55 protein-coding genes and 2 tRNA genes (2 of these 57 only partly in view) are annotated in these 56,973 nt (G+C 51.0%); 38 read left to right on the top strand and 19 right to left on the bottom strand.

Annotated features, from left to right (window positions below):
• A protein-coding gene (locus GE278_18985; protein QLK62713.1) for an isovaleryl-CoA dehydrogenase crosses the window boundary here: on the top strand, positions 1-1,334 show its 3' portion. The gene continues 298 nt to the left of window position 1, outside the view; 1,334 of the gene's 1,632 nt are visible here — the last part of the coding sequence; the start codon falls outside the window, past its left edge; its stop codon occupies positions 1,332-1,334.
• Between the two features lie 3 nt (positions 1,335-1,337).
• On the opposite strand, the gene bsmA is transcribed toward GE278_18985, so the two are convergent.
• On the bottom strand, positions 1,338-1,649 hold the full coding sequence (bsmA, locus tag GE278_18980) for a biofilm peroxide resistance protein BsmA (protein ID QLK62712.1): 312 nt from the start codon (positions 1,647-1,649) through the stop codon (positions 1,338-1,340).
• Between the two features lie 405 nt (positions 1,650-2,054).
• Here bsmA and GE278_18975 point away from each other — a divergent pair, with 405 nt between their 5' ends.
• The 5 genes from GE278_18975 (at position 2,055) to rplI (ending at position 4,395) form a co-directional block, all read left to right on the top strand.
• On the top strand, positions 2,055-2,804 hold the full coding sequence (locus GE278_18975) for an esterase (GenBank protein ID QLK62711.1): 750 nt from the start codon (positions 2,055-2,057) through the stop codon (positions 2,802-2,804).
• Between the two features lie 151 nt (positions 2,805-2,955).
• On the top strand, positions 2,956-3,348 hold the full coding sequence (gene rpsF / locus GE278_18970) for a 30S ribosomal protein S6 (GenBank protein ID QLK62710.1): 393 nt from the start codon (positions 2,956-2,958) through the stop codon (positions 3,346-3,348).
• Positions 3,349-3,353: 5 nt separating this feature from the next.
• Positions 3,354-3,671: a primosomal replication protein N gene (priB, locus tag GE278_18965; protein QLK62709.1), complete on the top strand. Its 318-nt coding sequence runs from the start codon at positions 3,354-3,356 to the stop codon at positions 3,669-3,671.
• Positions 3,672-3,675: 4 nt separating this feature from the next.
• A complete protein-coding gene (gene rpsR, locus GE278_18960) occupies positions 3,676-3,903 on the top strand; it encodes a 30S ribosomal protein S18 (GenBank protein ID QLK62708.1) in 228 nt (75 codons plus the stop codon).
• A 39-nt stretch (positions 3,904-3,942) separates the two neighbouring features.
• A complete protein-coding gene (gene rplI / locus GE278_18955; GenBank protein QLK62707.1) occupies positions 3,943-4,395 on the top strand; it encodes a 50S ribosomal protein L9 in 453 nt (150 codons plus the stop codon).
• A 99-nt stretch (positions 4,396-4,494) separates the two neighbouring features.
• Here rplI and GE278_18950 read toward each other — a convergent pair whose 3' ends face one another.
• On the bottom strand, positions 4,495-5,202 hold the full coding sequence (locus GE278_18950; protein QLK62706.1) for an Opacity-associated protein A domain protein: 708 nt from the start codon (positions 5,200-5,202) through the stop codon (positions 4,495-4,497).
• A 255-nt stretch (positions 5,203-5,457) separates the two neighbouring features.
• Between GE278_18950 and GE278_18945 the strand changes: the two genes are divergently transcribed.
• Positions 5,458-6,078, top strand: a complete 621-nt coding sequence (locus GE278_18945; GenBank protein QLK62705.1) for a peptidylprolyl isomerase — start codon at positions 5,458-5,460, stop codon at positions 6,076-6,078.
• A 75-nt stretch (positions 6,079-6,153) separates the two neighbouring features.
• Here the strand turns inward: GE278_18945 and ytfE are convergent, their stop codons facing one another.
• Together ytfE and GE278_18935 are read right to left on the bottom strand one after the other, a co-directional pair.
• Entirely contained in the window at positions 6,154-6,819 is a 666-nt protein-coding gene (gene ytfE, locus GE278_18940) for an iron-sulfur cluster repair protein YtfE (GenBank protein QLK62704.1), read from the bottom strand.
• Positions 6,820-6,943: 124 nt separating this feature from the next.
• Positions 6,944-8,893 (bottom strand): bifunctional 2',3'-cyclic-nucleotide 2'-phosphodiesterase/3'-nucleotidase, encoded by a 1,950-nt coding sequence (locus GE278_18935; GenBank protein ID QLK62703.1) that lies wholly within the window; start codon positions 8,891-8,893, stop codon positions 6,944-6,946.
• A 223-nt stretch (positions 8,894-9,116) separates the two neighbouring features.
• Between GE278_18935 and cysQ the strand changes: the two genes are divergently transcribed.
• Positions 9,117-9,863, top strand: a complete 747-nt coding sequence (gene cysQ / locus GE278_18930) for a 3'(2'),5'-bisphosphate nucleotidase CysQ (protein ID QLK62702.1) — start codon at positions 9,117-9,119, stop codon at positions 9,861-9,863.
• Between the two features lie 53 nt (positions 9,864-9,916).
• Here cysQ and GE278_18925 read toward each other — a convergent pair whose 3' ends face one another.
• Positions 9,917-10,474: a YtfJ family protein gene (locus GE278_18925; protein ID QLK62701.1), complete on the bottom strand. Its 558-nt coding sequence runs from the start codon at positions 10,472-10,474 to the stop codon at positions 9,917-9,919.
• A gap of 312 nt (positions 10,475-10,786) precedes the next feature.
• On the opposite strand from GE278_18925, the gene GE278_18920 reads away from it, so the two are divergent.
• Positions 10,787-10,993 carry a DUF1107 family protein gene (locus GE278_18920; GenBank protein QLK62700.1) on the top strand — a complete coding sequence of 69 codons (207 nt, stop codon included), beginning with the start codon at positions 10,787-10,789 and terminating at the stop codon, positions 10,991-10,993.
• Positions 10,994-11,107: 114 nt separating this feature from the next.
• On the opposite strand, the gene GE278_18915 is transcribed toward GE278_18920, so the two are convergent.
• Together GE278_18915 and msrA are read right to left on the bottom strand one after the other, a co-directional pair.
• A complete protein-coding gene (locus GE278_18915) occupies positions 11,108-12,463 on the bottom strand; it encodes a DUF21 domain-containing protein (GenBank protein QLK62699.1) in 1,356 nt (451 codons plus the stop codon).
• A 241-nt stretch (positions 12,464-12,704) separates the two neighbouring features.
• Positions 12,705-13,340, bottom strand: coding sequence for a peptide-methionine (S)-S-oxide reductase MsrA (msrA, locus tag GE278_18910; protein QLK63349.1), 636 nt, complete (start codon positions 13,338-13,340; stop codon positions 12,705-12,707).
• A 257-nt stretch (positions 13,341-13,597) separates the two neighbouring features.
• On the opposite strand from msrA, the gene GE278_18905 reads away from it, so the two are divergent.
• The 3 genes from GE278_18905 to GE278_18895 are packed head-to-tail and all read left to right on the top strand — an operon-like array spanning position 13,598 to position 19,525.
• Entirely contained in the window at positions 13,598-15,334 is a 1,737-nt protein-coding gene (locus tag GE278_18905; GenBank protein QLK62698.1) for a BamA/TamA family outer membrane protein, read from the top strand.
• Positions 15,331-19,146 carry a translocation and assembly module TamB gene (locus tag GE278_18900; protein ID QLK62697.1) on the top strand — a complete coding sequence of 1,272 codons (3,816 nt, stop codon included), beginning with the start codon at positions 15,331-15,333 and terminating at the stop codon, positions 19,144-19,146. The genes GE278_18905 and GE278_18900 overlap by 4 nt, the downstream gene beginning before the upstream one ends.
• Positions 19,147-19,177: 31 nt before the next feature.
• Positions 19,178-19,525 carry a gamma-glutamylcyclotransferase gene (locus GE278_18895; protein QLK62696.1) on the top strand — a complete coding sequence of 116 codons (348 nt, stop codon included), beginning with the start codon at positions 19,178-19,180 and terminating at the stop codon, positions 19,523-19,525.
• A gap of 123 nt (positions 19,526-19,648) precedes the next feature.
• On the opposite strand, the gene GE278_18890 is transcribed toward GE278_18895, so the two are convergent.
• Complete coding sequence (locus tag GE278_18890; protein QLK62695.1) at positions 19,649-20,179, bottom strand: inorganic diphosphatase; 531 nt, start codon at positions 20,177-20,179, stop codon at positions 19,649-19,651.
• Between the two features lie 316 nt (positions 20,180-20,495).
• Here GE278_18890 and GE278_18885 point away from each other — a divergent pair, with 316 nt between their 5' ends.
• Positions 20,496-22,067: a HAMP domain-containing protein gene (locus GE278_18885; protein QLK62694.1), complete on the top strand. Its 1,572-nt coding sequence runs from the start codon at positions 20,496-20,498 to the stop codon at positions 22,065-22,067.
• A 124-nt stretch (positions 22,068-22,191) separates the two neighbouring features.
• Here the strand turns inward: GE278_18885 and GE278_18880 are convergent, their stop codons facing one another.
• Entirely contained in the window at positions 22,192-23,196 is a 1,005-nt protein-coding gene (locus tag GE278_18880; protein QLK62693.1) for a class 1 fructose-bisphosphatase, read from the bottom strand.
• A 167-nt stretch (positions 23,197-23,363) separates the two neighbouring features.
• On the opposite strand from GE278_18880, the gene mpl reads away from it, so the two are divergent.
• Positions 23,364-24,749 carry a UDP-N-acetylmuramate:L-alanyl-gamma-D-glutamyl-meso-diaminopimelate ligase gene (mpl, locus tag GE278_18875; GenBank protein QLK62692.1) on the top strand — a complete coding sequence of 462 codons (1,386 nt, stop codon included), beginning with the start codon at positions 23,364-23,366 and terminating at the stop codon, positions 24,747-24,749.
• A 292-nt stretch (positions 24,750-25,041) separates the two neighbouring features.
• Here the strand turns inward: mpl and yhcN (GE278_18870) are convergent, their stop codons facing one another.
• From yhcN (GE278_18870) to argR, 3 genes are all read right to left on the bottom strand, one after another.
• Positions 25,042-25,305 (bottom strand): peroxide/acid stress response protein YhcN, encoded by a 264-nt coding sequence (gene yhcN / locus GE278_18870; protein ID QLK62691.1) that lies wholly within the window; start codon positions 25,303-25,305, stop codon positions 25,042-25,044.
• Between the two features lie 193 nt (positions 25,306-25,498).
• Positions 25,499-25,762 (bottom strand): peroxide/acid stress response protein YhcN, encoded by a 264-nt coding sequence (gene yhcN / locus GE278_18865; GenBank protein ID QLK62690.1) that lies wholly within the window; start codon positions 25,760-25,762, stop codon positions 25,499-25,501.
• 482 nt (positions 25,763-26,244) lie between these two features.
• Positions 26,245-26,715, bottom strand: a complete 471-nt coding sequence (argR, locus tag GE278_18860) for a transcriptional regulator ArgR (protein ID QLK62689.1) — start codon at positions 26,713-26,715, stop codon at positions 26,245-26,247.
• Positions 26,716-27,178: 463 nt separating this feature from the next.
• On the opposite strand from argR, the gene mdh reads away from it, so the two are divergent.
• Positions 27,179-28,117, top strand: coding sequence for a malate dehydrogenase (gene mdh, locus GE278_18855; GenBank protein ID QLK62688.1), 939 nt, complete (start codon positions 27,179-27,181; stop codon positions 28,115-28,117).
• Between the two features lie 59 nt (positions 28,118-28,176).
• Here mdh and GE278_18850 read toward each other — a convergent pair whose 3' ends face one another.
• Positions 28,177-28,449 (bottom strand): transcriptional regulator, encoded by a 273-nt coding sequence (locus tag GE278_18850; protein ID QLK62687.1) that lies wholly within the window; start codon positions 28,447-28,449, stop codon positions 28,177-28,179.
• A 688-nt stretch (positions 28,450-29,137) separates the two neighbouring features.
• On the opposite strand from GE278_18850, the gene GE278_18845 reads away from it, so the two are divergent.
• On the top strand, positions 29,138-29,491 hold the full coding sequence (locus GE278_18845) for a putative DNA-binding transcriptional regulator (protein ID QLK62686.1): 354 nt from the start codon (positions 29,138-29,140) through the stop codon (positions 29,489-29,491).
• Between the two features lie 58 nt (positions 29,492-29,549).
• On the opposite strand, the gene ispB is transcribed toward GE278_18845, so the two are convergent.
• Positions 29,550-30,521: an octaprenyl diphosphate synthase gene (ispB, locus tag GE278_18840; protein QLK62685.1), complete on the bottom strand. Its 972-nt coding sequence runs from the start codon at positions 30,519-30,521 to the stop codon at positions 29,550-29,552.
• Positions 30,522-30,780: 259 nt separating this feature from the next.
• Between ispB and rplU the strand changes: the two genes are divergently transcribed.
• From rplU to cgtA, 4 genes are all read left to right on the top strand, one after another.
• Entirely contained in the window at positions 30,781-31,092 is a 312-nt protein-coding gene (gene rplU, locus GE278_18835; protein QLK62684.1) for a 50S ribosomal protein L21, read from the top strand.
• A gap of 18 nt (positions 31,093-31,110) precedes the next feature.
• Positions 31,111-31,368, top strand: coding sequence for a 50S ribosomal protein L27 (rpmA, locus tag GE278_18830; GenBank protein ID QLK62683.1), 258 nt, complete (start codon positions 31,111-31,113; stop codon positions 31,366-31,368).
• A gap of 85 nt (positions 31,369-31,453) precedes the next feature.
• Entirely contained in the window at positions 31,454-32,410 is a 957-nt protein-coding gene (locus tag GE278_18825) for an EamA family transporter (protein ID QLK62682.1), read from the top strand.
• Positions 32,411-32,443: 33 nt separating this feature from the next.
• Positions 32,444-33,616 carry an Obg family GTPase CgtA gene (cgtA, locus tag GE278_18820; GenBank protein QLK62681.1) on the top strand — a complete coding sequence of 391 codons (1,173 nt, stop codon included), beginning with the start codon at positions 32,444-32,446 and terminating at the stop codon, positions 33,614-33,616.
• Between the two features lie 54 nt (positions 33,617-33,670).
• On the opposite strand, the gene pmrB is transcribed toward cgtA, so the two are convergent.
• The 3 genes from pmrB to dacB are packed head-to-tail and all read right to left on the bottom strand — an operon-like array spanning position 33,671 to position 36,887.
• On the bottom strand, positions 33,671-34,774 hold the full coding sequence (gene pmrB, locus GE278_18815) for a two-component system sensor histidine kinase PmrB (GenBank protein ID QLK62680.1): 1,104 nt from the start codon (positions 34,772-34,774) through the stop codon (positions 33,671-33,673).
• Positions 34,771-35,433, bottom strand: coding sequence for a two-component system response regulator PmrA (pmrA, locus tag GE278_18810; GenBank protein QLK62679.1), 663 nt, complete (start codon positions 35,431-35,433; stop codon positions 34,771-34,773). Before pmrA ends, pmrB begins: the two co-directional genes overlap by 4 nt.
• A 20-nt stretch (positions 35,434-35,453) precedes the next feature.
• A complete protein-coding gene (gene dacB / locus GE278_18805; GenBank protein QLK62678.1) occupies positions 35,454-36,887 on the bottom strand; it encodes a serine-type D-Ala-D-Ala carboxypeptidase in 1,434 nt (477 codons plus the stop codon).
• A 281-nt stretch (positions 36,888-37,168) separates the two neighbouring features.
• Here dacB and greA point away from each other — a divergent pair, with 281 nt between their 5' ends.
• On the top strand, positions 37,169-37,645 hold the full coding sequence (gene greA / locus GE278_18800; protein ID QLK62677.1) for a transcription elongation factor GreA: 477 nt from the start codon (positions 37,169-37,171) through the stop codon (positions 37,643-37,645).
• 181 nt (positions 37,646-37,826) lie between these two features.
• Here greA and yhbY read toward each other — a convergent pair whose 3' ends face one another.
• Positions 37,827-38,123 (bottom strand): ribosome assembly RNA-binding protein YhbY, encoded by a 297-nt coding sequence (gene yhbY, locus GE278_18795; GenBank protein ID QLK62676.1) that lies wholly within the window; start codon positions 38,121-38,123, stop codon positions 37,827-37,829.
• A gap of 182 nt (positions 38,124-38,305) precedes the next feature.
• On the opposite strand from yhbY, the gene rlmE reads away from it, so the two are divergent.
• The 17 genes from rlmE (at position 38,306) to GE278_18710 (ending at position 56,438) form a co-directional block, all read left to right on the top strand.
• Entirely contained in the window at positions 38,306-38,935 is a 630-nt protein-coding gene (gene rlmE, locus GE278_18790; GenBank protein QLK62675.1) for a 23S rRNA (uridine(2552)-2'-O)-methyltransferase RlmE, read from the top strand.
• 56 nt (positions 38,936-38,991) lie between these two features.
• Entirely contained in the window at positions 38,992-40,935 is a 1,944-nt protein-coding gene (ftsH, locus tag GE278_18785) for an ATP-dependent zinc metalloprotease FtsH (GenBank protein QLK62674.1), read from the top strand.
• A 125-nt stretch (positions 40,936-41,060) separates the two neighbouring features.
• Positions 41,061-41,900, top strand: a complete 840-nt coding sequence (folP, locus tag GE278_18780) for a dihydropteroate synthase (GenBank protein QLK62673.1) — start codon at positions 41,061-41,063, stop codon at positions 41,898-41,900.
• Between the two features lie 2 nt (positions 41,901-41,902).
• Entirely contained in the window at positions 41,903-43,243 is a 1,341-nt protein-coding gene (gene glmM / locus GE278_18775; protein QLK62672.1) for a phosphoglucosamine mutase, read from the top strand.
• 260 nt (positions 43,244-43,503) lie between these two features.
• On the top strand, positions 43,504-43,839 hold the full coding sequence (secG, locus tag GE278_18770) for a preprotein translocase subunit SecG (protein ID QLK62671.1): 336 nt from the start codon (positions 43,504-43,506) through the stop codon (positions 43,837-43,839).
• Positions 43,840-43,924: 85 nt separating this feature from the next.
• Positions 43,925-44,011, top strand: a tRNA-Leu gene (locus GE278_18765).
• Between the two features lie 59 nt (positions 44,012-44,070).
• Positions 44,071-44,147, top strand: a tRNA-Met gene (locus GE278_18760).
• A gap of 228 nt (positions 44,148-44,375) precedes the next feature.
• Positions 44,376-44,828 (top strand): ribosome maturation factor RimP, encoded by a 453-nt coding sequence (rimP, locus tag GE278_18755; protein ID QLK62670.1) that lies wholly within the window; start codon positions 44,376-44,378, stop codon positions 44,826-44,828.
• A gap of 23 nt (positions 44,829-44,851) precedes the next feature.
• On the top strand, positions 44,852-46,360 hold the full coding sequence (nusA, locus tag GE278_18750; GenBank protein ID QLK62669.1) for a transcription termination/antitermination protein NusA: 1,509 nt from the start codon (positions 44,852-44,854) through the stop codon (positions 46,358-46,360).
• Positions 46,361-46,383: 23 nt separating this feature from the next.
• Positions 46,384-49,077 (top strand): translation initiation factor IF-2, encoded by a 2,694-nt coding sequence (gene infB, locus GE278_18745; GenBank protein QLK62668.1) that lies wholly within the window; start codon positions 46,384-46,386, stop codon positions 49,075-49,077.
• A gap of 79 nt (positions 49,078-49,156) precedes the next feature.
• Complete coding sequence (gene rbfA, locus GE278_18740) at positions 49,157-49,570, top strand: 30S ribosome-binding factor RbfA (GenBank protein QLK62667.1); 414 nt, start codon at positions 49,157-49,159, stop codon at positions 49,568-49,570.
• A complete protein-coding gene (gene truB, locus GE278_18735) occupies positions 49,570-50,514 on the top strand; it encodes a tRNA pseudouridine(55) synthase TruB (protein ID QLK62666.1) in 945 nt (314 codons plus the stop codon). The genes rbfA and truB overlap by 1 nt, the downstream gene beginning before the upstream one ends.
• A 123-nt stretch (positions 50,515-50,637) precedes the next feature.
• Positions 50,638-50,907: a 30S ribosomal protein S15 gene (gene rpsO / locus GE278_18730; GenBank protein ID QLK62665.1), complete on the top strand. Its 270-nt coding sequence runs from the start codon at positions 50,638-50,640 to the stop codon at positions 50,905-50,907.
• A 273-nt stretch (positions 50,908-51,180) separates the two neighbouring features.
• Positions 51,181-53,304, top strand: coding sequence for a polyribonucleotide nucleotidyltransferase (gene pnp, locus GE278_18725; GenBank protein ID QLK62664.1), 2,124 nt, complete (start codon positions 51,181-51,183; stop codon positions 53,302-53,304).
• 129 nt (positions 53,305-53,433) lie between these two features.
• On the top strand, positions 53,434-54,318 hold the full coding sequence (gene nlpI / locus GE278_18720) for a lipoprotein NlpI (GenBank protein ID QLK62663.1): 885 nt from the start codon (positions 53,434-53,436) through the stop codon (positions 54,316-54,318).
• Positions 54,319-54,433: 115 nt separating this feature from the next.
• Positions 54,434-54,514, top strand: a complete 81-nt coding sequence (gene yrbN, locus GE278_18715; protein QLK63348.1) for a protein YrbN — start codon at positions 54,434-54,436, stop codon at positions 54,512-54,514.
• Positions 54,504-56,438 carry a DEAD/DEAH family ATP-dependent RNA helicase gene (locus GE278_18710; GenBank protein ID QLK62662.1) on the top strand — a complete coding sequence of 645 codons (1,935 nt, stop codon included), beginning with the start codon at positions 54,504-54,506 and terminating at the stop codon, positions 56,436-56,438. The genes yrbN and GE278_18710 overlap by 11 nt, the downstream gene beginning before the upstream one ends.
• A gap of 89 nt (positions 56,439-56,527) precedes the next feature.
• Here GE278_18710 and GE278_18705 read toward each other — a convergent pair whose 3' ends face one another.
• A protein-coding gene (locus GE278_18705) for a luciferase-like monooxygenase (GenBank protein QLK62661.1) crosses the window boundary here: on the bottom strand, positions 56,528-56,973 show its 3' end. It continues 580 nt past the right edge of the window; the window shows 446 of its 1,026 coding nt (coding positions 581-1,026); its start codon lies off the right edge, out of view; its stop codon occupies positions 56,528-56,530.

Raw genomic sequence — 56,973 nt, 5'->3', positions numbered from 1 at the left:
TACATAATCTACCGTGGCAGGAAGATGCCCGTATCGGTTCGGCAGTTGCGCGCGCCGCAAGGTTTATTCTTCACGCGCAGGTAGAAGCCGGGACGTTGTGTCCGGTGACCATGACCTTCGGCGCAATCCCGTTGCTGCAAAAATATCTGCCCGCAGAGTTCAGTGGCTGGCTGAAACCGCTGATGTCCGCCCGCTACGACTCGCATTTACAGTCCGGCGATCAGAAAAAAGGCGTGCTGATTGGCATGGGTATGACGGAGAAGCAGGGCGGTTCGGATGTGCTGAGCAACACCACGCGGGCGACCGCGCAGGAAGGGCGCGGCAGCGGCAAACCCTATCATCTGGTCGGGCATAAATGGTTTTTCTCGGTGCCGCAAAGTGATGCGCATCTGGTGCTGGCGCAGGCCGACGGCGGCCTTTCTTGCTTTTTCCTGCCGCGCGTATTGCCAGACGGCGAACGTAACGCTGTCCGCATCGAACGGCTCAAGGATAAGTTGGGCAACCGTTCTAACGCCAGCAGCGAAGTGGAGTTCCAGAACGCCATCGGCTGGCTGCTGGGTGAAGAGGGTGAGGGTATCCGCCATATTCTGAAGATGGGCGGTCATACGCGCTTTGACTGCGCGCTGGGCAGCCACGCGATGATGCGCCGGGCGCTCTCTGTGGCGCTGTATCACGCGTTTCAGCGTCAGGTCTTCGGCAAGCCGCTGATCGAACAACCGTTGATGCGTCAGACCCTGAGCCGTATGGCGCTGCTGCTGGAAGGGCAGACGATGCTACTGATGCGTTTGGCGGCGGCGTCCGGTGCGCAGGAGAGTCTCACGGAGCAACTGCTGTACCGGTTGCTGACGCCTGCTGCCAAGTTCGAAGTTTGCCGTCAGGGCATGCCGTTTGTGGCGGAGGCGATGGAAGTACTGGGCGGGATGGGTTATTGCGAAGACAGCGAGCTGCCGCGCTTGTACCGTGAAATGCCCGTCAACAGCATCTGGGAGGGCTCGGGCAACATTATGTGTCTCGATGTACTGCGTACACTCAGGAAGCTGCCAGCCAGCGGAGAGCTCCTGCAACAGGTACTGCATCAGGCGCGCGGCCAGAACCGGGTATTTGATCGCGCCGCCCGTCAGTTTCTGCAACGCCTGCGCGCGCCGGAAGAAGCGCAAGGCCGCTGGCTGACGGGACAATTGTTTAATCTGCTCGCAGCGACGCAAATGCTGGAATTCGCTTCGCCACCGATGGCGGACGCATGGTGCCGGATGGTGCTCGACCCGCGTGGTGAAACGCTGCTGCCGGAACGGTTGTGTCAGTTGCTCATCAACCGCGCCATCGGCGCAGAGTAGCGTTTAACGATACAGCGTGGCTTGTGAGTACCAGCGACCGGGCACAATGGTTTCGCTGTTAAACATGATCACATAATAACGTGCACCCGCCGCATCGGCTTTGCGCTGGATTTCTGCTTCGGCGTCCATCGGGCTGCCAATCACATCCGCAGTGACGCTGCCTATTTTGGTCAGCGTAGAAGTTTGAGCACGAGTGACTTCCTGTGCTTTAGCCGTCGGCGCGGGCGGTGGAACCGGGGTAGTTTGCATCAGATTACTGCAACCGCTCAGTGCCGCCAGTAACAGCAGCGCAGCGGGGATTCGGAGGGATTTCATCGTGATATCCGGTAAGAGGGCAATACACTGAGTGTAGCCTTTTCAGCGGTACGCTGGCGAGTCTGCGCGGCGTTTATTGCCGCGCGACTCACGTCTTAACGTTCGGAAATCTTAAACACGCTAACCAGCTGCGAAAGATGACACTTCTGCTCGCCGATGCGTTTTGACAGGATCTTCGCGCGCATATCGGCGTATATCTTTGGTGATATCAACAAAAATCGCTATAAATCAATAAAATAATAATGAAAATATGATTTTTTTAAGCTAAACCCACCGGTTTCAGTATGTTTATATAACAGGTTATAAATCATACGAAAAAGGTCTGGTCGCCCAATTTCCAGCCAGTAAAATGAATAAACATATTCAGGTGGTTTTCTTTTCCAGCATGTGCGAAAGAGGTATCAGATGGTTGAGATGTACGAAGAAAATATTGAAGGGATCCAGGTTATTCATGCGGTGCCTGCCGGACAATATCAGCAGCAGCTCCCGACGATTTTTTTCTATCACGGCTTTTTATCCTCAAAAGAGATCTACTCCTATTTTGGCTATACGCTGGCGAAGGCCGGTTTTCGCGTAATTCTGCCTGATGCGATCATGCACGGTGCTCGCGCCGAGAGCGACGAGGCAAAATGTGTGGCGCACTTCTGGCGCATTCTGCAAAACAACGTGGAAGAGTTGGCGGTCCTAAAGGACGTGTTTGTCGGACGTGGCCTGGCGGATGCAGAGCGTCTTGGCGTCGGTGGAGTATCGATGGGCGGCATGACAACTATGGCCGCGCTGGTGAGATTCCCCTGGATAAAAGTCGCGGCGAACCTGATGGGCTCGGGCTACTTCTCGCGGTTATCGCATCACCTTTTCCCGGCCTTCACTCTCGGTGAGGGAGCACAGCGCGAGGTTTTTGAACGCGAATTAGCGCCATTACTTAGCCTCGATATCACCGGGAAAGCGGCGTTGATCGCCGGTAAACCGTTGTTTGTCTGGCATGGCGAGCAGGATGATGTGGTGCCGTTTGGTGAAAGTTTACGGTTGCAACAGGAGCTTGCGGGCAGCGGCGCGGATAGCCATCTGACGTTCATTTCTGAGTCCGAAGCGAAGCATAAAGTGACGGTGCATGCGCTCTCAGAAGCCACTGCATTCTTTGCGCAAAAGCTGTAGAGAAATTAATCTGTCTTTCTCCTTGAGTTTCGCTTGGGCTGTACATATAATTCCCCGTCATTTTTTCGACCGCACACATAACACGTTCCTTGCTTCCATGGGCCGCGGTTGACCCTGACAGGAGGCTGAATAATCCGTAAGGAGCAATTCTATGCGTCATTACGAAATCGTATTTATGGTACACCCTGACCAAAGCGAACAGGTTCCGGGCATGATCGAGCGTTACAGTGCAGTAATCACTAACGCTGCTGGTCAGATTCACCGTCTGGAAGACTGGGGCCGCCGTCAACTGGCTTACCCGATCAACAAACTGCACAAAGCTCACTACGTTCTGCTGAACGTTGAAGCCCCGCAGGAAGCGATCGATGAGCTGGAAACAAACTTCCGCTTCAACGACGCCGTTATCCGTAGCATGGTTATGCGTACTAAACACGCGGTAACTGAAGCATCTCCAATGGTTAAAGCGAAAGACGAACGTCGTGATCGTCGTGAAGATTTCGCCGAAGCTAATGATGATGCTGAAGCTGGGGATTCTGAAGAGTAATTGCCGTGACGGCGAATCGTCTGGTGTTGTCCGGCACAGTGTGCAAGACCCCCATTCGTAAAGTCAGTCCTTCGGGCATTCCTCACTGTCAGTTCGTGCTAGAGCATCGCTCGCAGCAGCAGGAGGCCGGATTTAACCGACAAACATGGTGCAGAATGCCTGTGGTTGTCAGTGGACAAGCGTCACAAGCATTAACTCACAGTATAACGGTCGGCACGCAACTCACTGTTTCTGGTTTCATTAGTTGCCATCAAGGGCGCAATGGACTGAACAAAGTGGTGTTACATGCCGAGCAGATTGAATTGATAGATTCTGGAGACTAGCCTAATGGCACGTTATTTCCGTCGTCGCAAGTTCTGCCGTTTCACCGCGGAAGGCGTTGTAGAGATTGATTACAAAGATATCGCTACGCTGAAAAACTACGTTACCGAAAGCGGTAAAATTGTTCCGAGCCGTATTACCGGTACTCGTGCAAAATACCAGCGTCAGCTCGCTCGTTGTATCAAGCGCGCTCGCTACCTTTCTTTGTTGCCATATACTGATCGTCATCAGTAATAGGCCACTGTCCATAAACGACTTTGAGAGGTTAAGGTAATGCAAGTTATTCTGCTTGATAAAGTAGCAAACCTGGGCAGCCTGGGTGATCAAGTTAACGTTAAAGCGGGCTACGCTCGTAACTTCCTGGTACCACAGGGCAAAGCTGTTCCTGCTACCAAGAAAAACGTTGAGTTCTTCGAAGCACGTCGTGCAGAACTGGAAGCCAAACTGGCTGACGTTCTGAACGCTGCTGAAGCTCGTGCAACTAAAATCAACGAACTGGGTTCAGTCACCATCGCGTCTAAATCAGGCGACGAAGGCAAACTGTTCGGCTCTATCGGTACTCGCGATATTGCTGATGCAGTGACTGCAGCTGGCGTTGAAGTTGCAAAAAGCGAAGTTCGTTTGCCGAATGGCGTTCTGCGTACCACTGGTGAACACGAAGTTGAGTTCCAGGTACACAGCGACGTATTCGCTAAACTGAATGTCGTTGTGGTTCCAGAAGCGTAATAACGCTGAAGGTAACCCTGAAACGCCGGCCTTGTGCCGGCGTTTTGCATTTCTGCGAAAGGGAAAATGTTATATCGAAGAAACGCTCTGACAGGAGTATCAGTTTTCGCGCTGGAAGCTGCCATCAGACTGACGGACAAACGTTACCGTAACGTTCTGTTCGGTCGTGACCTGTAACGCCTTCACGACACCTTGCGCATCGCGCTGAATCTTCACTTCCTGTCCGGTTTTCAACGTACTCAGCGGTTTCTCCGCGCCCTCAACCCGCGCCATCGAAAACACATCGTTAACGGCCATGTTGTTATCGCGGAACAGCTGCGCCAGCGTCTGACCTGACTGCACTTGATAACTACGCCATGTGGCGCTGTTGTCGTTCGCCTGAGGTTGAACAGGTTCAGGCTGCGCCATCTGCGTGGTGCGGCCCTGATCGTTACGCAAATCAGCCTGCATCGGAATGCTGGCCGGCTGTTGCAGTTGCGAAGGGGCATAGGTGTTTTCCGGCGTATACGGCCACAGCAGGGCAATAAGGATCACCAGCACGCTGATGATAATACCGCGACGATGGGCATAAGGCAGTGGCGACATCCAGTGGAAGCCGTCGCTCAGGTGCCAGATTTTATTCAACAGCGTTTTGCTTTTGGAGGCAGCAGAAGGACGCGTTTCAGGTTGCCCGCTCATTTCTTCGCTTTCGCTTTCACTCTGCGCTGTCGTGTCTCGCATTGGCCTTTTCATAATGGCAATCCAGGATCTCAACATGGGTTGATAAATACGGATGGCTTTCCTTCTCCTGGGCGGGATTCTGCCCATGACGACCTCTCTTGTTAACTGTCGCATTTTCGACTGTCTGTTGCTGCCTAGTATAGCCGTTTAACTGCTTGATGCGGAAAGGGACAAAGCATAAATATCATTCAAACGATGGCTTGAATGGCGACAAATGCGAAAAATTTATCGAAAAGTGGAATGAACTGCGTCCGCCGTCATGTTGCCTCAGAGAGGATTTTACCCAAAAGCTCTGCGCTGCTATGCTGCGCCTTCGACATTTTTAAGAGCTAAGGAAAATTCATGACTACCCCTTCATTTGACAGCGTAGAAGCGCAGGCAAGTTACGGCATCGGCCTGCAGGTCGGTCAACAGTTGCAGGAATCAGGTTTGCAGGGCTTAGAGCCTGACGCACTGCTGGCAGGCTTACGTGACGCGCTGGAAGGGAACACGCCAGCCGTTCCTGTAGACGTGGTTCACCGTGCACTGCGCGAAGTCCATGAACGTGCTGATTCTGTCCGTCGTGAACGTCAGGAAGCACTGGCCGTTCAGGGACAGGAATTCCTCGCTCAGAACGCACAGCGTGAAGGCGTGAGCAGCACCGAATCCGGTCTGCAATTCTCTGTGATTACACAGGGCGAAGGCACTATCCCCGGCCGTCAGGATCGCGTACGCGTTCATTACACTGGTAAACTCATCGACGGTACCGTGTTCGACAGTTCCGTGCAGCGCGGCGAACCGGCAGAATTCCCGGTTAACGGTGTGATCGCAGGCTGGATCGAAGCCTTGACTCTGATGCCGGTTGGTTCCAAGTGGGAGCTGTATATCCCTTATAACCTGGCCTACGGCGAACGTGGTGCGGGCGCTTCCATCCCTCCATACAGCGCACTGATCTTCGAGGTTGAGCTGCTGGAAATTCTGTAATTTCCGACGGAACTCAGAAATGAAAAGGGCGCAGATGCGCCCTTTTTTACGTCCGGAGTTTATGGAAACGCTGGTTTACTCTCCGCGCAATGCCCGCGGGAACAGCAGGTTATTTTCAAGATGGATGTGCTCCATCAGGTCGGTGATGAATTCGTTGATCCCCGCATACAGCGCACGCCAGGTCACACAGGCACCTTCCGGCGGTGTCACGTTATCTGTCAGACGTTTGATCTCTTCGAGGATCTCACCCGCATCATCATGCTCACGTTCCATGACAGATATCGGACCGGCCGCCTGACGTCCCATTCCGCCACGGATCATCGGGAACAAAATCTGCTCCTCCTTCATCATATGGCTGGTCAGTTCGTCGAGGATCATCTGTAACTGGGCCGCCAGACCGTGCGGGCAGGGCGCTTTGTCGCCGTGAACGCGTTCGACTTTTTCTGCCATCAGTACCAGTTCAGGCAGATCCTGACGGTGCCTGTCGTGATAGCGTGGAATGATGAAATCGATGATTTGAGCCAGCGGCGCCGTTTTCCAGTCTGCCGAGGTATCCGGCTCCTGAGCGATTTCTGCCAGTTGCCGCTCGATAATATCGATATCCAGCTCCTTTTTGGTAACGGCTCGCAGCAATGTTTGTTTGCCACCGCAGCAGAAATCCAGATCGTATTGACGGAATAAACGGGTGGCGCGGGGAATGGCAACAGCCAGAGCGCCAAGAGGTTGGTCGCGATAGTCCATGATGAAGCCTCGTTAAATGAATAAATCTTATAACATGCATTATAAATACATGTTTAAGGCGGCGCTATAGCTCAAAGGAAGTACAGGAGAAAAAACGCCCCGGACGGGGCGTTGGAGAAGGGGCTTATTTCTGCAAATTGACCTGATAAATTTCAAAGCCGATGGCATCCGTTCCTTTAGCGGTTAACGGATACTGAGCGTGAGATTTAATGAAGGCCGCTGCTTTGTCACCCGGAGAGGTTTCGAATCGGATATCAAGCGGTTGCGAAGCCTTGATCGGCGCAAGCTTCCAGTTGTTGTCAGCGGTTGGCGTTACTGCGCCGTGCTTTTTAGTTTCGGCGCTGATATACGCCGCGACCACGGAACGGTTTTCATCCGGCGACGCAAAGGCGATGTGCTTGTCGCCGGTGCCAGCGAATTTCCCACCGTAAGCGCGGTAGTTATTGGTCGCGACCAGGAAGGTCGCTTTAAGGTCGATCGGCTTACCGTTGTAGGTCAGGTTTTTAATACGTTCGGCATCTTTGTTGATGAGCGTACATTCACCGTCGTACTTCGCTGGCTGGCTGACATCAATTTGGTAATTCACGCCGTCGATCACATCGAAGTTATAAGTACGGAAGCCATCCCAGTTGATCAGCGACTGCGGCCTGGTACTGTTTACATCTATCTGATTGAACTGACCGGCCGAGCATTCCAGCCAGTCTTTCACTTCCTGGCCGGTGACCTTCATTACCACCAGCGTGTTCGGATAAAGATATAAATCCGCCGCGTTACGGAACGTCAGATCACCTTTTTCCACTTCGACAAAACTGGCTGGATCGTTTTTACGTCCGCCGACCTTAAATGGCGCAGCGGCCGACAGCACCGGCAGACCCGCGAGATCCGGATCACCCTGAATGAAGTGCTCGGTATAGGCTTTTTGCGCGTTGTTAACGATCTGCACCGTCGGATCATCCTGCACCAGCGCAAGATAGCTGTACATGTTGTCGGTCGATTTACCGATCGGTTTGCTGACGAACTCGCGCGTGGCGTCATGGGACGGCGCGAGCACTTTCACCAGATCCTGGTCTTCTGGTGCCAGCGATTTCTTCTGCTCTTTGTCGTAAATCGGCCACGCCTCAGCTTTGGCAGTTTCGACTTTCCAGCTGCCGTTATCGTTGTTCAGCACCATATCGACAACACCCAGATGATCGCCCCACATGCCCGGCATCACGGCTGGAATGCCGTTCAGCGTACCCTGTTTGATATCGGCACCTTTGATGCTGGCAAACTCTTCGCTCGGGAAGACGGCGTGGGCATGGCCGAACATGATGGCGTCGATGCCTTTCACTTCGCTCAGGTAATAGACCGAGTTTTCCGCCATGGTTTTATACGGATCACCAGACAGGCCTGAGTGAGGAATGGCGACAATGATGTCTGCACCCTGTTTACGCATTTCCGGGATCCACTTTTTGGCCGTTTCGGTGATATCCGCAACGGTCACTTTGCCTTGCAGATTGGCCTTGTCCCAGACCATGATTTGCGGCGGTACGAAGCCGATATAGCCGATGCGCAGATTATGGGTTTTACCCTCGCGGTCTTTTAGGGCGTTATCGGTGATGAGAAACGGCGTGAACAATGGTTTACCGGTTTTATCGTCAATGACGTTGGCATTCACATAAGGGAATTTCGCCCCCGCCAGCGCTTTTTTCAGATAATCCAACCCGTAGTTGAATTCGTGGTTACCCAGGTTGCCGACTGCATAATCGAGCGTATTCATCGCCAGATACACCGGATGTACGTCGCCCTTTTTCAGCCCTTTCGCCGCCATGTAATCGCCCAGCGGACTGCCCTGAATGATGTCGCCATTGTCTACCAGCACAGAGTTAGTGACTTCGTTACGTGCCGCGTGGATCAAGCTGGCAGTACGCACGAGCCCAAATTTTTCGGTCGGTTTATCTTTGTAATAGTCGAAGTCCATCATGTTGCTGTGCAGATCCGTGGTTTCCATGATGCGCAGATCCACCTGTGATGCGTACGCCGGTAATGCGACCAGCGTTGCCAACAGGGATAACGTCAGATGACGCTTATTCATTGCCTTGCCTCCAGAAAAAGGGTTATGCCCGGAATAGAAAAACCGGATATGTATCTCAAAATTCGCTGAGAATGTAATCAGTTGTCATAAATAAATGTGAGATGTAACACCTTTATGACGTCCTGACGCGGCGTAAGTGACAGGTTGATAACATTCCGGGATGGCTATTCCGAGTAAAAAAAACTAGGCTTGAGCAATAAGAGTGAATGCATCGAGGGTGAAAATGTTAGAGCAAATTTGTCAGCTGGCGCGCGAGGCAGGCGATGCCATTATGGCGGTGTACGACGGCGAACAGCCGCTCGACGCCCGTCAGAAAAAAGATGATTCACCGGTGACTGCGGCAGATATCGCCGCGCATGACGTGATCAAAGCCGGTCTGCAAAAACTGGATCCGCAGACGCCGATGCTGTCGGAAGAAGATCCGCAAAGCTGGATCGAGCGTCAGGGCTGGACGCGTTACTGGCTGGTCGATCCGCTGGATGGCACCAAAGAGTTCCTCAAGCGTAACGGCGAATTCACCGTGAATATTGCGCTTATCGAAGACGGCGTGCCGGTGCTGGGTGTGGTGTATGTGCCGGTGACCAAAGTGATGTACAGTGCGGCGGAAGGCAAAGCCTGGAAAGAAGATCAGGGTGAACGTCGTCAAATTAACGTCAGCGAAGCGCATCCGCCGCTGGTGGTGGTGAGCCGTTCGCATTATGACAACGATCAGGAACTGAAAGATTATTTGGCGCAGCTTGGCGAGCATCAGACAATTTCAGTAGGATCTTCGCTGAAATTCTGTCTGGTGGCAGAAGGTTCCGCTCAGCTTTATCCGCGCTTCGGGCCGACCAATATCTGGGACACCGGTGCCGGGCATGCGGTGGCGATTGCTGCCGGTGCGAAAGTCAATGACTGGACGGGGCAGACCCTGCTGTATACGCCGCGTGAATCCTTCCTCAATCCAGGCTTTCGGGTTTCGTTGTTCTAAATCCAGCCTGGTAAATGCAAATCCCGGCGTTGAAGCCGGGATTTTTTATGTCACTATTCTTTGACCAGCTTATCCACAAGCGTAATCACCTGCTGTACTTCCTGCGCTGAAAGCTGCCCGTCTTTAGCGAATTTAATCACGCCGTTTTTATCCAGCACCGCCACTGCTGAGCTTTCCGGTTGCAGCTGCCACGCCTTTTTCACCACACCGTTACTGTCGACAATGATTTGCGACCATGGGAATTCCCGCTTGCCGCTTTCAATGCTTTTACGCACAAACAGGCTGGTGCCGATAATAGCATCGTCAATGTTGACGATGGTCGTCGTCTGATAACGATCATGCGGCAAATTCGCCGACTTGATGGCTTCAATCAATGGTTCGTTCAGTGCTTTGGCACTGCTTCTTCCCGCCATATGCTGCACGATACGCACTTTTCCCGGCAGTCTGGCACTGTTCCATTTGGTGTAGCTGAACGTGTCGTTGACGTCGTTCAGTTCGCCTTTATCATCGACGCCGACGGGGGCGACACGCTGGCCGAGGGTAAAGTTATGGGCCGATGCAAAAAGCGAAAATGTCATAAAACTGATCACACACAGACTTCTTAGAAGCATACATTCTCCGGGGCACAAAAGGGCAGACCCGCCAAGCATAGGATGGCTTAAGTGGTCTGTCCTGTTGAGTTGTTAAATTTGTGTTGCTGGTTACAAAATTGACACATAAAGCAGGGTTATACTGCCAACAAGTGTCAGGGCTTAAGACAATACTGAAAAGCAATGTAAAAGCAGTTAAATACACTGGCAATACCTGAGTGCCCTGCTATGTTATATGTCTCATCACTGCAATTGTTCCTTTTTCTGTTCCGGTATCTGTCGCCTTGCGACGTGGCCGGCGCATGCAGTGATTTAACGGAGAAAAGTAGAAAAATGAGAATCTTCCAGCGTTACAATCCGATGAAAGTCGCGAAGTACGTCAAGACACTGTTCCGTGGACGTTTGTATATCAAAGACGTCGGCGCTTTTGAGTTTGACCAAGGCAAAATTCTGTTGCCGAAGGTTCGTGATAAGCGCCACTTTAGCGTGATGTCTGAAGTTAACCGTCAGGTTATGCATTTGCAGACAGAAATGGGCTAAACGCCCTGCGCGTAGTCGCTGACGCCCATCTGGCGCAGCAGGCGCAAAAAAAACGGCCCCTCTGAAAGGGGCCGTTCGTGTTTCTGGCATTCGGCAAACCGCGCGGTTTTATCGTTAAGACTGTGCCTGCGCTTTCTTCTCGTCTTTAATTTCCTGCGGCGTTTTTGGCAACAGAGGGGCGACGGGCTGATCGACAATGCGCGTCACCAGCAGCTGGTCAATCTTGTAGCTGTCGATATCAACCACTTCAAATTTGTAGCCAGAGAATTTCACGAAGTCCGTACGCTTAGGGATTTTACGCAGCATGAACATCATGAAACCGCCGATGGTTTCATAATTGCCGTTCTGCGGGAACGCTTCGATATGCAGCACGCGCATTACGTCTTCGATTGGCGTACCGCCTTCGATCAGCCACGAATGCTCGTCACGGGCTACAATCTGCTCTTCCATACCCTGACCGACTAAATCGCCCATCAGCGTCGTCATGACGTCGTTGAGCGTGATAATACCGACCACCAGCGCGTATTCGTTGAGGATCACCGCGAAGTCTTCTCCGGCGGCTTTAAAGCTTTCGAGCGCTTCGGACAGCGTCAACGTATCCGGCACGATCAATGCGTTGCGGATCTGCACGCCGCTGCTCAGCATTAAACTCTGATTGCCCAGCACGCGGTTCAGTAAGTCTTTCGAGTCAACATAACCCACGACCTGATCGATATGACCGTCGCAGACCAGAAATTTCGAGTGCGGATGCGTGGAAATCTTCTCTTTAATGCTCTCTTCGCTTTCGCGCAGATCAAAGAAAATCACGCTCTCGCGTGAGGTCATTGACGATGGCACTGTGCGCGATTCAAGTTCGAACACGTTTTCAATCAGCTCATGTTCCTGTTTTCGTAACACACCGGCCAGTGCACCGGCTTCCACTACGGCATAAATGTCATCAGAGGTGATGTCGTCGTTACGCACCATCGGCAATTTGAACAGGCGGAAAATCATGTTCGCCATTCCGTTGAAGAACCACACCATCGGGCGGCACACCAACAGGCAGAAACGCATCGGGTTGACTATACGGACCGCAACCGATTCAGGTGAAATCATACCGATGCGCTTCGGAGTGAGGTCAGCGAACAGAATAAACAGACTGGTGACCAGCACGAAGGAGCAGATAAAGCTGATTTGATCCGCCATTTCTGGCGACATGAAACGAATAAAGAAGGACTGGAACGCTGGGGAGAAAGCGGCATCGCCGACAATACCACCGAGGATGGCGACGGCATTCAGGCCGATCTGTACCACGGTGAAGAACAGGCCAGGGGTTTCCTGTAGTTTCATTACGCGAGAGGCATTGACGTTTCCTTCGTCTGCCAACTGTTTAAGTTTTATCTTGCGGGAAGCGGCCAGCGATATCTCTGAAAGCGAGAAAAAGGCACTGATCGCGATAAGTAAAAGAATCAGTAAGATACTGTTTAACATAATCTATCCGTTTAACACCGGTGTAAACCGGCAGGGAAAGGCACTCATTATTTTTGCTGCTTATTGATGACTCAGCTCAACGTCATTTTAATCTCAGATTAAAAGTCAGTTCAGAAGAAAGAAGCATTAAGGATGAAAAAAACAAAGATAATTGCCAGAAATAATTTTAATGGGCCACATTTGTGACCCGGATAGTATAGCAGCAGCACTGAGACCGCCGCCAGCGCTTAAAAATCCCGCATTATTGCGGTGGCAGACAGACACCAATTCCGCCTAAACCGCAGTAACCTTCCGGATTTTTAAACAGATATTGCTGATGATCGTCCTCCGCATAATAGAACGGCAGGGCCTCGGTGATTTCAGTGGTGATGGTGCGCTTGTCGTTCGCGTCGTCCATCGCCTGCTGGAAACTTGCCAGACTGGCCAGCGCCTGATCCTGTTGCTCTGCGCTCAGCACATATAACGCTGAACGGTACTGTGTGCCGATATCGCCGCCCTGACGCATACCCTGCGCCGGGTCATGATTTTCCCAGAAAATCTGCAACAGCTTCGCGTAGCTGATAACCGAAGGGTCAAAGACCACGCGCACCACTTCCGCATGGCCGGTCTGGCCGCTGCACACTTCACGATAAGTCGGGTTCGGGGTGAAACCGCCGCTGTAACCGGCTGCCGTGCTGTGAACCCCTTCCAGTTGCCAGAACAGACGCTCTACGCCCCAGAAGCATCCCATCGCAAAAACCGCGACTTCCATATTGTCAGGAACATACGTCATCGAATGTCCATTTACGGCGTGAGTCGTTGCCACTGGCATCGGTGTTGTACGGCCAGGTAACGCATCTTCTTGATTTACAACATGCGTTTTGTCGGAAAGTTGCACCACGGGAGACTCCATTTGTTGCATTAGTGAACAAAATTAGTAACAGAGATTAATGACCAACGGGTCACTCTTAGTTGTATCTGATTGCGTCTTTGCACACAATACGGGGAACGTTGCGCCGTCGTTGAACATTTTCATGGGATTGGCACTAAACTGCCTTCATCAGACATTAAAAGCTGAATCTGCCAAAGATGGGCGGATTTTTTCCGGCGGGCATCTGAAATTTTAACAGGACAGCAAAATTAGCAGGAGTGCGTGTGCCACGATATCGTGAACTGGGTTTGTTATGTGTACTGCTCGCCCCCTCACTTTCCATGGCAGCGAAAGTACGTTTGCAGCTGGAAGGCCTGGATGGCGATTTGGAAAAAAACGTTCGCGTGCGTTTGTCTTCTATCGAAAGCGATGAAGTCGGGGCGAATGGTCGGTTTCGTGCGCGCGTCAGTGCCGCGATTGAGCAAGGTCTGCGGCCGCTGGGCTATTATTCCCCGACAATTGATTTTGACTACCGTGAGACGCCCCCACCGGGACGTCCGGTACTGATTGCAAAAGTGACGCCGGGTACACCGGTCAAAATCGCCGGAACGACGGTGGTGATCACCGGGCAGGCAGATAAAGATAACGAATTCGAAAAACTGAAAGAAACTCAGGTCCCCGCCGTGGGCACCATTCTCAACCACGGAACCTACGAACACTTTAAAAGTTCCCTTACTGGTGTGGCACTGCGCAAAGGGTACTTCGACGCTAACATGCTGAAAAGCCAGCTGGGTGTCATCGAAGATGAACACAAAGCGTTCTGGGATATTCAGTTTGATAGCGGACAGCGTTACCGCTTTGGCGACGTGCATTATCAGGGCTCGCAGATCCGGGATGATTATCTGCAAAATCTGGTGCCGTTCCACAAAGGTGATTATTACACCTCTGCGCAGCTGGCTGAGCTGAACCGTCGCCTGTCTGCGACGGGCTGGTTCAACTCCGTAGTGGTCTCACCTGATTTTACCGATGCTAAAGTCAGTAAAACGTTGCCGCTGAATGCGCTGGTTTCGCCGCGCACCGAAAACACAATCGAAACCGGTGTCGGATATTCCACAGATATTGGCCCGCGCGTCACGGCCAACTGGAAAAAACCGTGGGTCAACGATCGTGGCCACAGCTTTGAAACCTCGACCACGCTTTCGGGGCCGGAACAGTCTTTAGATCTGAGCTATAAAATCCCGCTGCTGAAATCCCCTCTCGAACAATATTATCTGGTGCAGGGCGGTTTCAAACGCGAAGACCTCAACGATACCAATTCAGATTCCACCACCGTCAATCTGGCGCGCTATTGGGATCTCTCCAGCGGCTGGCAACACGCGGTGAATTTGCGCTGGAGCCTTGACCACTTTACGCAGGGCAGCGTCACTAACACCACGATGCTGCTTTATCCGGGCGTCAGCCTCAACCGTACACGTCAGCGTGGCGGCCTGATGCCGACCTGGGGGGATTCTCAGCGTTACTCTCTGGATGTCTCCGATACGACCTGGGGCTCAGACGTTGATTTTGCCGTGGTTCAGGCGCAGAACGTATGGATCCGCACGCTTGAAGACAAACACCGGTTTGTTATGCGCGGTAACATTGGCTGGATCGAAACCAACGATTTCGAACGTGTGCCGCCGTCCTTACGCTTCTTCGCCGGTGGTGACCGCAGTATTCGCGGCTACAAATACAAATCCATTTCTCCACGCGACGATGAAGGCAAACTCACCGGTGCGTCGTATCTGGGCACCGGCTCGCTGGAATATCAGTACAACGTCACCGGAAAATGGTGGGGCGCTGTGTTCGTCGATTCCGGCGAAGCGGTGAATGACATCACGAAAAACGATTTCAAAACCGGCGCGGGTGTAGGGGTGCGCTGGGCTTCACCGATCGGCCCGGTGAAACTGGATGTCGCCGCACCTGTTGGCGATAAAGATGAGCATGGATTGCAGTTTTACATCGGTTTGGGTCCGGAATTATGAGTTTATTTAAGAAAGTCTGTCTGGGGTTTTTGATCTTCCTGATGCTGTTAATTGGCCTGGTGGCCTTTCTGGTCGGAACGCAAACTGGCCTGCATCTGATGATCAACGGCGCTAACCGCTTTGTACCGGGGCTGAATATTGCCAGCACCGAAGGCGGATGGCGCGATCTGACGCTCAAAGGCGTGCATTACGAAATGCCGGGCGTAGATGTCAAAGCCGGAGAGTTTCATCTCTCCCTCGATTTCTCCTGCCTGAAAAACAGCGCGCTGTGCGTAAATGCGCTGCGGGTCAAAGACGTCAACGTGGTGGTGAACACCAAAGAAATGACGCCCGCGCAGCCGCAACCAGAACCCGAAAACAGCGAGCCGCTGACTAATCTCAGCACGCCTTACCCAATCACGTTACGCGTCCTGACGCTGGAAAACATCAATGTCACGCTGGACGATCGCGCGATTTCTCTGGCGTCTTTCCGCACCGGCGCCCATTGGGAAGGCCGCGCCATCCAGTTGATGCCAACCCAGATCGGCGGATTACTGATCGCTCTGCCGAAAACCCCGGTCAACCCGTTACCGGATGTGGTGCAGGCCGCGCAGGATAAAGCAGTGGAGAAAGCCACCGGCAAACCGGCCGAACCTGTTGCCGTGGTGCCGGAAAAGCCGCTGGGTGAAACGTTGCAGGAATTGTTCGCCAAACCGCTGCTGCCTGAGTTACCGGATTACCGTCTGCCGGTTGATCTGGATATTCAGCAAATTACCGCTGAAAATCTGCGGCTGACCGGTGATACCGACGTACTTATCACCCGATTCGAACTAAAAGCCAGTACTCAGGATCAGATTGTTAAGCTCGATAAATTGATGATCCGTTCGCCGCAGGGCTCGCTGGACGGGATAGGGCAGGCGACGCTGAATCAAAACTGGCCGGTGGACATGACCATCAATACCGCCGTGAACGTCGATCCGGTAAAAGGTGAAAAGATCAAACTGAAGGTCGCGGGCGGTCTGCGCGACAAACTGAACGTCGGTCTTAATCTTTCCGGCCCGGTGCGTGCACAACTTGCCTTGCAAACTCAGCTGGCTGAGGCTGGTTTGCCTGTCGACCTCAGGCTCACCAGTGACGCCTTGCAGTGGCCGCTGGTCGGTACGCCGCAGTATCAGGTCAAAGGCTTTAAGCTGAACTTCAGCGGTAAAGCGACGGATTACGCGCTGTCACTGCGCGCCGATTTTAAAGGTGATCAGATCCCGCCAGCCACGTTGACGCTGGACGGTAAGGGTAACGTGGAGCAATTCAGGCTGACGCTGTTGCGGCTGGCGGCGCTGGAGGGAAATACCGACCTGACCGGCGTGGTGGATTGGAGCAAAGCCATTAGCTGGAACAGTGAACTGAAGCTGACCGGTATTAACACTGCCAAACAATGGCCGGACTGGCCTGCAAAGTTGCAGGGCAAAATCGCCACGCGCGGCAGCCTCTACGGTGGCACCTGGCAGGTACAAGTACCGGTACTGGAGCTGAACGGCAATGTTAAGCAAAATGCCGTCAAAGCGCAGGGCAATCTGCGCGGCAACAGTTACGGGCAGTGGGATATTCCTCAGCTGCATGTCGAACTGGGTCGCAATAATCTGGATGTGAAAGGCAAACTCAGCGATACCTGGGATCTGGACGCCAAAGTCGATGCACCGCATCTCGACGGCGCACTGCCAGGGCTGGGCGGAGTGGCGAAAGGGATGTTGCAACTGCGCGGTGACCTGAAAGCGCCGAAGCTACTGGCTGATCTGACGGCGACCGGTCTGAAATGGCAGGCACTGACTATCCGCCGTGTAGATGTGAAAGGTGACGTCAGTTCCACCGACCAGATTCAGGGCAATCTGGCGGTGCGCATTCAGCAACTTAAACAGGATGCGCTGGATATCACCGATATCAATCTGGAGGCCAAAGGCAACGAGAAGCAGCATCAGCTGACGCTCCGGGTCGATGGCAAACCGGTTTCGGGCCGTCTGGCGCTGAGCGGCAGTTTTGACCGCGCGACAGAAGAATGGAAAGGCACCGTCAACAATACGTTGTTCGATACGCCGGTCGGCGAATGGCGTCTTAACCGTTCTATCGCGCTGGATTATTTCAACAAAGAGCAACGTATCACCGTCGGCCCACATTGCTGGCAGAATCCAAATGCCAGTCTGTGCGTACCGAAAACCATTGATGCCGGTGCCAGCGGGCAGGCGAGCGTGGTGCTAAATCGCTTCGATCTGGCGATGATCAAACCCTTCCTGACCGATGACACGCAGCTCAGCGGTGTTTTCAGTGGGAAGGCTGACGTGAGCTGGAAAGCTGATGGCGGATTGCCGCAGGCCAGCGTTTCGCTCGTCGGTAAAGGTGTGAAGGTTCAGCAACTGGTGCAGGGAAGTCCGCTGCCGGTTGCGTTCGATACGCTGAACCTGAATGCCGGTCTGAACAATGGCCGCGCAACGCTCGACTGGCTGATTCGCATTGCCAACAACGGCCAGCTGGATGGCAATATTCAGATTGCCGATCCGCAGGGTAAACGCACTCTCGGCGGTAACGTCAATATCACCCGCATCTCGATGGCGCTGTTGCAACCGGCACTGATGGACGGCGAGAAAGTCTCTGGTATTCTCAACGCCAATCTGCGATTAGGCGGCGATGCGCAGAAACCGCAGGTATTCGGCAAACTGGCGCTGAGCGGCGTCGATTTCGACGGCCAGTTCATGCCATTTGATATTACCGACGCCAATATCAACATTAATTTCAACGGTATGTCATCGCTGATGGAAGGGGTGATCAAAACCGCGCACGGCCAGCTGGAGCTTAACGGTAACGCTGACTGGAGCGAGCTGAATGCCTGGCGCGCCCGGATTGCGGCGCGTGGCGATCGGGTACGTGTTTCCGTGCCGCCGATGGTGCGTCTGGACGTATCACCGGATCTGGTGTTCGATGCCACACCGCAGTTATTCTCGCTCAACGGCTCAGTCGATATCCCGTGGGCGCGTATTACGGTGCAGGAGTTGCCGGAAAGCGCAGTTGGCGTGTCGTCTGACGAAGTGATGCTTAACGACCAGCGTCAGCCGATCAAACCGGCCACGGCCTCGATCCCGATCAACAGCAATCTGATGGTGAATATCGGCAAAGATGTGCGTCTGGATGCGTTCGGCCTGAAAGCCCGTCTCGAAGGTGCGCTGAAAGTCGCACAGGACAGCCGCGGTCTCGGCCTGAACGGTCAGATCAACATTCCTTCTGGCCGTTTCCACGCGTACGGACAGGATCTGATCGTACGTAAAGGCCAGCTGTTATTCTCCGGCCCGGCGGACCAGCCACTGCTGAATCTGGAAGCGATCCGTAATCCGGATGCGACAGAAAATGACGTTGTGGCGGGTTTAAGGGTCACCGGCGAGGCCGATGCACCGAAACTTGAAATATTCTCGGATCCGGCGATGTCACAGCAAGAAGCCTTGTCCTACCTGCTTCGCGGGCAGGGATTAGACAATTCTGGCGGTGACAGCGGGGCAATGACCTCAGCACTTATCGGGTTGGGGGTTGCACAAAGTGGTAAACTTGTGGGTAAAATCGGCGAGGCGTTTGGTGTCAGCAATCTGGCACTGGATACTCAGGGCGTGGGAGACAGCTCCCAGGTGGTGGTCAGCGGCTATGTTTTACCCGGTTTACAGGTGAAATATGGCGTCGGGATTTTCGACTCACTGGCAACACTCACTTTACGCTATAGGTTGATGCCGAAGCTTTACCTGCAGGCGGTATCGGGCATCGATCAGGCATTGGATTTGCTCTATCAGTTTGAGTTCTAATTCATGTGACTTTTACTATACGAATATAAACATGCGAATAATTGTTTACGGTAGTCTGCGACGCAAGCAAGGCAACAGTCATTGGATGACGAACGCTCAATGGTTGGGTGACCATGAGCTGGAAGGATATGCGCTCTATAATCTGGGGCACTATCCTGCTGTGATTCCAGGGGAAGGAAAGGTCTACTGCGAAGTTTACCGCATAACCTCGTCTATCTTAGCCGAGCTGGATGAACTGAAGAGTAATACGAAAGATTATCGTCGCGAGCTGATTTCGACGCCGTACGGCAGCGCCTGGATTTATCTCTATATTCGCTCACTGGATGGTGTGCCGAGAATAGAAGGTGGGGACTGGGTGAAGCGTAACGACGCGGTGTAGTGAGTGATATGAGCAAGATCGTCGAAAAATAAACGTTGTGTATCAACGTATAATACATAAAAGAACACCGCCATCTGGCGGTGTTCTTTTTCGTACAGAGCAAGCAATGATTTACAGGATCAATTACTTGTTTTTAGCACGTTCGAATGAAGCGACGATCTCTTCTTTCGCGGCAGCAGCATCAGCCCAGCCGTCAACTTTCACCCATTTGCCTTTTTCCAGCGCTTTGTACTGCTCGAAGAAGTGGGTGATCTGGCCGCGCAGCAGCTCTGGCAAGTCGTTCACATCTTTGATGTGATCGTATTCTTTGCTCAGTTTGGTGTGCGGAACGGCAACCAGTTTCGCATCTTCGCCTGCTTCGTCGGTCATTTTCAACATACCAACCGGGCGGCAACGGATCACAGAACCCGGTTGCAGTGGATATGGCGTTGGCACCAGAACGTCAACCGGGTCGCCATCCAGAGACAGAGTGTGGTTGATGTAACCGTAGTTGCACGGGTAGAACATTGCTGTAGACATGAAACGGTCTACGAACAGTGCGCCGGTGTCTTTATCTACTTCGTATTTGATCGGATCAGCATTTGCCGGGATTTCGATAACAACGTAGATATCTTCTGGCATGTCTTTGCCAGCAGGTACATTCAGTAAGCTCATGGTTGGTTTCCTTAATTGAACCAGGAATAGAGTGCCGCACATTATAGCCAAGTCTCCCGTGAATTCCCGTCCTTTTCTCTGAATGTCGCATTCGTATTTTCCGGTACGACCTGCTGTTGCGTGGTCATAAAAACTGGCCTGCCGGCAGTAAAATTTACGTCTAAGCCCTTTCACCGTGTAACTGCCTGTTTTTGCTTTTCTTATCAAGAATTTCAGTCAATTGCCGATAACTCTATTCAAATAAAAGTCAGGCTGAACCTGACCCCTACCGCGATATGCATTTCTCCTTTTCACCTGAATCACTGGATAACACCGTATGTTGAATAAGCTGAGCGTAAAGGCCGGTCTGATCGGCCTGTTAGTGTTTATGACCCTGATTTTACTGCTGGTGAGCGTGCTGGGCGCCAATGCCATCAGGCAAAGTGCCACATCACTGCAAAAGATTAATCAGCTTCAGGGCGAGGAGTTAGGTTCGCTGGCTGACAGCTACAGTTACTCGTTACGTACCCGGGTCGCCAGCGGAGTAGCCGTTCGTCAGCTGGAAATCGGCATGATGGACGATGCAAAAGCGACAACCGATCGAATCGCGGGTTATATCAAACAGGCGGATGCCGAGTTGGCGAAATTCGTGAGCATCGAGGACGAGACCCCGCGCGGCAGAGATTTATCAGCCGCGGTGAAAAAAACCTACGATGCATACAAAGCCAATGGATTGATGCCTGTTCTTCAGGCTCTCCAGTCGCAAAGCGCTGACAGCTATTACGACGTGCTGGAAAACAAAATCACCCCGTACAGCAATGCCTACGACAAAGCGCTGACCGACTTCCGCGCCTATGCGGTGGATAACACCAATCAACGTATTGAGCAGGCGCGCGCGCAGGCACGTATTCAGCTGACCATTATCGCTGTGGCTTTCATCGTCGCTCTGACGATTGCGATACTGGCGTGGTTTGCGTTGCAGAAACTGATCATGCATCCGCTGACGTTTTCCATCGCTCAGTTGGAGTACATTGCCAAAGGCGATCTGACTCACGAAATTGACGATTCTCATAACAACGAGATGGGACGCCTGCTGAAAGCGATGAAACAAATGCAGGATTCACTGGTGCTGTCGGTGGGCCGCGTCCGCGATGCAGGAAATCAGATTGATGTCGGCTCCCGTGAGCTGGCGGCCGGAAATGTGCATCTTGCGCAGCGCACGGAAGAGTCCGCCGCTTCGCTCGAGGAAACTGCAGCGAGTATGGAACAGCTGACTTCCACGGTTCGCATGAACGCTGCAAACTCTGAACAGGCCAATCAGCTGGCGCAAAGCGTTTCATCTATCGCCGCCAAGGGCAGTCAGGTGGTCAATCAGGTGATGGACAAGATGCAGGGTATTACCGACAGTTCGAAGCGCATCGGCGACATTATCACAGTGATCGATGGCATTGCCTTCCAGACCAACATTCTGGCGCTGAACGCAGCGGTTGAAGCTGCGCGTGCCGGTGAACAAGGGCGAGGTTTTGCCGTCGTCGCAGGCGAAGTACGTAGTCTGGCGCAGCGCAGCGCGCAATCGGCCAAAGAGATTAAAGAGCTGATTGGGGATTCGGAAAGTCGGGTGTCGGAAGGTTCGAACATGGTGAAGTCTGCCGCTGCGACGATGCTCGAAATCTCCAGCGAAGTGACGCGCGTGACCAGTCTGATGCGTGAAATCTCTATCGCTACGACCGAGCAAACACACGGCATTGAGCAGGTGAATATCGCGATCACCCAGATGGATCAGGTCGCACAACAGAACGCCGCGTTAGTCGAGCAGGCGACGGCGGCAACGCGTTCTCTTGAGGAGCAGGCGCAGCTGCTGGCGGAAAGCATGGCAGTGTTTAAGCTCAACCGCGCTGAGCACGATTAAACGCGGAAGTGTGATTCTGTACGCAATAAAAAAGGTGGCTCATAAAGCCACCTTTTTACGTTGGGTCAACGCTAAGTTACAGAGGTATCACGTTCATTCTTTGATGTTTTTTGTAGGGCAAAGATTATTCATCAGGGAACTGTGCGATAAAGCGTTCTGCATCTTCCACCATTGAGCTGTTACCGACGAAGAACGGCGCGCGTTCATGCAGTTTCTGCGGAATGATATCCAGAATGCGGTTTTTGCCGTCGCTGGCTTTGCCACCGGCCTGTTCAGCCAGAAACGCCATCGGGTTGCATTCGTACAACAAACGGAGTTTGCCGTTCGGATGGGTTGCCGTGCTTGGGTAAATATAAATGCCGCCTTTCAGCAGGTTACGGTGGAAATCTGCTACCAGAGAACCGATGTAACGCGAGGTGTAAGGGCGCAGCGTGGCTTCGTCCTGCTCCTGACAATATTTGATGTATTTTTTTACGCCGAGCGGGAATTTGATGTAGTTGCCTTCGTTGATCGAGTACATGCTGCCGGTGGACGGGTAGCGGACTTTTTCATGGGAGAGGCAGAAGACACCGAGAGAAGGATCATAAGTAAAGGCATGAACGCCAACGCCGGTGGTGTAAACCAGCATTGTTGAAGAGCCGTAAACCACATACCCGGCGGCGACCTGACGGTTGCCCGGTTGCAGGAAATCGGCTTCGGTCACGGACTGGCCGAGTGGCGTGGTACGACGATAAATGGAAAAGATAGTACCGACGGAGACATTAACGTCGATATTTGAGGAACCATCGAGTGGATCCATCAAAATGACGTATTTTGCATTTTCAGCGCGTTCGCCCTCGAAAATGACAATTTCATCTTCTTCTTCAGACGCGATGCCTGCAATTTCGCCGCGCGCTTTCATGGCTGCTTTTAACTTCTCATTCGCATACAGATCAAGTTTCATCTGTACTTCGCCCTGAACATTTTCTGCGCCGCTGGTACCAAGAATATCAACCAGACCCGCTTTGTTGATGTCACGGTGAATGATTTTAGCGCCGAGTTTTATTGCTGAGAGCAAGGCGGTGAGCTCACCGGTTGCATGAGGAAAGTCTTGCTGTTTTTCAACAATAAATTCGCCTAACGTTTTCATAACACGTTCCCTGAATCTAGGATGGATAACGGTTCGTTAATAAAACCTTTACAAGAGCGTGGGCAGTTTAGCCCAAATATATGGATGAATCATAGGCAAATCCATTTCTTCTGGAGGATTCTGAGCGGTAGAATAGCGGCTGACTTAAAGGCATTAATGGAAAATATATGCGCATTCATATTCTTGGGATTTGCGGCACGTTTATGGGCGGGCTGGCGATGCTGGCTCGTGCTCAGGGGCATCAGGTTACTGGTTCGGACGACAACGTTTATCCACCGATGAGTACGCTGCTGGAAAATCAGGGTATTGAGCTGATTAAGGGTTACGATCCTGCACAGTTATATCCTCAGCCCGATCTGGTGATCATTGGCAACGCGATGACACGCGGTAACCCGTGTGTCGAAGCCGTACTGGAACAGGGCATCCCTTACGTATCCGGCCCGCAATGGCTGCACGACCACATTCTGCCGGGACGCTGGGTGATTGCCGTTGCCGGTACTCATGGCAAAACGACCACTGCTGGCATGGTGACGTGGATCCTCGAAGCCTGCGGCTACGAGCCGGGCTATGTTATTGGTGGTGTACCGGGCAACTTTGAGGTTTCTGCACGTCTGGGCAACAGCCCGTTTATGGTGCTGGAGGCGGATGAATACGATTGCGCCTTCTTTGATAAACGCTCTAAATTCGTTCATTATAGCCCGCGTACGTTGGTGCTCAACAACCTCGAGTTCGACCACGCCGATATTTTTGACGATCTGAAAGCCATCCAGAAACAGTTCCATCATTTGGTACGTCTGGTGCCGGGCAAAGGCAAAATCATCCTGCCGGAACACGATACACCGCTTAAACAGGTGATGGCGATGGGTTGCTGGAGCGAGCAGGAGTTTGTTGGTGAAACTGAAGCCTGTACATGGGATGCAAAAAAACTGACACCAGACGCCAGCTCTTTCAACGTCTATCTGAAAGGCGAGGTTGTCGGGGAAGTGAACTGGAATCTGGTCGGTGAACACAACATGCATAACGGGCTGATGGCAATTGCCGCGGCGCGCCATGTTGGGGTGAAACCGGAAGATGCCTGTAAAGCGCTGGGTGATTTTATCAACGCCCGCCGTCGCCTTGAACTTCGTGGCGTGGAAAACGGCGTCAGTGTATATGATGATTTCGCGCACCATCCGACCGCGATTCTGGCTACGCTCTCCGCATTGCGCAGCAAAGTGGGCGGAACGGCGCGTATTCTGGCCGTTCTTGAACCGCGTTCCAATACCATGAAGATGGGCATGAGCAAAAATGAACTTGCACCGTCGCTAGGCCGCGCTGATGAAGTTTTTCTGCTACAGCCGCAGCATATTCCGTGGCAGGTCGCTGAAGTGGCAGAACACTGCATTCAGCCTGCGCACTGGAGTGCCGATGTGGATTCTCTGGTGGATATGGTCATTAAGGCATCACTGCCGGGTGATCATATCCTGGTGATGAGCAACGGCGGTTTTGGTGGTATCCATGGAAAACTGCTGGCAGCACTGTCGGCAAAAGCCAGCGCCGCAGAACAGCAATAAGAGTCGATTCATCGAAATCAGAGCACAGCACTGGCTGTGCTTTTTTTTTCGTTTTTTAAGGTGAATGGCAGGCCAACAGGTAAAAAAAAGCTCCCAAAAAGATATGGGAGCCAAAGGGTGTCGTCGGACAGGACGACGAGGGTATCGTTAGCAAGAGAGCGCGGCAGTGGCAGTGTCAGCTCTCTTCCAGCCTCAACAGCGTCGTTTAGACGATCTGTGGCTGTTGAACCCGGTTACGCTAATTCAAGACACTCAAACAGTGGCTTTTGTTTCAGGGTAATACTCAGAAATCTTACTGGTAGATTTCTGCAGTCGCGTGATAAGCACCTTCGTTATGGGCTTCAATCACACGATAAGATTTTGCGCCTTTTGCATCGGCTTTATCAGACAGCTGCTGGCGGATATCTGTCGGTACACCGTCTACACCGCTGACGCTGATCACACCCATAGATTGCAGGTTTTCAGCTTGCTGGTTAGTCACCAGTTGTGCGGCAGACGCACCGAAAGAAACAGCAGACAACAGACTAAGCGCGGCGAGAGTAGTGATGATTTTCATGATAATTTCCTGATTTTACTGACGTTGATGCAATCTGAGACTGCAACGTCGGTTCATATGTAGATCTATCAGGGCTGTTTTACTGTGGTTCAGGGCGCGGTAAGCGTTCGGGAACGTAAAGCTGGCAGTGATAAATCCGTCTTATGCACGGGCCCGATTCATTCAGGCCCCTTCGCTCGGTCTACCGGGTGACTTATTGGTAGATTTCGGCGGTTGCGTGATAGTTACCTTCCTGACGCACTTCAATAACGCGGAAAGCTTTAGCGCCTTTTGCATCAGCCTTGTCAGACAGTGCCTGACGGATATCAGAAGGTGCACCGGCTACGCCGCTGACGCTGATCATCCCTTTTGCCTGCAAATTAGCAGCCTGATCCTGAGTAACAGGTTGTGCTGCAAAAGCACCAAATGACAGAGCAGAGAGAATGCTTAATGTTGCGATTGTAGTTTTAACGTTCATGATTTGACCTCGTCGAATTTATTATGTGTTCCAACAACTGGTGTCTTACACCACGGAAATGAGTATACATCTAGTCACTATAAATATTAATAGTTTGCTAATAGTTATTTTGGTGGTTATGTGTCCCCTATTGGTGTTTTTAATAACTAAAAGTAATAAAAAATGTCTATAAAATGTCCTTTTGGTGTTAATATCCCGCAAAATCAATAAATTGAGTGAATTTGATTATCTGTGCTCATTTTTGTGGTGAATCACACCATTGAAATATTTATGTGACGGAAATGGGCGTGTTGTGACGAGAGTTAACAGAATCGTGCTGATGAAGGATGTCGTGATTTCCCAGAGAAGGGAGGTTTCTGTAGGGCTGGTGGGATTTAACCATTATGAAACAGGGGTAAAGTGACTGGCATGAGGTCAGAAATACTGTTCTTCTGACCCCCGGCACAGAATGGGAGCAAGCGGCCTTGTACTATAACGGCGACTTATAACTCCTGTTCAAACAAACTCAGAATGGCGTCGTGCAGCTGTTTCACGCTAAAACCGCGCGCCGGGGTGGTGAAAATTGTGTCATCACCCGCGATAGTGCCAAGGATGCCTTCTGATTTACCCAGCGAATCAAGCAAACGCGCGATCAGCTGTGCAGCACCGGGGCTGGTGCGGATAACCACAACGGCTTCATTGTAGTCGATATCCAGTACCAGATTCTTTAGCGGGCTGGTGGTGGTGGGTACACCTATCTCGGCTGGCAGGCAGTACACCATTTCCATTTTTGCGTTGCGCGTACGCACCGCACCGAATTTGGTCAGCATCCGTGAGACTTTGGACTGATTGATGTTTTCGAATCCTTCCTCCTGGAGTGCGACGACTATTTCGCCCTGAGAGCTGAATTTCTCTTCCTTCAACAATGCTTTGAAGGCTTTGATTAAATCTTCCTGTTTAGCAGGATTACGCATTTTGCACCCTGGTCTCTTGATCATCGTTAAGCTGATTATGCAGATAATTGCATTTTTATGCAACATGCCATGCGGAGGTAAATCGCTGATTTACCATTCTGCAAGGAATTTGACAGATGTCGCATCAAGATTTTTTCATGAATATGCACAAAAATGTGCATTGCAGGTGGTTAATTCGATAGTGTCAATGAATCTGAGGACTTCGATTCAGCTCACACAATGAACCAAATTTAACCATTTATTAACCTGACAGGTTTTGGGATGCTACTTTTAAGGGAAGCTTTCCGATAAAAAGTCATAAAAGACCGGATAAAGGCCGTTTAACAGTATTTTTTTACTTTCTAAACGACCCATCTCAGATTCTCTGCAGGTGAGCGATTGTTTTTAACAGCGTAAGTGATTAAGGTCACAACCAAAATAATCCCACGACACTTATAAGTTAATGATAAAAAAGGAGTATAGGATGAAAGTTGCAGTTCTCGGTGCTGCGGGTGGTATCGGTCAGGCCCTCGCACTTCTGCTTAAGACCCAGCTACCTTCCGGTTCCGAACTCTCATTATATGATATCGCACCGGTGACGCCGGGCGTTGCTGTCGATCTCAGTCACATTCCAACTGCGGTAAAAATCAAAGGCTTCTGTGGAGAAGATGCCACGCCAGCGCTGGAAGGTGCGGATATTGTCCTGATTTCAGCGGGTGTGGCGCGAAAACCAGGGATGGATCGTTCCGATCTGTTCAACGTTAATGCGGGTATCGTCCGTAATCTTATTCAACAAGTTGCGAAAACCTGCCCGAAAGCCTGCATCGGCATTATTACCAATCCGGTCAACACTACGGTCGCCATCGCGGCGGAAGTGCTCAAGAATGCCGGTGTGTACGATAAAAACAAACTCTTTGGTATCACCACGCTGGATGCTATCCGTTCTAATACTTTCGTTGCGGAACTGAAAGGCAAGCAGCCAGATGAGATTGAAGTGCCAGTGATCGGAGGACATTCCGGTGTGACTATCCTTCCGCTGCTTTCTCAGATTTCTGGTGTGACGTTCAGCGACGAAGAAATCACCTCTCTCACTAAGCGTATTCAGAATGCAGGTACCGAAGTTGTCGAAGCAAAAGCCGGTGGCGGATCTGCAACGCTGTCGATGGGGCAGGCCGCTGCGCGTTTCGGACTTTCATTGCTGCGCGCCATGCAGGGCGAAAGTAACGTTGTAGAATGTGCGTATGTGGAAGGGAAGGGTGAACATACCCGGTTCTTCGCGCAGCCTGTTTTGCTGGGAAAGAATGGAATTGAGCAGTTGCTGGATGTCGGCAAACTGAGTGCGTTTGAGCAGCAATCGCTTGAATCTATGCTGGATATCCTGCGAAAAGATATTGAGCTCGGTGAACAGTTTATCAATAACTGATGCCGCCTCTTTATAACCGCCGGTGTAACCCGGCGGTTATAAATTATACCCGGCGTGATTTAGTCACGAGAAGCATTAGGTGTACGACAACGACGTTCGATGATTTGAAAAGTCTTCGCGTCAAAATAGCGGCTTGGCCAGATAATTGAAGGATGGAGTCCAAGCGCACTTGCAATGAGTAGTTCCCCTTTTGGCCACGGCCGTGATAGCGCGTTTGATAAGGTTGAAGAACTTAAGCCTGCCGAGCGTGATACCGCCGCCAGCGTGGTTCCTTTCTTTCTTAGCGCAGCAATGATATCGGCCTGATGCCAGTCTTCGTTCCTTGTGTTCATGATGGCTTCCTTATTTGTTCAAATGTAGTTTTCGAATGTATTTTATTTAAATATATATTCTGCGGTTGTTTTTTTCAGATGTACTCATTCAAATGAATGTTTCCGAAAAACCCGCATTGCTTTCATTTAGAAAATACCTTCTTATTCTGATTAAAACAAACAAGTAAATTCGTGTTGCTTTTTGTGATTAGCGTCTATTTTTATGATGTATTACGTGCAAGTTTGAAATGACGTAAATTGGATAAGTTATTCTATCGTGTGTTTTTTGATCTTTATCATCCATTGCCACAATGGATAGGGCTTATCAATAAATAATTTTCTATGTTTTTATAAAGAAAATCTGTTTTATTTTGAGCGTAAATAATTCTACTTATTGTTTTTTAATGCTTTATTTTATTTTCCTCCCTTTTTCTTTCGACTTGAGTACGTTTGTTTCTAAAAAGAGGGTATTACGCCATTCATACGGCTTTTGATAAAGAAAATTCATGGAAACTTTTTAAGTCAGCAGTAGACTCATTTCGAAAAATTGAATATCTTCTTTCCGTTAAATAGACGTTTTCCTTAAAAGCCGGCGTTAAAGTCATCTCTAAAATAAACACCGGAGGTTTCAGGAAAGTATCGGCATTATTCTCATGGATTTATAACAGAAACTTTCTTAGAGATTTATATAAGAAATACAAGGATCGTTATGAAAAAAGAGTGGTTCGCAGCAAAGGAATTAACCGGTAAAGAAGGGCTCCCAACTTCGACACAAGGCGTGCATGGAATGGCGCGCAGGTTATGCTGGATTAAAAGGAGAAGACGCGGTGTACAAGGGCGTGCGGTGGAATATCACATAGATAGCCTGCCCGGTAATACGATCGCCAGTCTGGCAATGAACGAGCATACCGCGGAGTATGTCTATACCTCGCATCAGGATCCTCTGGCAATCTGGATTGAAAGCTACAAGCAATTGAGAGAGCCAGAACGTGAAACGATGATCGCGTTTATTGTAAGAGAAGGCGTTTCAGAAGTGATAAACAGGTTGCGCAAGCCTGACTAAAACTAGCGTTGAAAACTGTCGTACCTGCACGATAAGTGCCAGGTACGACAGATAAACATCAGAAGTCGCGTTTCACTGAAAGATGCGCCAGGCCTTCAAGTGCCGAGCGATAGACAGACTCTGGCAACACCTGAAGTGCCTTTATGGCCTTGTCAGCTTCTTCTTCGGCCCGCTTACGGGTGTATTCCAGGGAGCCCCATTGGTGCATGGCTGACAATACAGGTTCCAGTAAATGGCGCCCATTACCTTGTTCGATAGCATTACGAATCATGGCCGATTGTTCTTTATCACCATGTTGCATCGCATGCAAAAGCGGTAATGTCGGTTTACCTTCATCAAGGTCATCGCCGGTATTTTTACCCAGTGTTTCGCCGTCAGCATCATAATCGAGCAAATCGTCAATCAGCTGGAATGCAGTGCCCAGGTAACGGCCGTAATCCTGCAAAGCAAGGATCTGTTCCTGAGTTCCACCAGCCAGCATGGCAGAAGACTGAGAGGCAGCTTCAAACAGACGCGCTGTTTTGCTGTAGATAACCTGCATGTAGCTGTCTTCAGTGATGTCAGGGTCGTTGCAGTTAATCAGCTGCTGCACTTCGCCCTCTGCAATCACATTCACCGCTTTAGCCATCAGGGCCAGAACCGGCAACGACTCCAAATCGGTCATCATCTGGAATGCACGGGTATAGATAAAATCGCCGACCAGAACGCTTGCGGCATTACCAAAAGCGGCGTTGGCTGTTGCTTTACCCCGGCGCATATCCGATTCATCGACAACGTCATCGTGCAATAACGTGGCGGTATGGATAAACTCAATCAGTGCAGCGACTTTGATGTGCTTGTCGCCTTCGTAAGAGAGCGCTCTGGCCGCCAGTACTGCAATCATTGGACGGATGCGTTTACCGCCACCGCTGATGATGTAATATCCCAGTTGATTAATGAGTGAAACTTCGGAGTTCAACTGTTCAAGGATGGATGCGTTGACCGCAGCCATGTCGTCCTGAGTAAGATCGATAATCTGTTCTAGGTTCATTGTGTTTTTTCGGCTGTTGTTCTCTTCACCGCAATGAGATCTGGCTCACATTGGCACATGGCGCTAACTGTAAAGGGGATTGTACTTGAAAAACAGTGTAGATAAATGATAACGAAAGAACTGCGCTTTTTTTCTTCTTTTGTGGTCATTGTGCTCTTGTCTTACTCTGATTTTTTGCGTAGAATTCGCGCCCTATTGTGAATATTTATAGCGCCCTCTGAACTATACAAAGTTGAGTGCGCGGAAAGCGGAGTTTTATATGTACGCGGTTTTCCAAAGTGGTGGTAAACAACACCGTGTCAGCGAAGGGCAGACTATCCGCCTTGAGAAGCTTGACATCGCAACTGGCGAAACGATCGAGTTTGATCAAGTTCTGATGATTGCAAACGGTGAAGAAATTAATATCGGCCTGCCATTAGTTGCTGGCGGTATCGTTAAAGCTGAAATCGTTGCTCACGGTCGTGGCGTTAAAGTCAAAATCGTTAAGTTTCGTCGTCGTAAGCACTATCGTAAGCAGCAGGGCCACCGTCAGTGGTTCACTGACGTTAAAATCACCGGCATCAGCGCTTAAGACTAGGAGAGCGGAACAATGGCACACAAAAAGGCTGGCGGCTCCACACGCAACGGTCGCGATTCAGAAGCTAAACGTCTGGGCGTAAAACGCTTTGGCGGCGAAGCAGTACTGGCAGGCAGCATCATCGTTCGTCAGCGCGGCACCAAATTCCACGCTGGTATCAACGTGGGTTGCGGCAAGGACCATACTCTGTTTGCTTTGGCTGACGGTAAAGTCAAGTTCGAAGTTAAAGGCCCGAAAAACCGTAAGTACATCAGCATCGACGCTGAATAAGTTTTTCTCGTCTTAGTAAATAGATGTAAGCCCCGCAACTCGTTGCGGGGCTTTTTACATTCTGGTTGGCCCAATCTGGCGGAATATGGACAGTAAATCGCAGGCACCTGTTGGGATTATGTTAGCGCTGATCACTGCCATGAGTTGGGGCTCTTTGCCTATTGCCATGAAGCAGGTATTAGTGGCAATGGATCCCTTCACAGTGGTCTGGTATCGGTTTTCGATGGCAGCAATTGTGCTGGGCTGTATTCTTGCTGCAAAGCGCCGTTTGCCACCCAGAATGATTTTCAGTCGGCCTCGCTGGTTGATTTTAGTATTGATCGCGACCTGCGGATTGATGGGGAACTTTGTTCTTTTTAGTTCTTCACTGCAATTCTTAAGTCCAACGGCTTCTCAGGTAATCGGTCAGCTTTCGCCAGTCGGCATGATGCTGGCCAGTGTGATTCTCCTGAAAGAAAGGATGCGGATCACGCAGGTGATTGGGGCCGCTATGTTGATCTGCGGGTTGATCTTGTTTTTCAATACCAGCCTGATTGAGATATTTACTCGTCTGACGGATTACACACTCGGTGTGTTATTTGGCGTCGGGGCAGCAACAGTTTGGGTGATCTACGGCGTGGCGCAAAAGGTTCTCTTGCGGCAACTGGCCTCACCGCAAATCCTGTTTTTGCTGTACACTTTATGTTCTATCGCATTGCTCCCGCTGGCCAGTCCGGCGATGCTCTCACAGCTCAGCGGCTGGCAGTTTGCCTGTTTGTTGTTTTGCGGCGCGAATACCTTAGTAGGATATGGTGCCTTAGCGGAAGCGATGGCGAGATGGCAGGCATCGCAGGTCAGTGCATTAGTGACGCTGACCCCATTGTTTACCCTGCTATTTTCAGATCTGTTAGCACTTGCCTGGCCAGGCTATTTCGCCGCACCAGTGCTCAATTTTGTAGGTTATCTTGGGGCATTTGTGGTGGTGGCGGGTGCAATGTTTTCCGCAGCGGGCCATCGTTGGTGGCCTCGTCGGACAGAGCAAAACCTGGTAGCTAAACTCTAGCTGCCCGGCGAATGATTTACGGAGACGGTACAAATGAAGTTTGTTGATGAAGCCACAATTTTAGTCGTGGCAGGTGACGGTGGTAACGGCTGTGTAAGCTTCCGCCGTGAGAAATACATTCCACGTGGCGGCCCTGATGGCGGCGACGGTGGCGACGGCGGTGACGTTTTCCTGCTGGCTGATGAAAACCTGAATACCCTGATCGATTTCCGCTTTGTGAAATCATACCGTGCTGAGCGCGGTACGAACGGTCAGAGCAGCGACTGTACGGGTAAACGTGGTAAAGATATCACTATCAAAGTGCCAGTCGGTACTCGTGTGCTGGATCAGGCTACCGGTGAAGTGCTGGCTGATATGACCAAACACGGCCAGATCAATATGGTCGCGAAAGGCGGATTCCACGGTCTCGGCAATACCCGTTTTAAATCTTCGGTTAACCGTTCCCCACGCCAGAAAACCATGGGTACCAAAGGCGAAGAGCGTGATATCGCCCTTGAGCTGATGCTTCTTGCGGACGTGGGTATGCTGGGTCTGCCAAATGCGGGTAAATCTACTTTCATCCGTGCAGTTTCCGCCGCGAAACCAAAAGTCGCTGACTATCCGTTTACGACCCTGGTGCCAAGCCTCGGCGTTGTGCGAATGGACAGCGAGCAGAGCTTCGTCATCGCCGATATTCCTGGTCTGATTGAAGGCGCGTCCGAAGGCGCTGGTTTAGGAATTCGCTTCCTGAAACACCTTGAACGTTGCCGCGTGTTATTGCACCTGATCGATATTGCGCCGATCGATGAATCAGATCCGATCGAAAATGCGAAAGTCATCATCAACGAGTTGCAGCAATACAACGCCAAACTGGCTGAAAAGCCTCGCTGGCTGGTGTTCAACAAAGTTGATTTGATCGAAAAAGAAGAAGCAGAAACGCGTGCGAAAGCCATTGCCGAGGCGCTGGGTTGGGAAGGTAATTACTACCTGATCTCCGCAGCAAACCGTGAAGGCGTGAATGCTCTGTGCTGGGATGTGATGAAGTTCATCAACGAAAATCCTAAACACATGGCAATCGAACAAGCAGCACCAGAGAAAGTCGAATTCATGTGGGATGACTATCACCGTGAACAACTCGCTGAAGTGGAAGCCGAAGCTGATGACGACTGGGATGATGACTGGGATGAAGACGACGACGAAGGCGTTGAAATCATTTACGAACGTTAATCCGGCGTGAGTATGCGTTGATATAATCTGAAAGGCTGCCAGTGGCAGCCTTTTTTAATACATATTTTTTGTGGTGCTAGCCGACAGCGATAGCGCATTTTCCAGAATCACATCAGGCAGCCAGCATTGTGCACTCAACCCGTTGGCAGAAGAACGGTTGCGCAGCGTCAGTGTTCCGCAGTGCAACTGAGCAATGCGGATGACGATGTTTAAACCCAGCCCACTTCCGCCATAGCGTTGATCCATGCGTTTAAATGCCTGAGTCAATTCACAGGCCTTGGTCTCATCGATCCCCGGGCCTTCATCATCTATTTGTATCAGGAAGCCGTTATTCTGCTGCTGAACCGTAAGGGTGATTTCGCTGCCCGAAGGACCGTAGCGGTAAGCATTTTCCACTAAGTTTCTGACCATCAAACGGAGCAGCACGGCGTCGCCCTGCAGTGTGGCGCGTTCGGGGAGCTTCAACGCCAGCCTCTGCTGGCGATCTTCCAGCATTTCGCAAAATTCCTCCCGTAGCGGTTCGATAACGTTCGATACCAGATCCACCTGCTGATACTCGCCTTTGGCAAAGTTCTGTCCGGCGCGCGACAGCATCAGTAATTGCTCAATAGTATGCATCAGCTGATCGATGCGACCTATCAGCGTATCACTGCCAGACACCCCATTTTTGTGCATGATCTCAAGATGTAAACGTACCCCCGCAAGCGGAGTTCGCAGTTCATGCGCAGCATCGGCGGTGAATAATCGCTCCTGTTGAATCGTATTAGACAGGCGTAAGAACAGCTGATTGAGGGCGTTAGTGACGGCCACTACTTCACGAATTTCACTGTTCAGCGGCAAAGGGGAAAGATTATCAGCGGAGCGTGTTTCCAGACGTTTTTGCAACTGATTTAGCGGACGGATAATCCAGCTTATCGCCCAGAAAGACAGTACCAGCGTAATGGTCATCATCAGCAAAGAAGGAGCGATCAGCGAGGCGATCGCTTCGGCAATTTCTTTCTCGACGTGCGCATTACGCACTTTGGCGGAAAGCGTGTCATTCACCAGTAGGTTAATTTGCTCCTGACTTTCATGCCAAAGCCAAAAAACGCTGGTGAGTTGCGTGACGAAAAGAATCAGAGCCAACATAACCATCAGACGGCGGCGCATACTGGTCATGGCATCATCTCCAGGCGGTAACCAATGCCACGAACCGTACGGATCAACTCTTTACCCAGTTTCCGACGCAGGTTATGGACGTGAACTTCCAGCGTATTGGAGCCCAAATCATCCTGCCAGGTGTAGAGATCTTGCTGAAGCAATTCGCGGTTAACTGTTTGTCCGGCGCGCATCATCAGGCGGGTCAGAATCGCGAACTCTTTGGGTGTGACCTCAACCTGCGCGTCACCCAGATAGGTTTGCTGCGATGAGAGATTAATTCGCAGATTGCCGACAGAGATTTCATTATCGCTTTGCCCCTGGTACCGGCGGATGAGCGCGCGGACGCGGGCTTGTAACTCGGCTAAGGCGAAAGGTTTTATCAGGTAATCATCAGCCCCGGCATCCAGACCATCCACGCGATCCTCAAGTGCATCGCGGGCGGTAAGGATCAGGACGGGAAGCGAGATTCTCTGACGTCGCCATTGGCGCAGAAGTGTTGCGCCATCTTTATCTGGTAACCCCAAATCAAGGATGACCAGACTGTATTGACTGGTCTGGATAAGGCTTTGCGCCTCAGCGGCAGTAGATGCGCAGTCACAAACGTAATTATCGCTGGTTAAGGCCAGCGATAATCCCTGCCGTAAAAGTTCATCATCTTCAACTATCAGCAGTTTCATCGTCTGGCACTTCTCCGTGATTAATTATTTTGGTAGATATCCTTGTAAAGCCGGCTTTCAAAACGCACAAGCGGCGCGCGACGTGTTCGCTGGTCTTCAGGTGGTACCGCGTATCCTGAGAGGAATTGAACAAATGCCATGCGTTGCCCGCTGGCCGTCGTGATAAAGCCTGCCAGGTTATATACGCCAGACAATGAGCCGGTTTTCGCTGACACTTTACCATCGACACCTGCTTCATGCAGGCCACCGCGGTATTGCAACGTGCCGTCATGGCCTGCCAGCGGTAGCATTGAGATGAAATCTAAGTCTTTATCGTTCTGAGCGATATATTGCAGCACCTGCATCATCGTTGCGGGTGACAGCAAATCGTGGCGGGATAAACCTGAGCCATCCACCTGAATTGAGTTGCCTAAATCGACACCCGCCTTCTGACGCAGAATCTGACGCACAGCGTCAGAACCTGCACGCCATGTTCCCGGTACACCGAAACGCTGATGCCCAATGGTGCGGAAAACAGTGTCCGCAATCATGTTGTCGGATTTCTTCAACATGATTCGCAGCAAATCGTGCAAGGGCGCTGATTGCGTTTGTGCCAGAACTGTTCCAGCAGGGGTCTGCTGAGTCTGGCGCTTTAATGTGCCATCAATCTGAATATCGGCCTGTAAAAGCTCATCTTTCAGAATCGCACCGGCATAGCTGGCACCATCCTGAATGGCAAATGCCAGGGGCAGAGGTTCGCTACGTTGGGTCAGACAGCCCGTCAATGTATAACGATTGAATTCACCCGGTACGACATCAAGCTCACAATATTGTGCATCTGGAGAGCCTTTAGCCAGTGTACGCACTTCACTGAACATATGAACCGGGTAATAGGAGGCCACGCGGATAAACGCGTTCTCATCGGGTTTAGGGGCGCTGTAAAGGGAAACAGAGAAACAGTTACGATCGACAATGGCAGCGGCGGGAGGCGCACTGAAGCATTGAGTGATGTCATTCCACGGCCAGCCGGGGGCTTTGTCATGGCTGGCGAACACGGATGTATTCACCACCACATTGCCGCTGATCTCTTTGATGCCCTGTTTTTTGAGCACCGCGACCATATTGCGAATATTCTGACGCTTTAGTGTCGGATCACCGGAAAAACGAGCGACCAGATCCCCTTTAAGGACACCGCCGGAAACAGAGCCCGGGGTTTCCAACGTGGTGGTGAACCTGAAATCGGGACCTAATTGAAGTAAAGCTGCCAAAGCGGTCAGAATCTTCATTGTACTGGCTGGCAGTGCCATCTGGGAACCGTGATAATCGATGGCGGGTGCAGGCGCGCCAATTTTCTGTACCAGCACAGCCAGATTCGTGCCGTCCGGCAGATATTCTGTGTAATTTTCAATCTGGGCCGCATTTGCATTGAGCACAAACGCGCATGCTAATCCACTGACAATTCGTATAAAACGCATTATTTTGAGTAAGGCTCTGGGTAACAACAGGATAATGTGGTGCCATACTACGATGCTACGAACCAAGGCGCAACGTGGCTGAAAGTAAACAATGATCCTCAGTGAACTCTACGTTAAAATACGTATCATAATGCAAAATGAATCCTGGCCTGGTGGCAACTCCGGGTGAGTTTTTTTTGTTTTTCGCCAGAGCGAGTGAGTCAAAAGATCTGGCTTAATTTCTTACCTGATTCAATCAGGACGGTGTTTACCGAAAGGACCAAGTTAGAGGTAATGAATATATGAAACCGATTCCGATGACGTTGCGTGGCGCTGAAAGATTACGTGAAGAGCTGGATCATCTGAAGGGCGTGCGTCGTCCCAAAATTATTGCCGATATTGCCACTGCACGTGAGCACGGCGATTTGAAAGAAAATGCTGAATACCACGCAGCCCGCGAACAGCAAGGTTTTTGCGAAGGACGTATTCAGGAGATCGAAGCCAAGCTCTCAAACGCCCAGGTGATCGATGTGACAAAAATGCCGGCTACGGGCCGTGTGATTTTTGGCGCCACTGTCAAACTGATGAATCTGGATAGTGAAGAAGAGCAGACTTACCGCATCGTGGGTGACGACGAAGCAGACTTTAAGCAAAATTTGATTTCTGTAAACTCACCGATTGCACGTGGATTGATCGGCAAAGAGCAGGATGATGTGGTGGTAATTAACACACCAGGCGGCGATGTTGAGTTTGAAGTGCTGAAGGTCGAGTACCTCTAAAAATCCGCATTAAAAAGGGCGAAACGTGACGTTTCGCCCTATAAATCACCCATTCATGAAGTGGATTGCTTCACATTAAATTGAAAACTAACGTAAAAAGGCCGGTTATAGCCTTTTCCTGAACGTGATTTCGTGGCACCTTTCCGAAAATCTAAAGCGTTTTTCGTTAAACTCTGACGAATTAACGCGGTAAGATAATTTTGCGGTCTTCGGTAGAAGGGCGATAAAGTACCAGCATATTGCCGATAACTTGCACATTACACGCCTTGGTTTCACGCACGATAGCGTCTACGATCAAAGCCTTCGTTTCGCGTTCTTCTGCCGCGACTTTAATCTTGATCAGTTCGTGATGCGCCAGCGCCTGTTCGATTTCGGCGAGCACGCCTTCTGTCAGGCCGTTGTTACCCAGCATGACAACCGGTTTCAGTGGATGTGCCAAGCCTTTCAGGTACTGTTTTTGTTTATTGTTAAGATTCATCGTCTTTTTTGCTTAAGTTGGGATTGAAAACGGGTCATTCTACCGCCATCTCATGTATATCACCAACCCGGACTGCTTTGGGCGGTGATTTATACTGACTTAGCCATAGACGTCATGACGCTAACAGCTTGTTCCAAAAGCTCTAACACAGGGTAGTTGGAAAACTATATGGTTACTAAATAATGTCTATTAAAAAGCGTTCTGCAAGTTCCACTCGCTGGTTGCAGGAACACTTTAGCGATAAATATGTGATTCAGGCACAGAAAAAAGGGCTGCGTTCCCGCGCCTGGTTTAAGCTTGATGAAATACAGCAAGGCGATAAGCTGTTCAAACCTGGGATGACTGTGGTGGATTTAGGTGCAGCGCCCGGTGGATGGTCGCAGTTTGCCGCAACGCAGATTGGTAGCAAAGGGCGCATTATTGCGCTTGACCTTTTACCTATGGATCCTATTGTTGGAGTCGACTTCCTTCAGGGGGATTTTCGTGATGAATTAGTTCTCAAAGCGCTGCTCGATCGCGTGGGAGAAAACAAAGTTCAGGTGGTCATGTCCGATATGGCCCCGAATATGAGCGGTACACCGGCAGTCGATATTCCAAAATCGATGTATTTAGTTGAGTTAGCACTGGATATGTGTCGGGATGTATTAGCACCAGGCGGAAGTTTCCTGGTGAAGGTGTTCCAGGGAGATGGTTTTGATGAATACCTGCGGGAAATTCGCTCCCTGTTTACGAAGGTGAAGATTCGTAAGCCAGACGCTTCCCGAGCACGTTCGCGAGAAGTGTACATCGTAGCGACAGGGCGGAAAGTGTAGTTCCCTAACGCTGTTTGTTAACACAGTTGTAATATGAGGTTGATCCCTTGAGTGACATGGCGAAGAACCTGATTCTCTGGTTAGTCATCGCAGTAGTATTGATGTCTGTATTTCAGAGCTTTGGGCCCAGCGAGTCTAATGGCCGTAGGGTAGATTATTCTACCTTCATGTCCGAATTGACCCAAGACCAGATTCGCGAAGCGCGTATCAATGGACGTGAGATTAACGTTGTTAAAAAAGACAGCAACAAGTACACGACCTACATTCCAGTTGAAGACCCTAAGTTGCTGGATACGCTGCTGAGCAAAAATGTAACCGTAGTGGGTGAGCCACCAGAGCAACCAAGCTTACTGGCCTCTATCTTTATTTCCTGGTTCCCAATGCTGCTGTTGATTGGGGTCTGGATCTTCTTTATGCGACAAATGCAGGGCGGCGGCGGCAAAGGGGCGATGTCCTTTGGCAAGAGCAAAGCGCGCATGTTGACGGAAGATCAAATTAAAACAACGTTTGCGGACGTTGCAGGTTGTGATGAAGCGAAGGAAGAGGTGAGCGAACTGGTTGATTACCTGCGCGAACCGAGCCGTTTCCAGAAACTGGGCGGTAAAATTCCTAAAGGCGTCTTGATGGTGGGTCCTCCGGGTACCGGTAAAACCTTGCTGGCGAAAGCCATCGCAGGGGAAGCCAAGGTGCCGTTCTTCACTATTTCCGGTTCTGACTTCGTAGAAATGTTCGTCGGTGTGGGTGCATCCCGCGTGCGCGACATGTTTGAACAAGCGAAGAAAGCCGCTCCATGTATCATCTTTATTGATGAGATTGACGCCGTAGGCCGTCAGCGTGGCGCCGGTTTAGGTGGTGGTCACGACGAACGTGAGCAGACACTGAACCAGATGCTGGTAGAGATGGATGGCTTTGAAGGTAACGAAGGTATCATTGTTATTGCTGCAACTAACCGTCCAGATGTACTTGACCCGGCATTGCTGCGTCCAGGCCGTTTCGACCGTCAGGTTGTTGTTGGCTTGCCAGATGTACGCGGGCGTGAGCAGATCCTTAAAGTTCATATGCGTCGTGTTCCGCTGGCGACAGATGTTGATGCCTCTGTGATTGCACGTGGTACACCTGGCTTCTCCGGTGCTGATCTCGCAAACCTGGTTAACGAAGCGGCTCTGTTCTCTGCGCGTGGTAACAAACGTGTGGTGTCGATGGTTGAATTTGAAAAAGCCAAAGATAAAATCATGATGGGTGCAGAACGTCGCTCCATGGTGATGACAGAAGCGCAGAAAGAATCCACTGCATATCACGAAGCAGGCCACGCCATTATCGGCCGTCTGGTTCCTGAACACGATCCAGTACACAAGGTAACGATTATTCCTCGTGGCCGTGCATTAGGTGTGACGTTCTTCCTGCCCGTCGGCGATGCAATCAGTGCAAGCCGTCAGAAACTCGAAAGTCAGATTTCCACGCTTTATGGTGGCCGTCTTGCTGAAGAGATCATCTACGGTGTAGAGAAAGTATCTACTGGTGCATCAAACGATATCAAAGTGGCGACGTCCATTGCCCGTAACATGGTTACGCAGTGGGGCTTCTCAGATAAATTAGGTCCGTTGCTGTATGCGGAAGAAGAAGGCGAAGTCTTCCTCGGTCGCTCAGTAGCAAAAGCTAAACATATGTCTGATGAAACCGCGCGAATTATCGATCAGGAAGTGAAGTCTCTGGTAGAGCGCAATTATGCACGTGCACGCACGTTGCTGATGGAAAATATGGATATCCTTCATTCAATGAAAGATGCCCTGATGAAATATGAAACCATCGATGCGCCACAGATTGATGACCTGATGAACCGTACCGAAGTTCGCCCGCCAGCCGGCTGGGACGACGTCGGCGGTAAAAACGGTAATGGCAATTCTAACGACGGCGGCACGCCAAAAGCGCCAACGCCGGTTGATGAACCTCGTACGCCTAATCCAGGAAATACGATGTTTGAACAATTCAGCGGCAAATAACGGCTGGTTGGAAAATAAGGTTGTTTACACACAACCCCGGGCTTGCCCGGGGTTTTTTATGCGTGCATTCTTTGCCTCGGAATTTAGATATCGCGATCACAGACCGACCAAAAGGGACATGACCTATGCGCCTTACAGCCAGAGACTCGATACTCGACCTGACTTATCCTCAGGTTATGGGGATTTTGAACGTTACGCCGGATTCATTCTCCGACGGCGGACGCCATAACACGCTGGATCTCGCGCTCAGACATGCTGAGGCGATGATTAATGCCGGCGCGACTATTCTTGATATCGGCGGAGAGTCCACACGCCCAGGCGCCGCTGAGGTGAGTGACGACGAAGAGCTGGCGCGTGTAGTACCGGTCGTTGAGGCGATAGCACGACGTTTTGATGCCTGGATTTCTGTCGATACCTCAAAGGGCATCGTCATCCGTGAAGCTGCCCGTGTGGGAATGCATCTGATCAACGATATTCGTTCATTACAGGAACCAAGCGCATTGCAGGCGGCGGCAGAAACCGGATTGCCCGTGTGCCTGATGCACATGCAGGGGCAACCGAAAACGATGCAACATTCTCCGCAATATGCTGATGTTGTAGCGGAAGTCGGGCAGTATTTCGATGAGCAAATTACGCGATGTGTGAATGCCGGTATTCCGAAAAGTAAATTGATACTCGACCCGGGCTTTGGTTTCGGTAAAAATCTGACCCATAACTATGAGCTGCTCGGCAGACTCGCGGAGTTCCATCATTTTGGCCTGCCGCTTCTGGTCGGTATGTCGAGGAAATCTATGGTGGGGCAATTGCTCCATGTCTCACCGGAACAGCGTGTAACCGGAAGCGTTGCCTGCGCTGTTATCGCAGCTATGCAGGGCGCTCAGATCGTCCGCGTGCATGATGTAAAAGAAACCGTCGAAGCGATGCGTGTCGTCGAAGCAACACTTTCTGCAAGGGATAAAAATTAATTATGAGCAACCGTAAATACTTTGGTACTGATGGCATTCGCGGAAAAGTAGGCGATACACCAATTACACCTGATTTCGTGCTGAAACTAGGCTGGGCAGCGGGCAAAGTGCTGGCTCGTCATGGGTCGCGTAAAGTGATCATCGGTAAAGACACTCGCATTTCTGGTTATATGCTCGAATCAGCTCTGGAAGCCGGGCTGGCCGCGGCAGGCTTATCTGCATCCTTCACCGGGCCGATGCCCACGCCTGCTGTGGCGTATCTGACGCGCACTTTCCGCGCTGAAGCCGGCATTGTTATCTCTGCGTCACACAATCCTTATTACGATAACGGCATCAAGTTTTTCACCATTGATGGCACAAAACTTCCAGATGACGTCGAAGAAGCCATCGAAGCTGAGCTGGAAAAACCACTGACCTGTGTGGAATCCGCTGAGCTTGGCAAAGCCAGCCGTATTGTCGATGCTGCGGGTCGTTACATCGAATTCTGCAAGGGCACTTTCCCAAGTGAACTGAGCCTGAACGGCCTCAAAATCGTGGTAGATTGCGCCAACGGTGCAACCTATCACATCGCGCCAAGCGTGTTGCGCGAGCTGGGTGCGAAAGTGATCGCCATCGGTTGTGAGCCGGACGGCATGAATATTAACGAAGAATGCGGCGCGACGGATGTCCGTCAGCTGCAACAGCGCGTTTTGGCTGAAAAAGCAGATGTCGGTCTGGCCTTTGACGGCGACGGCGATCGCCTTATCATGGTTGACAACGAAGGCAACAAGGTCGATGGCGATCAGATTCTGTATATCATTGCGCGCGAAGGGTTACGTCAAGGTCAGCTGAAGGGCGGAGCAGTAGGCACGCTAATGAGCAACATGGGCCTTGAACTGGCGTTGAAACAGCTGGGTATTCCGTTTACCCGCGCGAAAGTGGGTGACCGTTACGTACTGGAAAAAATGCAGGAAAAAGGCTGGCGTATCGGTGCTGAGAACTCGGGCCATATCATCCTGCTGGACAAAACCACCACGGGTGACGGCATTGTGGCAGGTTTGCAAGTGCTTACCGCAATGGTGCGCAACCATATGAGCCTGCATGATTTGTGCAGCGGCATGAAACTACTTCCTCAGATTCTGATCAACGTCCGCTTCGCCGGTGAGCACGATCCGCTGGAGTCTGAAGACGTTAAGCAGGTTACTGCTGAGGTTGAAAAGCAGCTGGCAGGGCGTGGCCGCGTATTACTGCGTAAATCCGGTACCGAGCCTTTGCTACGCGTCATGGTAGAGGGCGAGGATGCGGAGTTGGTCGAAAAACTGGCCAATCGTATTGCCGATGCAGTTAAAGCGGTGAAACCGTAACCTGATAAAAAAACGGTGAATTTACCGGCTTTGCGCCGTCATTTTCTGTTGGAAAAAGGGCGCAAAGTAAAAATATCAAAGTGTTTTAAGCTGTATTTGTCGTTTTTTTCCGCAAACAAACATTTCAATGCAAATTGCCCTTGCGTGCCAATACGGCTTTGGTTAGTATTCACACCCGCTTCAGTGGGTCCTTAGATGGCCTGCTAAATTGGTGAGAAGCAATTGGCATGCGGTGAACCCGCGAGGATACAGGTACTACTATGTACGACGCTCTTCTGGTGATTTTCCTTATCGTAGCAATCGGCCTTGTGGCTTTGGTTATGCTGCAACAAGGTAAAGGCGCTGATATGGGAGCCTCTTTCGGAGCAGGTGCTTCTGGCACATTGTTCGGTTCGAGTGGTTCCGGTAACTTCATGACCCGTATGACCGGCGTTTTGGCTGCTTTGTTCTTTATCATTAGTTTGATTCTTGGGAACATGAGCACCAATAAAAGCCAAAAAGGTAGTGAGTGGGAAAACTTAAGTCAGCCAGCACAAACTGAGCAGACAACTGCACCGGCCGCTCCAGCAGCACCTAACAGTGATGTTCCTCACTAAGCAGTAATCTTCTTACCTAAAGAAGTGAAAGTTTTAAACAGTGGCTTGAACTTGGACAGTACAAGCGATTGTGAAAAAAAAGAGTGCCGAGGTGGTGGAATTGGTAGACACGCTACCTTGAGGTGGTAGTGCCCGAATGGGCTTACGGGTTCAAGTCCCGTCCTCGGTACCAATCTTTATGATAATTTGCTTTTTAGCGATTATCGGCGTAATATTTGCCACGTTTTCGGACGCGGGGTGGAGCAGCCTGGTAGCTCGTCGGGCTCATAACCCGAAGGTCGTCGGTTCAAATCCGGCCCCCGCAACCACTTTCCCTAAGTGTTTATTTCAAATAGACTTTCAGTATCTCCCTGTGATGTTCTGCAGTTCCCATTTGAAAGTTACTATTTGAAAATAACACTTCGAAAGTCGTACCGAAGCCGCTATGCGGCAAATAGGGTCCAGTTGCATAAAGCCCCGATTTATCGGGGTTTTTTGTTATTTGGCAACAGAATCACTGGGCTATTTAGCCCTTTTTTTATGTCTTGGGGGTGGGCTTGTCCACATTAGAACAAAAATTAACAGAGCTGATTACAGCACCAGTCGAGGCACTTGGCTTTGAGCTGGTGGGCATCGAGTTCGTTCGGGCTCGCCAATCGACGTTGCGCATCTATATTGATAGTGACGCCGGGATCAATGTTGATGATTGTGCTGATGTCAGCCACCAGGTGAGCGCTGTGCTGGACGTAGAAGATCCGGTCACCGTCGCCTATAACCTGGAAGTTTCCTCTCCAGGCCTTGATCGTCCTATGTTCACCGCTGAGCATTATCAACGTTTTATCGGTGACGAAGTCAGCATGGTACTGCGTATGGCGGTTCAGAATCGTCGTAAATGGCAGGGCATCATCAAAGCTGTCGAAGGCGAAATGATCACGGTGACTGTGGAAGGGAAAGATGAAGTGTTCGCACTGAGCAACATCCAGAAAGCGAACCTGGTACCCCACTTTTAAAGAGTTTGGAAGAGGCAACTAGGATGAACAAAGAGATTCTGGCTGTTGTAGAAGCAGTTTCTAATGAAAAATCCCTCCCGCGCGAGAAGATTTTTGAAGCGCTGGAAATTGCATTATCAACAGCGACCAAGAAAAAATACGAGCAAGAAATTGAAGTCCGCGTCAGCATTGACCGTAAAACCGGTGACTTTGATACCTTCCGTCGTTGGGTTGCAGTCGACGAAGTGACTCAGCCAACACGTGAAATCACCCTCGAAGCAGCACAGTATGAAGAACCGTCTATCGAGCTCGGCGGTTACATTGAAGATCAAATCGAGTCAGTCACATTCGACCGCATTACCACCCAAACCGCAAAACAAGTTATCGTACAGAAAGTACGCGAAGCTGAGCGCGCGATGGTGGTTGAGCAGTTCCGTGAACAACAAGGCGAAATCGTCACTGGCGTCGTCAAGAAAGTTAACCGTGACAGCATCGCCCTGGACTTAGGTAGCAATGCTGAAGCTGTTATCCTGCGTGAAGATATGCTTCCGCGTGAAAACTTCCGCTCTGGCGACCGCATTCGTGGCGTTTTGTATGATGTCCGTCCGGAAGCGCGCGGCGCACAACTGTTTGTTAGCCGTTCACGTAATGAAATGCTGATCGAACTGTTCCGCATTGAAGTGCCAGAAATCGGTGAAGAGCTGATTGAGATTAAAGCGGCAGCCCGTGATCCTGGCTCCCGCGCTAAAATCGCAGTGAAAACCAACGATAAACGCATCGACCCGGTTGGTGCGTGTGTCGGTATGCGCGGTGCACGCGTTCAGGCCGTATCCAGTGAACTGGGCGGAGAACGTATTGATATCATTCTTTGGGATGATAATCCTGCGCAATTCGTTATCAATGCGATGGCACCGGCAGATGTTGCCTCCATCGTGGTTGATGAAGATAGATGCACCATGGATATCGCCGTTGAAGCCAGCAATCTGGCACAGGCGATTGGCCGTAATGGTCAGAACGTACGTTTGGCTTCCCAGCTGTTGAAACAACATCGTGGTGATGACCGTTGGGAACTGAACGTGATGACAGCAGACGACCTGCAGGCCAAACATCAGGCTGAGGCTCACGCTGCGATCGAAACCTTCACTAAATATCTGGCAATCGATGAAGATTTCGCCACGGTTCTGGTCGAAGAAGGTTTCTCTACCCTCGAAGAACTGGCTTACGTGCCGGTGAACGAACTGTTAGAAATCGACGGCCTGGATGAAGACACCGTGAATGCGCTGCGCGAACGTGCGAAAGAAGCGCTGACCACGTTGGCTTTAGCTCAGGAAGAAAGTCTCGGTGACAATAAGCCTGCTGACGATCTGCTGAATTTGGCGGGTCTGGAACGTAGCATGGCGTTTAAACTGGCTGCACAAGGCGTTTGTACGCTGGAAGATCTTGCCGAGCAGGGTGTCGACGATCTGGCTGATATTGAAGGTCTTACTGACGAGCAGGCTGGTGAACTTATCATGGCCGCGCGCAATATCTGCTGGTTTGGCGACAACGCGTAATAACTGTAGCAGGAAGGAACAGCATGACAGATGTAACTGTAAAATCGCTGGCGGCAGAGATTCAGACCCCGGTAGATCGCCTGGTACAGCAATTTGCTGATGCAGGGATCTCGAAGTCCGAATCTGACTCTGTGACCCAGCAGGAAAAAGAAACATTATTGGCGCATCTTAATGGCGGAAACGCTGGTGCGACAAACAAACTGACGTTACAACGCAAAACGCGTAGTACACTGAATATTCCGAGCACCGGCGGGACGAGTAAATCGGTGCAAATCGAAGTCCGCAAGAAACGCACTTATGTTAAACGTGATATGACCGAAGCAGAACTTGCCCAGGCCGAAGCGGAAGAGCAAGCGAAGCGTGACGCGGAAGAACAGGCACAGCGTGCAGCAGCGGAGCAAGCCCAGCGCGAAGCTCAGGAAAAAGCCAAACGCGCCGCCGAAGAGCAAGCTAAACGTGAGGCCGCTGATAAAGCTAAGCGTGATGCAGCGGAAAAAGATAAAGTGACGAATCAACATACCGACGAAGTAACTAAACCAGCTCAGGCAGATAAAGCACGCCGTGAAGCTGAAGCCGCAGAGCTGAAACGCAAAACGGAAGAAGAAGCCCAGCGTAAGGTTGAAGAAAACGCCAAGCGCATTGCTGAAGAAGCCCGTAAAATGGCTGATTCTGGTGTCTGGACTGAAACTGTCGCGCCAAGCGAATCAGAATCTGCTGACTATCATGTCACGACTTCTACCCATGCCCGTGCTGCTGAAGACGAGAACGACGCCAAAGTTGAAGGCGAACGTCGTAGCCGTACCCGCGGTGGCAAAGCGACCAAGCAGAAGAAAGGCAATAAACTGTCTGAATCTAAAGCTGACCGCGAAGAAGCACGTGCCGTTGGCCGTAATGGTAAAGGCAAGCGTAAGCCAAGCACCCTGCAACAGAGCTTCAACAAGCCTGTTGCTGCAGTGAACCGTGACGTCGTAGTGGGTGAAACCATTACGGTTGCTGAGCTGGCGAACAAAATGGCAGTTAAAGGTTCTCAGGTCATCAAAACCATGATGAAACTGGGCGCCATGGCCACCATCAACCAGGTTATTGATCAGGAAACTGCTCAGCTGGTTGCTGAAGAAATGGGCCACAAAGTTATCCTGCGTCGTGAAAACGAACTGGAAGAAGCGCTGATGAGCGACCGTGACACGGGCGCGTCCGCTGGTGCTGAGCCACGTGCTCCGGTTGTGACCATCATGGGTCACGTTGACCACGGTAAAACCTCCCTGCTTGACTACATTCGCTCAACGAAAGTTGCTGCAGGCGAAGCCGGTGGTATTACCCAGCACATCGGTGCTTATCACGTTGAAACTGAAAACGGCATGATCACGTTCCTTGATACCCCGGGACACGCCGCGTTTACTTCAATGCGTGCTCGTGGTGCTAAAGCGACTGACATCGTGGTTCTGGTTGTTTCAGCCGATGATGGCGTGATGCCACAAACCATTGAAGCCGTACAGCATGCGAAAGCTGCTGGTGTGCCAATCGTGGTTGCAGTGAACAAAATTGATAAACCAGACGCTGATCCCGATCGCGTTCGTACCGAGCTTTCTCAGTACGGCGTTATGCCGGAAGAGTGGGGCGGTGAGTCTCAGTTCATCCACGTTTCTGCGAAAGCAGGGACAGGCATCGACGATCTGCTGCAAGCTATCTTGCTGCAGGCCGAAGTTCTGGAACTGAAAGCTGTCCGTACCGGTATGGCAAGCGGCGTTGTGATCGAGTCCTTCCTGGACAAAGGTCGTGGCCCGGTTGCAACTGTTCTGGTTCAGGAAGGTACGCTGAACAAAGGCGACATCATTCTGTGTGGCTTCGAATACGGCCGCGTTCGTGCAATGCGTGATGAAATGGGGCGCGACATTATGTCTGCGGGTCCATCTATCCCAGTGGAAGTGTTGGGTCTGTCCAGCGTTCCGGCTGCGGGTGATGAAGTTACCGTTGTACGTGATGAGAAAAAAGCCCGTGAAGTTGCGCTTTACCGTCAGGGTAAATTCCGCGAAGTGAAACTGGCTCGTCAGCAGAAATCTAAACTGGAAAACATGTTTGCGAACATGACCGAAGGTGAAGTGTCTGAACTGAATATCGTTCTGAAATCTGACGTACAGGGTTCTTGCGAAGCGATTTCCGATGCACTGCAGAGCTTGTCTACCGACGAAGTGAAAGTCAAAATCGTGGGTATGGGTGTCGGTGGTATTACCGAGACTGATGCTACGCTTGCAGCCGCTTCCCGTGCGATCATCCTGGGCTTCAACGTACGTGCCGATGCTTCTGCTCGCCGCGTCGTAGAAAGTGAAAGCCTGGATCTGCGTTACTATTCCGTAATCTATAACCTGATTGACGAAGTTAAACAGGCGATGAGCGGTATGTTGGCGCCAGAATACAAACAGCAAATCATCGGCCTGGCTGAAGTACGTGACGTGTTCAAGTCACCGAAATTTGGCGCAATTGCAGGTTGTATGGTTACTGAAGGTATGATCAAGCGTAATAACCCAATCCGTGTACTGCGTGACAACGTGGTCATCTACGAAGGCGAGCTGGAATCCCTGCGCCGCTTCAAAGATGATGTTGCTGAAGTTCGCAACGGCATGGAATGTGGTATCGGCGTTAAGAACTACAATGATGTGCGTACTGGCGATGTGATTGAAGTCTTCGAAATCATCGAGATCAAACGTACTATCGCTTAACGTTTGCGAAGTAGCTGATATCCAGATGGGGGGCCTTGCGCCCCCTTATTTGTCTGGAGCAAGTGGAGAAAGAATAATCATGGCAAAAGAATTTAGCCGTACACAACGTGTCTCTCAGGAGATGCAAAAAGAAATCGCGATCATTTTACAGCGTGAAGTCAAAGACCCACGCGTTGGCATGGCCACCGTGTCTGGCGTCGAAGTTTCACGTGATCTGGCATATGCCAAAGTGTTCGTGACCTTCCTTGACGTTCTGACCACCGATAATCACGATCCCGATCGTGTAAAAAACGGTATCAAAGCCTTACAGGACGCATCAGGTTTCATTCGTACCCTGATCGGTAAAGCGATGCGTCTGCGCGTTGTTCCTGAACTGACTTTTGCTTACGACAACTCACTGGTTGAAGGTATGCGTATGTCTAACCTGGTGACCAATGTCGTGAAGAACGATGCTGAACGTCGTTCAGCTGCAGGCGACGACGAGGAAGCATAATGAGCCGCCCACGTCGCCGCGGCCGTGATATTCACGGCGTTCTGCTACTGGACAAATCTTACGGCTTGTCTTCCAACGACGCGCTGCAAAAGGTCAAACGCCTTTATAACGCTAATCGTGCAGGTCATACGGGTGCGCTTGATCCTCTGGCGACAGGCATGTTGCCGCTATGCTTAGGCGAAGCGACCAAGTTTTCCCGTTTTCTGCTTGATTCCGACAAGCGTTATCGCGTGATTGCCCGCATGGGGCAACGCACCGATACCTCTGATGCGGAAGGTGAAATCATTTCCGAACGTGAAATGACTTTTACTCAGCAGCAACTTGACGACGCTCTCGACAGCTTCCGCGGGGAAACCCAGCAAATTCCTTCCATGTATTCTGCACTGAAATACGAAGGGAAAAAGCTGTACGAATATGCGCGTCAGGGTATCGAAGTTCCACGTGAATCCCGTAGCATCACGGTGTATGAACTGAAGTTTATTCGCTGGGAAGGCTTTGAGGTTGAGCTGGAAATTCACTGCTCGAAAGGCACCTACATCCGCACAATTGTGGATGATTTGGGTGAAAAATTGGGATGTGGTGCACACGTCACTTATCTGCGCCGTTTGCAGGTAGCAACGTATCCTCTTGAGCGTATGGTCACCATGGAAAAACTCCATGAGCTGATGGCTCAGGCAGAAGAACAGGGCATTGAACCGCGCTTACTGTTGGATCCTTTGTTGCTGCCTATGGACAGTGCCTGTGAAGACTTCCCGGAAGTGAACTTGCTGCCAGTAGTGGCTGGATATGTGAAACAGGGGCAACCTGTTCAGGCATCTGGCGCACCGACAAGCGGTATGGTTCGCATCACGGAAGGTGAAGAACGTAAGTTTATCGGCATTGGCGAAATAGATGATGATGGACGCATTGCGCCGCGTCGTTTGGTCGTCGAATATACCGAATAAGCGCTTTTTGCCCACCTTGCGATCATATATAGCAAAGGGTAGAATAGCGCAGCTTATGCATTGGGTAGCTGAATTAGAGATCGGCACCCGTTTAAACTATCTATAATATTTTGGAGTATAATTATGTCTCTAAGCGTTGAAGCTAAAGCTCAAATCGTTTCCGACTTTGGTCGTGGCACAAACGACAGTGGTTCTTCCGAAGTTCAGGTTGCTCTGCTGACTGCTCAAATTAACCACCTGCAAGGTCACTTTGCAGAGCACAAAAAAGATCACCACAGCCGTCGTGGTCTGCTGCGCATGGTTTCTCAGCGTCGTAAACTGCTGGACTACCTGAAGGGTAAAGATGTAGCACGTTACACCAGCCTGATCGAACGTCTGGGTCTGCGTCGCTAATCAAGCGAGTTTCAGTGTAAAGGGGCCAATAGGCCCCTTTATTCTAGGAAGCGACACCAAATCAGGTTACTGTATGGCTGTTGTTTCTGCTGTTAATCTAAGAACATGAACTTCCGTTACAGATGTTTTCGCGCGGCTAATGAGAGACTTTATTGCCACATTGCCAGGCCAATAAGGATTGTCATTAGTCGCGAGAATGTAGTGAGAAGCTCGGATATCTATCGGTGTGAACTGCTGTCATAACAGCTGCGCGCCACAATTAAGGACATTACATTGCTTAATCCGACTATTCGTAAATTCCAATACGGCCAGCACACCGTTACGCTGGAAACCGGCATGATGGCGCGTCAGGCGACTGCAGCCGTGATGGTTAGCATGGACGACACAGCGGTATTCGTTACCGTTGTTGGCCAGAAAAAAGCTAAACTAGGTCAGAGCTTCTTCCCACTGACCGTTAACTATCAGGAGCGTACTTACGCTGCTGGTCGTATCCCAGGCAGCTTCTTCCGTCGTGAAGGCCGTCCAAGCGAAGGCGAAACACTGACGTCCCGTCTGATCGACCGTCCAATTCGTCCACTGTTCCCGGAAGGCTTTCTGAATGAAGTTCAGGTTATCGCCACCGTAGTTTCTCTGAACCCGCAAGTTAACCCTGACATCGTTGCGATGATCGGTGCCTCTGCTGCCCTGAGTCTGTCTGGTATTCCATTCAGCGGCCCAATCGGTTCTGCGCGCGTAGGTTACATCAATGACCAGTACGTTCTGAACCCAACCGCAGACGAGCTGAAAACCAGCAGTCTGGATCTGGTGGTTGCCGGTACTAAAGGCGCGGTTCTGATGGTTGAGTCTGAAGCGGATGTTCTGAGCGAAGACCAGATGCTGGGCGCTGTGGTGTTCGGCCACGAACAACAACAAATCGTTATCGATAACATCAACTCTCTGGTTGCTGAAGTCGGTAAAGCCAAATGGGATTGGCAGCCAGAAGTGGTTAACGCTGAGCTGCACGCTCGCGTCGCTGCGCTGGCGGAATCTCGTTTAGGTGATGCTTATCTGATCACTGACAAACAAGACCGTTACGCCCAGATCAACGTAATCAAATCTGAAGTCGTGCAAACACTGCAAGCTGAAGATGAAGCGCTGGATGCTGGCGAAATCTCTGACCTGCTGGGCAGCATTGAAAAGAACGTGGTGCGTAGCCGTGTTCTGCGTGGCGAGCCACGTATCGATGGTCGTGAAAAAGACATGATCCGCGGTCTGGACGTTCGTACTGGCGTTCTGCCACGTACCCACGGTTCTGCACTGTTCACCCGTGGTGAAACTCAGGCGCTGGTAACAGCGACCCTGGGTACTGCACGTGACGCGCAGAACCTGGACGAGTTGATGGGTGAGAAGTCTGACAGCTTCCTGTTCCACTACAACTTCCCTCCATACTCCGTTGGTGAGACTGGCATGGTCGGTTCACCGAAACGTCGTGAAATTGGTCACGGTCGTTTGGCGAAACGCGGCGTGTTGGCGATGATGCCAAAACCAGAAGACTTCCCGTACACCGTACGTGTGGTTTCTGAAATCACCGAATCTAACGGTTCATCTTCTATGGCTTCCGTTTGTGGTGCATCTCTGGCCCTGATGGATGCGGGCGTGCCTATCAAAGCCGCTGTTGCGGGTATCGCAATGGGTCTGGTGAAAGAAGGCGAAAGCTTTGTGGTTCTGTCTGACATTCTGGGTGACGAAGATCACCTGGGCGACATGGACTTTAAAGTTGCCGGTAGCCGCGACGGTATCACCGCGCTGCAGATGGACATCAAAATCGAAGGTATCACCCGCGAAATCATGCAGGTGGCCCTGAACCAGGCTAAGGGTGCGCGTTTGCACATTCTCGGCGTTATGGAACAGGCTATCAGCACCCCGCGTGGCGATATCTCTCAGTTTGCTCCACGTATCCACACCATCAAGATCAGCCCGGACAAAATCAAGGACGTGATCGGTAAAGGTGGTTCTGTGATCCGTGCTCTGACTGAAGAAACTGGCACGACTATCGAAATCGAAGATGACGGTACTGTGAAAATCGCAGCAACCGACGGCGAGAAAGCAAAATACGCTATCCGTCGTATCGAAGAGATCACTGCAGAAATCGAAGTTGGCCGTATCTATCAGGGTAAAGTGACCCGTATCGTAGACTTTGGTGCGTTTGTTGCCATCGGCGGCGGTAAAGAAGGTCTGGTTCATATTTCTCAGATCGCTGATAAGCGTGTCGAGAAAGTGACTGATTACCTGCAGATGGGTCAGGAAGTACCGGTTAAGGTACTTGAAGTTGACCGCCAGGGTCGTGTGCGTTTGAGCATCAAAGAAGCAACTGCACCGACTCAGGACGACACAACTGAGCAACCTGCCGCAGAATAATCTGTAACAGAAGTTTTACAGCTCCTTTCCATCTGGAGGGGAGCTGTTCGTATCACGAACGTAGGATGCGTTTGTGTTAAGCAAGCGGATGACAGGACGTCTATCCAATGTTTGTCTCCGGGAGTAGAAATGAAGCCTTTCTTGCGCTGGTGTTATGTTGCGACAGCACTTATGTTGGCAGGATGCAGCAACCATGATTGGCGTAAAAATGAAGTTCTGGCGATTCCGTTGCAGCCGACGTTGCAGCAGGAAGTCATCCTGGCACGCATGGAACAAATTCTTGCCAGCCGGTCATTAACCGATGATGAGAGAGCACAGCTATTATATGAGCGCGGTGTGCTGTATGATAGTCTCGGGCTAAGAGCACTGGCGCGAAATGATTTTTCACAAGCGCTGTCTATTCGTCCTGATATGCCAGAAGTTTTTAACTACCTGGGGATTTACCTAACGCAGGCAGGCAATTTCGATGCTGCCTATGAAGCGTTTGATTCTGTACTAGAGCTTGATCCAACTTACAACTACGCGCGTTTGAACCGAGGTATCGCACTGTATTACGGTGGCCGATTCTCGTTAGCGCAGGATGATCTGCAGGCGTTTTATCGAGACGATCCAAATGATCCCTTCCGTTCGTTATGGCTTTACCTTGCGGAGCGAGAAATCAATCCGAAGGATGCCGACGTAGCGCTTCAACAGCGTTATGACAAAGCGGACAGAGGGCAATGGGGATGGAATATCGTCGAATTCTACCTGGGCAAAATCAGCGAAACTACGCTGATGGAACGCCTCAAGGCAGAAGCAACGGATAACACTTCGCTCGCTGAGCATCTCAGTGAAACTGACTTCTATTTAGGTAAGCATTACCTAAGTCTGGGGGACAAGAACAGCGCCGCGGCACTGTTCAAACTGACGGTAGCTAACAACGTTCACAACTTTGTTGAGCACCGCTATGCATTGTTGGAATTGGCGCTTTTGGGCCAAGAGCAAGACGACCTATCAGAATCGGACCAGCAATAGCTGACGACACCAATCAGCCTGATTAATCATGGTTTTTTCCATTTTTAAGCGCCTTAACGGGCGAGGGTTGCTTTGTTCGTTTTATAATCTAATTTGAGCCGGTTCACACTTTTCAATGAAAATGACTGAAAATTTTCTCGACGAGTTATGTAGACTGGCTGCCATTATTAATGAGGCACGTGTACATGACTACTGAGCTTGAAATCTCTTTTGCTGACCTGGGGCTGTCTGCTCCGATCATTTCTGCCCTTACCGATTTGGGCTACGAAAAACCTTCACCAATCCAGGCTGAGTGTATTCCTCACCTGCTGAGCGGCCGCGATGTTCTGGGTATGGCGCAGACCGGTTCCGGTAAAACTGCTGCATTCTCTTTACCTTTGCTGCACAACATTGATGCTTCACTGAAAGCACCACAAATTCTTGTTCTGGCACCCACCCGCGAACTGGCGGTTCAGGTTGCTGAAGCAATGACTGACTTCTCTAAACATATGCATGGCGTGAATGTGGTTGCCCTTTACGGCGGCCAGCGCTATGACGTTCAGCTGCGCGCACTGCGTCAAGGTCCACAAGTTGTTGTGGGTACCCCGGGCCGCCTGCTGGACCACCTGAAACGTGGCACCCTGAACCTCTCTAACCTGAGCGGTCTGGTACTGGACGAAGCCGATGAAATGCTGCGTATGGGCTTCATCGAAGATGTCGAAACTATCATGGCGCAGATCCCGGCTCAGCATCAGACCGCGTTGTTCTCTGCAACCATGCCAGAAGCGATCCGTCGTATTACCCGTCGCTTCATGAAAGATCCACAGGAAGTACGCATTCAGTCAAGCATCACTACCCGTCCGGACATCAGCCAGAGTTACTGGACTGTGCACGGCCTGCGTAAAAATGAAGCTCTGGTGCGTTTCCTGGAAGCTGAAGACTTTGATGCAGCCATCATCTTCGTGCGTACTAAAAGCGCGACGCTGGAAGTGGCTGAAGCCCTGGAACGTAGCGGCTACAGCAGCGCTGCACTGAACGGTGATATGAACCAGGCCCTGCGTGAGCAGACACTGGAACGTCTGAAAGATGGCCGTCTGGACATTCTGATCGCAACCGACGTGGCAGCACGTGGTCTCGACGTAGAACGTATCAGCCTGGTTGTTAACTACGACATCCCGATGGATTCTGAGTCTTACGTTCACCGTATCGGCCGTACCGGTCGTGCTGGCCGTGCAGGTCGCGCATTACTGTTCGTTGAGAACCGTGAACGTCGCCTGTTGCGTAACATTGAACGCACCATGAAGCTGACCATTCCAGAAGTTGAAATTCCTACTGCTGATGTGCTGGGCGAGCGTCGTCTTGCTAAGTTCGCAGCAAAAGTTCAGCAACAACTGGAAAGCAGCGATCTGGATCAGTACCGCGCGCTGTTGGCTAAACTGCAACCTGCAGAAGAGTTGGACATCGAAACGCTGGCTGCTGCACTGCTGAAAATGGCACAGGGCGAACGTCCTCTGATCGTTGCCGCTGACCCAATCTTCAAAAGCCGTCCACCGCGTCGTGAATTTGAAGAACGTGGCGACCGCGGTGACCGTGGCGATCGTCGTGACCGTCCGGCTCGCAGCAATGACCGTCCTGCACGTGATGGTGACAGCCCGCGTCGTGAACGTCGTGAAGCTGGCGATATGGAACTGTACCGTATCGAAGTGGGTCGTGATGATGGTGTTGAAGTTCGTCACATCGTTGGCGCGATCGCTAACGAAGGCGACATCAGCAGCCGTTACATTGGTAACATCAAGCTGTTCGGTACGCACTCTACTATCGAACTGCCGAAAGGTATGCCGGGCGAGATTCTGTCTCATTTCACCCGTACCCGCATCCTGAACAAACCGATGAACATGCAGTTGCTGGGTGATGCTCAGCCGCAGCCTGCACGTCGCGAACGTCCGGCCGGTGCTGGTGGCGAGCGTCGTGGTAACGGTGCTCCGCGTTCTTTCAACGGTGATCGTCCAGCCGGTGCTGGTGGCGAACGTCGTGGTAACGGCGCTCCACGTTCTTTCAGCGGCGACCGTCGTGAAGGTTCTTCAGCAGCTGGCGAACGTCGTCCGCCAAGCCGCGCACCACGTCGTACTACTGACGCATAATTTATCGCACTTCGGTTTACTGAAGTTCAGATAATAAAAAACCAGCCTTCACAGGCTGGTTTTTTTTCGTCGGTCATTTGTCGAAGTGCTTAGCTGATGCGCTGTTCTTTCACCAAATCGCCCTGTAACTCAGAGACGATTTCAAACGAGCGCAAACGCGCCTGCTGGTCAAAAATCTGTCCATTGATCATCAGCTCATCGGCTTGCGTTTCACGCAGAATCGACTGCAAACCCTGACGCAGTGTGTCTTTATTACCGACCACCGACATACGCAGTGCGTTATCCACACCAAAGCGTTCTGATGCAGACCACAGGCTTTCTATGTTATCCACCGGTGCAGGCAGTTTGCCCGGCATACCGCGGCGCAGATTAATAAACTGCTGCTGATTGGAGGTAAACATCCGGCGCGCTTCTTCATCGGTATCTGCGCCAATAGCGTTGAGACACACCATCGCATACGGCTTTTCAAGCTGCCCGGAGGGCTGGAACTTGCTGCGGTAAATCGCTAATGCCTGATACAGCATGTCCGGCGCGA

This window comes from Enterobacteriaceae bacterium Kacie_13 (assembly GCA_013457415.1).
Taxonomy (GTDB): Bacteria; Pseudomonadota; Gammaproteobacteria; order Enterobacterales; family Enterobacteriaceae; genus Rahnella.
This window is presented reverse-complemented; position numbering and strand designations above follow the sequence as displayed.

Excerpts from the sequence above, each read along its gene's own strand:
- pmrA (QLK62679.1), bottom strand. The coding sequence starts at position 35,433 with ATGAAACTGCTGATAGTTGAAGATGATGAACTTTTACGGCAGGGATTA.
- GE278_18890 (QLK62695.1), bottom strand. The coding sequence starts at position 20,179 with ATGAGCTTACTGAATGTACCTGCTGGCAAAGACATGCCAGAAGATATC.
- rlmE (QLK62675.1), top strand. The coding sequence starts at position 38,306 with ATGTCTATTAAAAAGCGTTCTGCAAGTTCCACTCGCTGGTTGCAGGAA.
- bsmA (QLK62712.1), bottom strand. The coding sequence starts at position 1,649 with ATGAAATCCCTCCGAATCCCCGCTGCGCTGCTGTTACTGGCGGCACTG.
- secG (QLK62671.1), top strand. The coding sequence starts at position 43,504 with ATGTACGACGCTCTTCTGGTGATTTTCCTTATCGTAGCAATCGGCCTT.
- greA (QLK62677.1), top strand. The coding sequence starts at position 37,169 with ATGAAACCGATTCCGATGACGTTGCGTGGCGCTGAAAGATTACGTGAA.
- argR (QLK62689.1), bottom strand. The coding sequence starts at position 26,715 with ATGCGTAATCCTGCTAAACAGGAAGATTTAATCAAAGCCTTCAAAGCA.
- folP (QLK62673.1), top strand. The coding sequence starts at position 41,061 with ATGCGCCTTACAGCCAGAGACTCGATACTCGACCTGACTTATCCTCAG.
- rpsR (QLK62708.1), top strand. The coding sequence starts at position 3,676 with ATGGCACGTTATTTCCGTCGTCGCAAGTTCTGCCGTTTCACCGCGGAA.
- mdh (QLK62688.1), top strand. The coding sequence starts at position 27,179 with ATGAAAGTTGCAGTTCTCGGTGCTGCGGGTGGTATCGGTCAGGCCCTC.
- ftsH (QLK62674.1), top strand. The coding sequence starts at position 38,992 with ATGGCGAAGAACCTGATTCTCTGGTTAGTCATCGCAGTAGTATTGATG.
- cgtA (QLK62681.1), top strand. The coding sequence starts at position 32,444 with ATGAAGTTTGTTGATGAAGCCACAATTTTAGTCGTGGCAGGTGACGGT.
- rbfA (QLK62667.1), top strand. The coding sequence starts at position 49,157 with ATGGCAAAAGAATTTAGCCGTACACAACGTGTCTCTCAGGAGATGCAA.
- truB (QLK62666.1), top strand. The coding sequence starts at position 49,570 with ATGAGCCGCCCACGTCGCCGCGGCCGTGATATTCACGGCGTTCTGCTA.
- GE278_18825 (QLK62682.1), top strand. The coding sequence starts at position 31,454 with ATGGACAGTAAATCGCAGGCACCTGTTGGGATTATGTTAGCGCTGATC.
- GE278_18975 (QLK62711.1), top strand. The coding sequence starts at position 2,055 with ATGGTTGAGATGTACGAAGAAAATATTGAAGGGATCCAGGTTATTCAT.
- yhcN (QLK62690.1), bottom strand. The coding sequence starts at position 25,762 with ATGAACGTTAAAACTACAATCGCAACATTAAGCATTCTCTCTGCTCTG.
- nusA (QLK62669.1), top strand. The coding sequence starts at position 44,852 with ATGAACAAAGAGATTCTGGCTGTTGTAGAAGCAGTTTCTAATGAAAAA.
- rpsO (QLK62665.1), top strand. The coding sequence starts at position 50,638 with ATGTCTCTAAGCGTTGAAGCTAAAGCTCAAATCGTTTCCGACTTTGGT.
- ytfE (QLK62704.1), bottom strand. The coding sequence starts at position 6,819 with ATGGACTATCGCGACCAACCTCTTGGCGCTCTGGCTGTTGCCATTCCC.
- glmM (QLK62672.1), top strand. The coding sequence starts at position 41,903 with ATGAGCAACCGTAAATACTTTGGTACTGATGGCATTCGCGGAAAAGTA.
- GE278_18925 (QLK62701.1), bottom strand. The coding sequence starts at position 10,474 with ATGCTTCTAAGAAGTCTGTGTGTGATCAGTTTTATGACATTTTCGCTT.
- pmrB (QLK62680.1), bottom strand. The coding sequence starts at position 34,774 with ATGACCAGTATGCGCCGCCGTCTGATGGTTATGTTGGCTCTGATTCTT.
- GE278_18845 (QLK62686.1), top strand. The coding sequence starts at position 29,138 with ATGAAAAAAGAGTGGTTCGCAGCAAAGGAATTAACCGGTAAAGAAGGG.
- rplI (QLK62707.1), top strand. The coding sequence starts at position 3,943 with ATGCAAGTTATTCTGCTTGATAAAGTAGCAAACCTGGGCAGCCTGGGT.
- rpmA (QLK62683.1), top strand. The coding sequence starts at position 31,111 with ATGGCACACAAAAAGGCTGGCGGCTCCACACGCAACGGTCGCGATTCA.
- yhcN (QLK62691.1), bottom strand. The coding sequence starts at position 25,305 with ATGAAAATCATCACTACTCTCGCCGCGCTTAGTCTGTTGTCTGCTGTT.
- GE278_18920 (QLK62700.1), top strand. The coding sequence starts at position 10,787 with ATGAGAATCTTCCAGCGTTACAATCCGATGAAAGTCGCGAAGTACGTC.
- GE278_18900 (QLK62697.1), top strand. The coding sequence starts at position 15,331 with ATGAGTTTATTTAAGAAAGTCTGTCTGGGGTTTTTGATCTTCCTGATG.
- mpl (QLK62692.1), top strand. The coding sequence starts at position 23,364 with ATGCGCATTCATATTCTTGGGATTTGCGGCACGTTTATGGGCGGGCTG.
- GE278_18710 (QLK62662.1), top strand. The coding sequence starts at position 54,504 with ATGACTACTGAGCTTGAAATCTCTTTTGCTGACCTGGGGCTGTCTGCT.
- GE278_18945 (QLK62705.1), top strand. The coding sequence starts at position 5,458 with ATGACTACCCCTTCATTTGACAGCGTAGAAGCGCAGGCAAGTTACGGC.
- rpsF (QLK62710.1), top strand. The coding sequence starts at position 2,956 with ATGCGTCATTACGAAATCGTATTTATGGTACACCCTGACCAAAGCGAA.
- yhbY (QLK62676.1), bottom strand. The coding sequence starts at position 38,123 with ATGAATCTTAACAATAAACAAAAACAGTACCTGAAAGGCTTGGCACAT.
- dacB (QLK62678.1), bottom strand. The coding sequence starts at position 36,887 with ATGCGTTTTATACGAATTGTCAGTGGATTAGCATGCGCGTTTGTGCTC.
- GE278_18935 (QLK62703.1), bottom strand. The coding sequence starts at position 8,893 with ATGAATAAGCGTCATCTGACGTTATCCCTGTTGGCAACGCTGGTCGCA.
- GE278_18895 (QLK62696.1), top strand. The coding sequence starts at position 19,178 with ATGCGAATAATTGTTTACGGTAGTCTGCGACGCAAGCAAGGCAACAGT.
- cysQ (QLK62702.1), top strand. The coding sequence starts at position 9,117 with ATGTTAGAGCAAATTTGTCAGCTGGCGCGCGAGGCAGGCGATGCCATT.
- yrbN (QLK63348.1), top strand. The coding sequence starts at position 54,434 with ATGAAAATGACTGAAAATTTTCTCGACGAGTTATGTAGACTGGCTGCC.
- GE278_18915 (QLK62699.1), bottom strand. The coding sequence starts at position 12,463 with ATGTTAAACAGTATCTTACTGATTCTTTTACTTATCGCGATCAGTGCC.
- GE278_18885 (QLK62694.1), top strand. The coding sequence starts at position 20,496 with ATGTTGAATAAGCTGAGCGTAAAGGCCGGTCTGATCGGCCTGTTAGTG.
- nlpI (QLK62663.1), top strand. The coding sequence starts at position 53,434 with ATGAAGCCTTTCTTGCGCTGGTGTTATGTTGCGACAGCACTTATGTTG.
- GE278_18850 (QLK62687.1), bottom strand. The coding sequence starts at position 28,449 with ATGAACACAAGGAACGAAGACTGGCATCAGGCCGATATCATTGCTGCG.
- GE278_18950 (QLK62706.1), bottom strand. The coding sequence starts at position 5,202 with ATGGGCAGAATCCCGCCCAGGAGAAGGAAAGCCATCCGTATTTATCAA.
- GE278_18880 (QLK62693.1), bottom strand. The coding sequence starts at position 23,196 with ATGAAAACGTTAGGCGAATTTATTGTTGAAAAACAGCAAGACTTTCCT.
- rplU (QLK62684.1), top strand. The coding sequence starts at position 30,781 with ATGTACGCGGTTTTCCAAAGTGGTGGTAAACAACACCGTGTCAGCGAA.
- ispB (QLK62685.1), bottom strand. The coding sequence starts at position 30,521 with ATGAACCTAGAACAGATTATCGATCTTACTCAGGACGACATGGCTGCG.
- infB (QLK62668.1), top strand. The coding sequence starts at position 46,384 with ATGACAGATGTAACTGTAAAATCGCTGGCGGCAGAGATTCAGACCCCG.